We start from the raw sequence: 57,671 nt of genomic DNA on the forward strand, positions 1-57,671 counted from the left end.
CGAATCCCGTAGGGGTCATTGAAAAACTGATAACAATCTGTTATCAGTTTTTTTGCGTTTAAAATCATTTGTATATGATCATAGAAAATATTATTTTGATATAACGATTTTAAAAAGACAATTTCCCTTGAAACCATTGATACCGCTTACATCTACTCTCTTTTACCCGAACTTCATTCCGCTAAATTATTAATAAATAAATAACTTTTTTTAGAAAAATTTTAGAAAAACTTACTAGTTTCTTGTCGTTTGTTGTTGGAAAATCAGTCGATTAGTGTCCTATTTTGTTGGAATATGACCTTTAATAGAAACTAACCTCATTTGTTGTCAGAAAAGATAAAAAAGTATTTCGAGGAATATGATGCAATTGCGCTTATAATTGGTCTTTGAAATACATATTTTCATTGAGGATGAGGAGAGCCATGACAGTAAACACTTTTTTTCCAACTGATTATCAGCTGCACTTATTTCATGAGGGCAGCTACTTTCAAAGTCATCAGCTTTTTGGCGCTCATATCTTAAGAAATTCCAATCAAGTATACACCCGATTTTGCGTATGGGCCCCCAATGCTATTCATGTGAGGCTGCTGGGCGATTTTAATAACTGGAATGGTGATGGATATGAACTGCAAAAGGTTAATGATGAAGGAATATGGATTATTGTTGTCAATCAAGATCTTGGGGGAAACATTTACAAGTATGAAATTATTTCACAAACAGGAGAGAGGCTGCTGAAGGCAGATCCGTTTGCCTTTTATTCGGAAGTAAGACCCGATACCGCATCCATCGTTTATTCCCTAAACAATTATGAATGGAATGACGCACATTGGATGAATCGCAGGGAAAAAAAGAACATCTTATCAGATGCGGCCATTATTTATGAGGTACACCTAGGATCCTGGAAGAAGCATGACAATGGAGACCACTTAACCTATCTTGATTTAGCTTCAGAACTAATTCCTTATGTATTGGAGCATGGCTTTACGCATATTGAAGTCTTACCTATAGTCGAGCACCCGCTTGATGCCTCTTGGGGATATCAGGGGACCGGTTATTTTTCAGTGACATCTAGGTTTGGTACACCTGATGACTTTAGATACTTCGTGGATCAGTGTCATCAGCATGGTATAGGTGTCATTCTGGATTGGGTTCCAGGTCACTATTGCAAGGATGCACACGGTCTTTATCGCTTTGATGGAACACACATTTATTCTTATAGCAGCGCCCAAGACAGGGAAAACGTCATATGGGGGACGGCCAATTTTGATTTGGGAAAAGGTGAAGTACAAAGCTACCTTATCTCAAACGCTCTCTATTGGATTGACTATTTCCATATTGATGGCTTTCGAATGGATGCTGTTGCGAACATTATCTATTGGCCAAATTCAGCCGGGGGAAAACGTGAGAATCCTTTTGGAATTCAATTTTTAAAAAAGTTAAATAAAGAGATCAATGAGTACAATCCCCATTTTCTAATGATTGGTGAGGATTCTACAGAGTTCCCAAATGTAACAGCGCCAGTCCCCTATGGCGGTCTTGGTTTTGATTATAAATGGAATATGGGCTGGATGAATGACATGCTTGAATATATGGAAACACCTCCATATGCACGCTCACAGGTTCATTCAAAGGTTACCTTTTCGTTTTTATATGCATTTTCAGAAAACTTTATGTTGCCATTTTCTCATGATGAAGTAGTCCATGGGAAAAAGTCACTATTAGATAAGATGCCGGGGGATTATTGGGAAAAGTTTGCCCAATTAAGACTGTTATTAGGTTATATGTTTGCCCATCCAGGAAAGAAACTACTATTTATGGGATTTGAATTTGGACAGTTTGCAGAATGGAAAGATAAAGAACAACTAGATTGGCACTTACTGGAATATGACATGCACCGTAATTTAAACACATATGTAAAAGTAATAACTAAACTTTATAAACGTTCGAAAGCACTGTATGAATTGGATCATTTGCAGGATGGATTTGAATGGATTGATGCCAATAATAGTCATCAATCGATTTTCTCCTTTATTCGAAAGGGAAAAAAGGCAGAGGAGTTTTTACTTATTATTTGCAACTTTACAGGAGTGAATTATCCGGTATATAAAATCGGTGTCCCTAAAGAAGGCGAGTATCGAGAAATTTTAAATAGCGACCAAGAGGAATACGGCGGGGCTGGTTTAACGAATAAGAAAACCATTTTGTCCAAAGATGAGCCATTCCATGGCCAGCCATTCTCAATAGAAGTGACAATTCCCCCGTTTGGTTTTCAAATGATCAGACCGGTTAAAAAACGAAAGGAGCGAAAAGGAAATGGGAAAGAAAAAGTGCGTAGCCATGTTGTTAGCAGGAGGGAAAGGAAGCAGACTTAATTCGCTGACAAGAGATTTGGCGAAACCAGCTGTTCCATTCGGCGGGAAATACCGAATCATTGATTTTACCTTAAGTAATTGCACTAATTCGGGCATTGATACTGTAGGGGTTTTAACGCAGTACCAGCCGCTTCTTTTAAATTCCTATATTGGAATTGGCAGTGCCTGGGATCTTGACCGTAAGGATGGCGGGGTGACCGTTTTACCGCCATATAGTGAGTCTTCGGAAGTAAAGTGGTATACAGGAACAGCAAGCGCTATTTATCAAAACTTAAATTATCTGAAACAATATAACCCGGAATATGTATTAATCCTTTCAGGCGACCATATTTACAAAATGAATTACGAGAGCATGCTCGAATATCATATTGAAAAAAGAGCGGATGTGACGATTTCCTTAATAGAGGTACCATGGGTTGAAGCCAGCCGGTTTGGAATCATGAATACAACCGACGATATGAGAATTACAGAGTTTGATGAAAAGCCTGCTAATCCCAAAAATAATCTAGCTTCCATGGGCATTTATATCTTTAACTGGAATATACTGAAGGAATATTTAGAAATGGATGAGCGGAATCCAGAATCCAGCCATGACTTTGGGAAGGATGTATTACCGCTTCTTTTAGAGGAAAATAAAAAATTGTTTGCTTATCCATTTAAAGGTTATTGGAAGGATGTTGGTACAGTTCAAAGCCTTTGGGAGGCAAACATGGATCTCTTAGGTGAGGATTGTGAATTAGATTTATTTGACCATGATTGGAGAATTTATTCGGTCAATCCAAATCAACCGCCGCAGTATATTTCTTCGGACGCCATTGTAAGAGAGTCACTGATTAATGAGGGCTGTACCATCGAAGGGGAAATCGATAAATCTGTTTTGTTTCAAGGTGTAGCCGTTGGAAAGGGCAGTATGATTAAAGAATCTGTCATTATGCCTGACGCAATAATTGGAAAGAACTGTTTAATAGAAAAGGCGATTGTTCCGTGTGATGTTAATGTACCAGACGGGACAGTGATCCGTTCCCTTGATGACGAAATTATTCTTGTTACAGAAGAAATGTTAAAAGGACTTTATCCTGCATATTAAATCTCTTAATTGGATTTAGAAGAAAAACTGGAGGGAATTTGGAGTGAAAAGAAAGCTATTAGGCGTTATTGATGCCACTACTTACCATGAAGATTTAGAAGACCTTTTAACACATCGCTCACTTGCCGCGTTACCTTTTGCAGGTCGTTACCGCATTATTGACTTTGTTTTATCAAATATGGTGAATTCTGGCATTCGCAGTGTGGCGATTTTTCCAAAAATGCAATATCGCTCACTTATGGATCATTTGGGTTCAGGAAAAAATTGGGACTTAAATCGCAAGCGAGACGGCCTCTTCTTTTTCCCATCCCCCATTGTAGATAACGATGGCAATAAAATTGGCTCGTTTGAACATTTTGCGGCCAATATGGACTATTTTTATCGCAGTACACAAGAATATGCAATTATCGCTAACTGTAATACGATTTTTAATATGGATCTAAGACCAATATTAGATTGGCATAGACAGGCAAAATGCGATATCACCGAAATCCATCACCAGGATGGAAATTCAATGGAAATGTATATGGTCAAAACATCCCTACTCATTAAATTGATTGAAGGAAGACATGAAACAGGATATACCTGTATGAAGGATGTAGTAACTGCTATTCATAACGAATACTCTATTTGTCACTATGAATATGACGGCTATGCTGTAAAGATAGATTCGATTGAAAGCTATTTTTCTACTAGTATGAAACTGCTGCAGTCAGATGTGTGGAAGAAACTATTTTTAAAAGAGCAGCCAATTTTAACGAAAGTTAAGGATGAGCCGCCGACCAAATATGTGCAAGATTCCGTTGTGAAAAATGCCATGATTGCGAATGGCTGTTTCATCAGTGGAACGGTGGAAAATAGTATTATCGCCCGTGGGGTCAAAATTGGTAAAGGGGCGGTTATTAAGAACTGTATCATCATGCAAAAATGCCAAATTGAAGAAAATTGTTATTTAGATTCGGTGATTTTAGATAAGGATGTAAGGGTGGAAGCAGGAACCCAATTAACCGGAACTACCAAATCACCATATGTTATTCGTAAAGGGTTAAAACAAGGAGCGTTGATGAACTCGTGAAAGTATTATTTGCCGTATCGGAATGTGGGCCATTTGCTAAATCGGGGGGGCTCGCTGATGTTGCCGGTTCCCTTCCAAAAGAGCTAAAGAGCCAAGGAACAGACGTTAGAGTGATGGTTCCAAAGTATGGAACCATTTCTGAAGTATATAAACAAGAAATGAAAAAGGTCAAGGAGTTTACTGTCCCTGTTGGCTGGAGAAATCAATATTGTGGAATTGAGGAGCTTAGCTATCAGGGGATAACCTATTATTTCATCGATAATGAATACTATTTTAAACGAGATAATCTTTATGGCTATTTTGATGATGGAGAAAGATTTGCTTATTTTAATCGGGCCGTTCTTGAGACGTTGGCACAACTGGACTTTTTTCCTGATGTGCTTCATTGTCATGATTGGCATACGGCATTGATCCCATTCCTCCTTAGAACGGAATATTACAAGCGAAAAGAGTATGGGCAAATCCGGACAGTGTTCACCATTCATAACCTCCAATTTCAAGGGATCTTTCCAAAAGAGGCTCTCGGGGATTTGCTGGGAATCGATTACAATTCCTTTCACACCAGCTATTTGGAGTTTTTCGGGAATATCAATTTTATGAAGGGTGCACTTGTGGCGGCTGATAAAATTACGACTGTAAGTCCTACTTATAAAATGGAAATTCAAACTCCAGTTTATGGTGAAAAGCTTGATGGCCTGTTGCGGGAAAGAGATGAGGATCTCATCGGGATATTAAATGGCATTGATGAGGAATTTTACAATCCGGCAATTGACCCGCTCATTGATCAAAACTATAAAGCGGATACGATTCAAAAAAAGACAATCAACAAAAAAGAGATTCAAAAAAGATTTGGGTTGGCGCAAAGTGCCGGGACACCTTTACTCGTGATGATTTCAAGGCTTACAAGGCAAAAGGGATTAGAGTTGGTAAAGTGTGTCCTTCGTGAAATTTTGCAAGAGGATATACAGGTAATCATTCTCGGAACCGGTGATTATGAATATGAGGAACATTTAAGGCAGGCCGCTCGAATCTATCCTGAAAAATTAAAGGTTCATACTGGTTTTAATGAGGAACTTGCCCATAATCTTTATGCGGCAGCAGACTTGTTTTTAATGCCGTCTCAATTTGAACCATGTGGTCTTGGACAATTGATCGCGATGAAATATGGTGCCATCCCAATCGTCCGTGAAACGGGAGGCTTAAATGATACTGTAAAGGCATGGAATGAATTTACTGGTAAAGGAAACGGCTTTTCCTTCAGAAATTTTAATGCCCATGATATGCTTTTTACCATTCAAAGAGCGATTAGCCTTTATTATGATAAAAAGGGTTGGGAATCAATTGTCAAGCAGGCAATGGAAAAGGACTATAGCTGGGCCCAATCAGCATTTAGCTATAACCAGCTCTATGCTGAGCTTGTTTCAAGGAGTGAAACGCATGTTTTCTAGTACGTTAGAGTTTAAGAATACCTTTCTTAAAAGGCTTGAGATGCAGTGCGGGAAGAGTTTCTCAGAAAGTTCATCGAGGGATCATTATCAAACCCTCGGCAGTATGATTCGTGAGTTTGTTAGCAATGACTGGATCGCAACGAACGAACGGTATCTTGCTTCTGAAGGGAAGCAGGTCTATTACCTTTCAATTGAATATTTATTAGGCAAACTGTTAAGACAAAATTTAATTAATTTAGGTGTAGAGCATACGGTGCAGGTAGGGCTTCAGGACTTAGGGATTGATTTAGATGAACTGGAAGAATTAGAAGCAGATGCGGGCTTAGGAAACGGCGGCTTAGGAAGGCTAGCTGCCTGCTTTCTAGACTCGCTTGCCTCCTTGAATCTACCGGGTCATGGGCATGGTATTCGTTATAAACACGGCTTGTTTGAACAAAAAATTGTCGATGGCTATCAAGTGGAATTGCCGGAGCAATGGTTACGAAGCGGAAATGTTTGGGAAATACGTAAGGCGGATCGTGCGGTGAAAATCCCATTTTGGGGCAAGGTGGAGGCCAAGATGGAAAATGATCGCCTCGTTTTTCATCACCAGAATGCCGAAACCGTAACGGCTGTACCACATGATATGCCCGTAATCGGGTTTAAATCAAAAAACGTCAATACGTTAAGGCTTTGGAATGCGGAGCCTTCGCCATTTCCAATTCATAAGGATATTTTAAAATATAAGCGTGAGACCGAATCGATTTCCGAGTTTTTATACCCTGATGATACCCATGATGAGGGGAAAATTCTAAGGTTGAAGCAGCAGTACTTCTTGGTGTCGGCCAGCATTCAATCGATTGTAAGAACCTACCGGAAACAGCATACTAGCTTGGAGCAGTTCCATAAACATATTTGTATTCATATCAACGATACCCACCCTGTTTTGGCTATTCCGGAGTTAATGAGAGTCTTGATTGACGAAGAAGGCTATGATTGGGACAAGGCGTGGCATATAACGAAACATACCATTTCCTATACCAATCACACGACATTGTCGGAAGCGTTAGAAAAATGGCCTATACATATTTTTCGCCCGTTACTGCCAAGAATCTATATGATTGTTGAAGAAATTAACGAACGTTTTTGCCAGGAGCTATGGGAACAAGCTCCCGGAGATTGGCAGAGAATAGGTGAACTAGCTATTATAGCGGATCATTATGTAAAAATGGCCCATTTAGCGATTGTCGGCAGCTTCAGTGTAAATGGTGTAGCAAAGCTGCATACAGAAATATTAAAGAAACGGGAAATGAAACCATTTTATCAACTGTTTCCTGAGAAATTTAACAACAAAACAAACGGAATTGCCTACCGACGCTGGCTGTTAAAAGCGAATCCACCATTATCTGCACTTATTACAGACTCAATTGGACCTTCTTGGACTTATTCAGCAGAGGAGCTCAGCCAATTACTGAAGTATCAGAACGATTCTTCCTTTTTAGAGCAGCTGTTAAAAATTAAAAATGAAAATAAACAAAGGCTTGCCGATATTATTTTGGATAAAACAGGAGTAGTTGTTAATACAGGAGCCATTTTCGATGTTCAGGTAAAACGGCTTCATGCCTATAAGCGGCAGCTGTTAAATGTTTTGCACATTATGCATTTATATAACCGGATGAAAGAGGATTCAAACTTTTCAACAGCCCCAAGGGTGTTCATTTTTGGTGCGAAAGCATCACCTGGTTATTATTATGCGAAAAAGATTATCAAATTAATTAATACGGTTGCCGAGAAAATAAATAATGACCCAATAGTTGGCGATAAGATGAAAGTTATTTTTCTAGAAAATTATCGCGTTTCTTTGGCGGAAAAAATCTTTCCGGCATCGGACATAAGTGAGCAAATTTCTACAGCAAGTAAAGAAGCATCGGGGACCGGAAATATGAAGTTTATGATTAATGGTGCCTTAACGGTAGGAACCTTAGACGGCGCTAATATTGAAATTCGCGAACTAGTTGGCGATGAAAATATTTTTACGTTTGGATTAACGGCAGATGAGGTGCTTCATTATTATCAGCATGGCGGCTACCAATCGCGGGAGTATTATCATCATGATTATCGAATCAAACAGGCTGTCGATCAGCTTGTAAACGGATTTTTCCCAGGAGTTCAAAATGAATTTGAGCCGATATTTGATTCGTTAGTAGAGGAAAATGATCAGTATTTTGTTTTAAAGGATTTTGCCGCTTATACCGATATTCAAGGAAAAATTGGCGAAACATTTATGAATAAGAACAAATGGCAAAAAATGAGCTTAACGAATATTGCACATGCAGGTTACTTCTCAAGTGACCGAACGATTAAGGAATATGCGGATGAAATATGGGGTATAAACCCTCTTTAATAAAAAAAGCTTCTGCCGTGGCGGCAGAAGTTTTTGCTTTAAGAAAAATAGTGTCCGATAAAAATACCTACTGCAAGTAGAAATCCAAAAATCGTATTCGTCTGAGCCGTCGCAACCATCGCTGGTGCCATTTTGATTGGAATATTATTTGCGATGAACCCTTTGGTTGCCTTAATCGCTTTTGGAGCACTTAGAATAACGATTGCTGTCCAAAATGGTGCATTACCACTAATGATGAGCCCTAAAACCCATAGATAAGAAAAGGTGAACATTCCAGCTAATAAATAAATAGCTTTCTTTTTTCCTAAAAGAATGGCAACTGTTTTCCGGCCATTTTCTTTATCACCGTCAAGGTCACGGATATTATTGGATAACATAATCATTCCAACTAATATCATACTTGGAACGGAGACAAGAATGCTTGTGCTTGTTACTGTCCCAGTTTGAATAAAGAAGGAGATTAAAATAATCAACATTCCCATAAAGAAGCCGGAAAAAACTTCACCAAATGGTGTATAGGCAATTGGGAACGGGCCTCCGGTATAAAAATAGCCGACAGCCATACAAACCAATCCAACAACGGCTAGCCACCAGCTGCTATTCGCACAAATATATACTCCTAATAATAAAGCAATCCCGTAAAATCCAAAAGCAAGGTTGATGACCGTTTTTGGCTTAATCCCATCACGGACAATCGTTCCGCCAATCCCAACCGAGTGTTCAGTGTCAAGACCGCGTTTGTAATCAAAGTATTCGTTAAACATATTGGTCGCTGCTTGAATCAAGATGCTGGCGACCAGCATTGCAGCAAAAAGGCCGAGATGAAAATGATCGTGTTTAAGTGCCAATGCTGTACCAAGTAAGACGGGTACAAACGAGGCAGTTAATGTATGTGGACGGGTCATTTGCCACCAAACCTGAAAGCCTCGGTTTGATGCAACGGCAGGTTTCGAATGATGCTGTAAATTTGGCTGCATATTCTTCTCTCCCTTTTTAAAAATTTTCTCTATCTTTATATGAATGTCAACGTTTAAACATTTAGGTTTGTTGCCCAACCATTAGTGTATGAAATTCCACTATTAGTGTCAATGGGTTTTTGAATCATAACCGGAAGATTCTCCCTGCTTGATTATTATCGAATGGTTAGTGGGAAAATGAAAAGAGGTAAAAAGCTATTTTCAACCTAATTGTAACAAATTTGATATATAATAAGGAATGAAACGGTATTGGTAGTGACAACTATTATTGACTTCTTTACAATGGGAGTAGTAATTTAAAAGTATTAAAATGAATGGATAACAGTCATTTCGGCTGTTTTGGAGGGATTTGTTTGATTACCATTCAAGAAACAGAAATAAAAGAAAGAGGTCTTTTGGCTGTAAATCGTGCCAAGGAACTTGGCCGGCCTATATTAATAAGTGAAGTCCATCATATTGAAGCGATTAACCCTTTATCCTTTTTTAACATAGGAAAAGACCGCTATTGTGGGGAACGTTTTTTCTGGAAAGACCCAACAAACGAGATTGTGCTAATTGGGCTTGGAATTTCAAAACAAATTCAGTCGGATCAGGCTACTGACCGCTTTTTTCATGTTGAAAGAGAGTGGAAGAGCTTTTTAGAGGATAGCATCATTTTTAATCCATATTCAAAAATGGCTGTTGGACCTCTTATGTTCGGAGGATTTTCCTTTGATCCCTATAAAGAGAAAACGGAACTGTGGTCCAAATTTGCTGATTCTTTGTTCCATATTCCCAAATATTTAGTGAGTATTTTAGATGGTGAGACCTATTTAACCACCAATATCGTCATTACACCAAATGATGATTTCTCGCTCTTTAGTAAGGTTTTGGAAGAAAGAAATCAGCTCCTTCATTCACTAAAACAGGATCATGGGGCAAAGTCTGCTGTTTTATTGGAAACAACCGAGATTTCACCTGAAAGGTGGAAGCAGGCTGTTGATGGAGTTGTGAAAGAGTTAACAAACGGCCCATTAAAAAAAGTCGTCCTTGCCCGTGAGCTCCGGCTATCCTTTACAAATAAAGTGGAGGCAGAGGCAGTGCTGGGAAATTTATATACACAACAGCCGGCAAGCTATATCTTTGCGTTTGAATCAAATGGAGATTGTTTTATTGGTGCAACACCTGAGCGGCTGGTGAAAAAGCGAGGGTCTGAAGTGTTTTCTACCTGCTTAGCTGGCTCGATCTCACGCGGGATCACTGAAGAGGAAGATCGGATATTAGGGCAAACCTTATTAAATGATCAGAAAAACCTGATTGAACATGGGTTTGTGGTTGAAATGATTAAGGAAGCTTTAGAAGAATCATGTGAAGAGATTATTCTGCCGGAAAAACCGCAGCTTTTGAAAAATCGGGATATACAGCATCTTTATACACCTGTTATCGGAAAATGTAGCAATGATGCGTCATTACTCTTATTGGTTGAAAGGCTTCATCCAACGCCTGCGTTGGGAGGTTTGCCGAAGAAAGCAGCAGTTGAAAAAATAAGACAAGTGGAGGACCTAGACCGCGGCTTCTATGGCGCGCCTCTTGGCTGGATTGATTATAAACAAAATGGTGAGTTTGCTGTCTCCATTCGCTGTGGACTCTTGCAGGGTGACGAAGCATCGTTGTTTGCCGGCTGTGGTGTCGTAGCCGATTCGAATTCAGAAAGTGAATATTTGGAAACAAGTTTGAAGTTTACACCAATGCTTCGAGCTCTTGGGGGAAAATAATATGAATCATCAGGAATCATTAACAGCTTATATAGCAGCATTCATTTCAGAACTCGTTTTAACAGGGGTAACCGATGTTGTCGTCAGCCCAGGTTCACGCTCTACTCCTATGGCGATGGTGATGGCAGAACACCCTGAATTAAACGTTCATATTCATGTAGATGAACGTTCTGCAGCTTTTTTTGCCTTAGGAATTGCCAAGGCATTGGATAGACCAGTTGCCATGCTTTGTACATCAGGTACTGCAGCAGCCAACTATTTTCCAGCGATTGTCGAGGCGAGATACTCACGAGTTCCCCTAATCGTGCTAACGGCAGACAGGCCGCACGAACTTAGAGAAGTGGGAGCACCGCAGGCAATCGATCAAATCCATTTATATGGTCATCATGTAAAATGGTTTGCAGAAATGGCTTTGCCAGAGGATAACAATGAAATCATCCGTTACACCCGGACTGTTTGTGCTCGAGCAGCAGCCATAGCTGCTGCGGCTCCTGCAGGTCCTGTCCATTTGAATTTTCCGTTCCGCGAACCGCTCATTCCGAAATTGGATGATGCCCTTTTTCAACTATCGGAACGGCCAAAGGGATATGTCAAGGTTCATAATGGAGATTTAACGATTGATGATGAGCAGTTTAAAATGATTTCAGAAAAGTTAAATGGTAAGGAAAAAGGGATTATTGTTTGCGGAAATATCGCTGATGAAAGCTTCGCTAAAGCCGTGACTCAGCTTTCCGAGGCATTACACTATCCTATTTTAGCAGATCCGTTATCCCAATTGAGAAGCGGTACCCACAGTCACGATCATATTATTGAATCCTATGATACCTTTTTAAGGAATGAAGAGGCAAAAGGTTTCCTTAAGCCAGATGTAGTTTTACGATTTGGGGCGATGCCTATTTCTAAAGCGTTAACCATTTTCTTAAAAGAAAATCATTCGGCAGATCAATTTATCATTGATGGCGGCGGGGACTGGCGCGATCCGGCAGCATTATCAACGAACATGATTTTTTGTAATGAAACGTTGTTTTGCGAAAAACTATTGGCTTTTGTTGGCAGCGGTTCGTCAGGAGAATATCTAGGCGATTGGAAAAAAGTTAATGCACTCACAAAAGAAAATATGACGCCCATTCGTGACATCGCGGAACTAAGTGAAGGCAGGTTGTTTTATCAATTAGCAGATATGCTTCCTGAAGGAGCCACTCTTTTTGTTGGTAATAGCATGCCAATTCGCGACTTGGACAGCTTTTTCTTAAATAATAATAAATCAATTAAGGTTATGGCAAACAGGGGAGCTAACGGCATTGATGGTACGGTTTCAACGGCCTTAGGTGCGGCTTTATACTCCAAGTCCTTATATTTAGTTTTGGGCGATTTAACCTTTTTCCATGACTTAAATGGACTGATTGCAGCAAAGCTTTATGATATCGATATTCATATTATTCTTGTAAACAATAACGGCGGCGGTATTTTTTCCTTTTTAGCGCAATCAGAGCATCCGAAAAACTTTGAGCTCTTATTTGGTACACCGCTTACAATCGAATTCGAGCACGCTGTCAAGATGTTTAACGGAGAATTTATTAAAATAAAAGATTGGCAGCAGTTTGAATCGGAAATGATGAAGAGTGAGGGTCAATCCGGTATTCATGTGTACGAAATTGCGACAAAAAGAGATGAAAACCTCAAGGAGCACCGCGGTTTTTGGGCATCTGTTTCCCAGGAAATATCAAATTTTGTCAAAGGTGAGCGGTAATGGACATTAGTGTCGACGGAATTCGCTATCATGTGGAAGTTTGCGGTGAGGGGGAGGAAACACCACCGCTTGTCTTATTGCATGGATTTACCGGGGATTCCTCTACATGGAAACCATTTTTTGAGACCTCGGGGCAATATGCTATGTTAATTGCACCGGACATTATTGGGCATGGTAAAACAGAGTCTTCTGAAGATACGGAGCGCTACCAAATAGAATCTGTTGCCAAGGACTTAAATAGGATTCTTGAAGAATTAGCTGTTGAGCAAATAGATTTGCTGGGCTATTCAATGGGGGGCAGATTGGCACTTACTTTTGCTCTGCTTTTTCCACAAAGGGTTCGAAAATTAATTCTAGAAAGCGCCTCGCCAGGCCTAGAAAAAGAGGAAGATAGAAAACTCCGCCGAATGAACGATGCGAAACTGGCAAAATTTATTGTTGAGGATGGGATTAAGGGGTTTGTTGATTACTGGGAAGATATTCCGCTATTTACTACGATGAAGCGGCTTCCAGCAAGTGTTATTGAATCCATCAGGGCTCAGCGCTTAAATAATTCGGTTTCGGGGCTCGCCAATAGTTTGCTTGGAATGGGGACGGGCGCACAGCCTTCCTGGTGGGGTACCCCTTTAATGGAGCTTGATTGTGAGGTTTTGCTGATAACCGGTTCAGAAGATCATAAGTTTTGTGAGATTGCGGAGAGAATGCTGAAGTCCCTAAAAAAGGGCACTTGGATCGTCGTTGAAAACAGCGGCCATGCAATTCATGTGGAAGAATCAGAAAAGTTTGGTACAATAGTAAGTGACTTTTTGTCAAAAAAACGATAAAGGAGGATTTTATTATGACAGTAGAATGGGTTCCAGGACGTAAGTATGAAGAAATTTTATATGAGATATATAACGGAATTGCAAAGATCACTATTAACCGACCACATGTACATAATGCTTTTACACCTAAAACGGTTACGGAAATGTTTGACGCTTTTGCTCATGCACGCGATGATTCCAGCATTGGAGTGATTGTGTTAACAGGTGCAGGGGAGAAGGCATTCTGTTCCGGCGGTGACCAAAGTGTCCGCGGACATGGCGGCTATGTTGGCGAAGATCAAATCCCGCGCTTAAATGTTCTCGATTTACAACGTTTAATCCGTGTAATTCCTAAACCAGTTATTGCAATGGTAAAAGGTTATGCCATCGGTGGGGGACATGTTCTACACGTCGTTTGTGATTTAACGATTGCGGCAGATAATGCGGTATTTGGACAAACAGGCCCTAAAGTGGGAAGCTTTGATGCCGGTTATGGCTCAGGCTATTTAGCTAGAATTATCGGTCATAAAAAAGCCCGTGAAATTTGGTATTTATGCCGTCAGTACAATGCGCAGGAAGCGCTTGATATGGGCTTAGTTAACACAGTTGTTCCTTTGGAGCAGGTGGAAGATGAGACCATTAAATGGTGTGAAGAAATGCTTGAGAAAAGTCCAACAGCGCTTCGTTTCATAAAAGCTGCCATGAATGCTGATACGGATGGATTAGCAGGACTTCAGCAATTTGCCGGTGATGCCACATTGCTTTACTATACAACGGATGAAGCGAAAGAAGGCCGTGATGCTTTTAAAGAAAAGCGCAAGCCCGATTTCGGTCAATTCCCGCGTTTCCCTTGATCAGTTAACAGCAGCTTGATGGTTTTGTTTCCATCAAGCTGTTTTTATATAATGAGAGTGGTTCTACGTGACCGGAACAAGGTCTGGAAACGAAAAAGGTCACGTAGAGTGGTTCTACGTGACCGAAACGAGGTTTAGAAACGAAAAAAGATAACGTAGAATAGTCCTACTGTGACTGAATAAAGAGTTTTTCAAAGGGATGTTAAAAATGTCAAACGAAACCATGCCAAATTTTTTAAAGAAAAGAGCATTTCTCACTCCAGACCGGACTGCGGTATATTTTCAGGAGCATACCGTAACATTTAGTGAACTATATCATCGCTCCCAGAAAGTCGCGGGGCAACTCCAGACTCTAGGGATAAAAAAAGACCAATTTGTAGGGGTATTATTAAAGAATCACCTTGATACTGTGGTAATCTTATTTGCTCTTCAGCTCATAGGTGTGAAAGCAGTAATTTTAAACAATCGGTTAACAGCCGCTGAAATTGCTTGGCAATTAACAGATTCCAAGGCATCATTTCTCATTATTGAAGATGCTTTTGCCAAAATGGAACTTGTGCACCTGATCTCGCTTAAATCCATTACGAAAGAATCCCTTTTTCAATTAGAACCAATGGAACAAATAATCCAAGACGAAATTAGTCTTTCTGATATCTGTACCATTATGTACACTTCAGGTACAACTGGAAAACCGAAAGGTGTCATACAGACATACGGGAACCATTGGTGGAGTTCTGTCGGCTCCGCATTAAATTTAGGCCAAATGGAAAGTGATTGCTGGCTTTGTTCCGTTCCGTTGTTTCATATTAGCGGCTTCTCCATCCTCATGCGCAGTGTCATCTATGGCATGCCGATTGTCCTTCATGACCACTTTGACGCAGAAAAAACAATTGCAGATATTCAGGCAAAAAAGGTAACGATTATGTCAGTGGTTGGCACAATGTTAACAGGTATAGTTGAAGCACTTAACGACAGAAGGCTTTCGAATCATTTTCGCTGCATGTTGCTCGGAGGCGGTCCTGCTCCATTACCATTACTGAACGCTTGCGTGGAAAAAGATATCCCTGTCTTTCAGTCGTATGGCATGACAGAATCCTCCTCGCAAATTGTGACTCTTTCACCGGAATATAGCCTGACAAAGCTTGGCTCAGCTGGAAAAACGTTGTTCCCATCTCAGCTTATCATTGTAAAGGACAATGGGAGCCCGGCCGAAGCGGGAGAAGCAGGCGAAATTATCGTAAAGGGCCCAAACGTAACACCGGGCTATTTATATCGTCCGAAAGCCACGAAAAAAAGATTTCGTGATGGCTGGTTTTATACCGGAGATATTGGTTATTTAGATGCCGATGGATTTTTATATGTTATCGATCGCCGTTCTGATTTGATTATTTCAGGAGGAGAAAATATCTATCCAGCTGAAATCGAAGCGGTATTATTAGCGCACCCTGCAGTTTCAGAGGTGGGGGTCACAGGCATTGATGATGCGAAATGGGGACAGGTACCGGTTGCTTTTATCGTAAAAAACAACGTAGTATCTGTGGATGACCTTCAGCAATTTTGCCTAAATAAACTTGCCAGATACAAGGTGCCAAAAGTTTTCTATTTTACTGAAAAGCTCCCCAGAAACGCTGCTAAAAAACTATTAAGGAGAACACTGCGAGAGTGGGTGAAAGACATTGAATATAGCCGAAATTGAGCTCTATGTTATTCAGATGCCGCTAAAGTCACCGTTTGTAACCCATCTGGAAGCAGTGAATGACCGTAAGGGGATCATTGTAAAAGTTACCTGCAAGGATGGCGTTTCTGGTTTTGGTGAAGGAGTGGCTTTTTCTACGCCGTGGTATACCGAGGAAACAGTAACAACCAGTTTACATATGTTAAAGGATATTTTGATTCCTTTGTTGCAAAAACATCCAATCAAACATCCTGAGGAGGCCTCAAAACTTTTTAGCTCAATCAGAAGAAACAATATGGCAAAGGCGGCGCTAGAAACAGCTTTATGGGATTTATATGCGAAATCCCAGACAAAGCCTCTTTCAAAAATATTAAACGGTACACGCCCAGCCATTGCTTCTGGAGTGGTGGTCGCAACAGACTCCACGGTAAAAGCAATACAGCAAATTGAGCAATATCTTGAGCAAGGTTATCAGCGGATTAAAGTGAAAATAAATCCCAACCAGGATTACGCCTTTCTTGCAGAAATCCGCCGCCACTATCCCGACCTGCCCATCATGGCAGACGCCAATTCCTCCTACTCGCTTCAGGACATTGATCGCTTAAAAGCATTGGACGACTTGAATCTAATGATGATTGAGCAGCCGCTGGCACATGACGATATCATCGAACATGCCCAGTTGCAAAAAGAAATTCGTACACCTATTTGTTTAGATGAAAGCATTGTCACTTTTGAAGATGCACGGAAAGCGATAGAGTTCGGGAGCTGTAAGGTGATCAATATTAAAGTGGGCAGGGTTGGCGGACTTTATGAAGCGAAACGGATTCATGATTATTGTTTTGAAAAAGGGATCCCGGTTTGGTGCGGAGGAATGATTGAATTTGGAATTTCACGCGTGCATAATATTGCACTAGCCTCCCTCCCTGGTTTTTCCATTCCGGGGGATATATCTGCATCAAGCCGTTTTTGGGAAGAAGACATTATCACACCTGAAGTTACTGTTGAAAATGGGTTTATTACAGTACCGGAGAGCCCGGGTATCGGATACGAAATAAATGAAAATAGGCTTCAGGAAGTCTTATTAGCAAAAAAAACATTTACTTTCCCCAAATAAAAAACCAGGCAAAGTAGTTTGCCTGGTTATAATCTCACGATAATTCATTCGCTTCAAAAGTTTGACAATCGGTTTCTTTGCTATTACCCGCCGTATCACCCGTATGACTGACAACGTAGATACGGTCGGCACTGCATTTGTTTCCATTTGCCCAGAATGTGCAGTTATTTACTTCACACAAAACATCCTTAGCCATTCGTATCACTCCTTAAAGTGGATCGGTAATACAGTAATAGCATGTGAAATTAAACAACACTTCAATCCTGTAAGTAGCAGGAAACTGGGCAGGAAAATGGGAATGAACCCATTAATTATTTAACGCTGTTTTTAATGACTCTAGATTTTTCTTCATCAATGAAAAATAGGTTTCATTATTTGCAATGTTGTCTTTGGATAAAACAGACAAATTGTGAATCGGCAATGCCCGTGCTCCAATCTCTTTTTGGACGACCTTTCCTAGTTTTGACTTAACATTTTCTTCAAAAAGAATATAGTGTAAGCCGTCATGATCGGCAATTGAGATTATTTTTTCCAGTTCCTTTTGTGTCGGTTCATTGGTTGTTGAAAGCCCTGAAATACTGATTTGTTCCATGCCATAACGAGTTTCCCAATAACCGAAAGCGGCGTGGGTCACGATCATCTTTTTATGCTTCGCAGTTGAAATAGTTTGCTCAAATTCACTATTCAATGCATCTAATTCTTCTCCAAGCTTGTGATAATTTTCATTGAAAAGTTCTTTGTTTTGCGGCAGCTTTTTTATTAAAGCATCCCGAATAACTGCTGCCATTTCTTTTGAATAAACCGGGTCAAGCCAAACATGCGGGTTGATATCTCCATGGTCATGGTCATCTACCTCATCAGAATGAGTTTCTTTTGGCAATTGCAGTTGATTGGCCGTAGGCACTATGGTGACATCCTCGTTTTTTAATGTCCCTTTAGCCTTTTCCACAAAGCCTTCAAGTCCGAGACCTATATAGAAAAATAAGTCTGAATCAGCCAAGTTCATCATATCCTTTTGCGATGGTTCAAATGTGTGTTCATCGGCACCTGGAGGATAGATGGTTTTTACGTCTACATATTTTCCGCCAATTCGTTCAGCAAAATATTGAAGTGGGAAAACAGTTGTATAAACGGTTAATTGATCCTTCTTTTTTGCTGGCTGTTTATCATTCGAACAAGCGGAAAGAATAATGCTTAATGGCAGCAAAACAGAAAGAATAATGATGAATTTTTTCATAAGGACTCCTTAAAATGATATTTAAATCGGACTTATTACGATTTGTATTCGAAAAATTTTTATCATTCAGAAAAGAAATAAGTGCATAATACGGAACGATTCCGATTTCCATATGTATCTTACAAAAAAAAAAGCCTAAATGCAAGTATAATATTTGTTTCAAACAAGGAATATTATGTATTCTTATATAGAAAGGTGGAATATATATGACAATATTAAATGAAATTTTAGACTATAATCAGCAATTTGTAGAAGACCATGAGTATGAGAAATATGAAACAACGAAATTTCCGAATAAGCGGATGGTTATTCTTACCTGTATGGATACACGCTTATTGGAACTATTACCGAAAGCATTAAACTTGGGAAATGGGGATGCAAAGCTTATTAAGGATGCCGGTGCACTTGTTACACATCCTTTTGGAAGTGTGATGCGAAGTATTCTGGTTGCGGTATATCAATTACAGGCACAGGAGATTTTGGTAATTGGCCACCATGATTGCGGCATGAGCGGTATGAAACCGGAACCTGTGATTGATAGTATGAAAGAGCGGGGGATTACTGATGAAACACTTGCCACTCTTTCCTATTCCGGCATCGACATTGAACAGTGGCTACAAGGATTCGAAAATGTGAATGACAGTGTTGCACACAGTGTAGATATGATTAAACATCATCCATTATTGCCAAAGGGTGTTCCTGTTCATGGATTGGTCATTGATCCGAAGACTGGAAAGCTTGACCTAGTAGTAGATGGGTATCAGGTTTAATCCTTCTTTTTTTCCGGAACTGGGTCAAATCCTCCGGGATGAAAAGGATGACATTTTAAAATCCGCTTCATGGCCAGCCAGCCGCCTTTTACAGCGCCGAAGCGTTGAACCGCTTCAAAGCCATAATGCGAACATGTGGGATAAAATCGGCAGGTGGGTGGTTTTAAAGGTGAGATGGCCACTTGATAAAAACGAATAATCGAAAGAAAGATTTTTTTCAACATCATCATCGCTCCTTACATACCAACATACCATAAATCAATATGTTCGTCTAAATTGTTAAATATAACTATATGGATGAAAAAAGTCGGGATTTATTGTATGATTGTAAATAGATAAGAAGAGGAGTGATATTGATGCCTTCAGTTGAAAGCTTTGATTTAGATCATAATGCCGTTAAGGCTCCATATGTAAGACACTGTGGTGTTCACAAGGTAGGAAGCGACGGTATTGTTAATAAATATGATATTCGGTTTTGCCAGCCAAATAAACAGGCGATGAAGCCTGATGCGATTCATACACTTGAACATTTGTTAGCCTTCAATATCCGCAAGCATTCGGAAAAATATGACCACTTTGACATTATTGATATTTCACCAATGGGCTGCCAAACTGGCTACTATTTAGTTGTAAGCGGCGAACCGACGGTAGAGGAAATTATTGATCTACTTGAAGATACCATGAAGGATGCGGTTGAGATTATCGATATTCCAGCTGCAAATGAAAGACAGTGCGGTCAGGCGAAGCTCCATGATTTAGAAGGTGCCAAGCGGTTAATGCGATTCTGGCTTGAGCAAAGTAAAGAAGAATTAAAGCAAGTGTTTGCTTAAAGTAAAAATTCCTATTCATATTGAATAGGAATTTTTTTACGCCCTCTTATGGTCTTGGTCAGGTTCTTGTCGATTGTTGGTCTGATTTAAATATGGATTGTCTTCTAATGGATCCACGCTATGTTTATAATCGTATGCTTTTGATGTTGTAATGACCGCTAGAAGTAAAACGACGATAACAATAATAATACCGACTACCATCACAATATACATTCCTCTTCCCCTCCCTATCACATATTGTATCATGAATATTGACAAATTTGCGTAAAAAAAGGAGGCTTTAACAGCCTCCTGAATAATAGTATGTAAAATCAATGTATATTTCGAGGATAATACGTATGTGTTCGATGCTGTCCGTACTCTTCTTGGGCAAATTTACCTTTCAGGCTTTCAATGAGGTATAACCCCATTAAATCGTATAATTCTTGTTTATCCATTTCTTGAATTAATGCAAGAAGATCTTCATGGGACATTTCTTCTAAAAAGGCAAATGTCAGCATGTCAATATCCTCTTCATCACCTGTTAACTTGTTTCGGTACATTTCATATAATTCATCGACTAATTTCATTACAACACCTCCATATTAAATATATTGTTACTTATTGGATACCCATAAAAGGAGAAAAAAATCCCTGTCTTTCCATCCCTGAATTGACTGAAAACTCTGTTTCTTTGATTGTATGTTTATTATAGCGTATTCATTTCTAAAAAATGAGTCGAAATTTGAAAAAGAATAAATTTTTTCTATTTGTACATTACTAAAGAGTAAAAGGGGATGATGCAATGGATGGACAAAAGAAATCCTATTATATTGACGTTGGAACAGGACATATAACAAGTAATGCGACGAGTTCTACTTGGAGCTATAAAATCCAAGCCACTGATGAAGAGATAACCCAGTTACGCGAGTTGTTTAATCAAAACTATTCAACAGAGTGGAAAAACTTCTTTCGTACCCATATTCCATATTTGGAATATCATCACGATAAAGAAAATGATGCCTATGATAGCACAATTCACCAAGTATATGGTATGCTGCATAAACTTGGTGATGATGAGGCAAAAAGCCATATTGAGAGCATGAATATATTACCCAAATAACAAATCAGGGAAATCCGCTACTTTAGGATTTTCCTTTTTTTAATTATAATTATATCATTAAAGGAAAAACTGGGGCGGTATTAATGAAACAATTTATCGATCGTAATGGAAATAAGGTAGAATTGGTTTTTTCTCATGATGCCTTCGAACAGGAAGCCATGCATGTATTGGTCATTTGCCAGTATAAGGATGGTTGGATTTTAACTAATCATAAACAACGCGGTCTTGAATTTCCCGGCGGTAAAGTGGAAATGGGGGAAACGCTGGAGGAAGCAGCAAGACGCGAGACATTAGAGGAAACAGGTGCCATTCTTGGCAGCCTTCAAGTTATTGCTGAGTATAGGGTTACTGACCCAAAAGGTTCTTTCGTAAAGGCAGTTTTTTGGGGGCAGGTTGAAAGGGTTATGGAAACCAACTCTTACTTTGAAACAAATGGCCCTGTTGTTATCAAGGGAAATCTTTTGCAGCAGCGTTTTCGGGACGAATTCAGCTTTATCATGCAAGATGAAGTCATCGAGGAATGTATAAAACAAATCCTCACAAAGGAATAGTTTTCATCACTATTCCTTAATGAGTTTTTTCTCTAAAAGTTCCACAAGTTGATACATAATCGTTGCGATTACAGCAATGACTAAAAGCGATAAAAAAACAAGGGTAAAATTAAATACTTGGAAACCGTAAATGATCATGTAACCAAGACCGCGGGACGATACCAGGAATTCTCCAACAATGACACCGACCCATGATAGGCCGACATTTACCTTTAAGGTCGAGATAATCGTTGGAAAACTTGCAGGGAGAATTGCTTCTTTAAAGCATTGAAACCTGGTTGCCCCAAACGTACGCAGTACTTTTAAATAATTTGGATCCACCTCTTTAAATGAGGTATAAACGACAATCGTGGTAATGATGACTGAGATAATCGCACCCATAGCGATTATCGATGGGTACCCTGGACTTAAGCAGACAATCAAAATCGGGCCGAGTGCCACTTTCGGCATGGCATTAAGGACAACAAGATAGGGATCAAGAATTTTCTGAACCAGCGGTGACCACCAGAGGATGGCCGCTAAAATTGTACCGAGTAAGGTACCAAGGATAAAGCCAAAAATGGTTTCAGTTAGGGTTACACCCGTATGTGTTAATAGAGAGCCATCTTGAATTTTATTTAAAAATAGGTTCCATATTTTTGACGGCGAACTGAAAATCAGCGGGTCAATCCATTGCTTCCCACTTGCAAGCTCCCAGCTGGAAAAAAAGACGGCAAATATGACGGCTTGATAAAACCGAACCCATCTTTTTTCTATTTTTAATGACTGAATGTAGTTTCTATGGAGGAGTTCAAGCTTATTCTTTTCCTGGCTCAAGGGACTCCAACTCCTTCCATATGGATTGAAAGATGCTTGGGTATAATTCATGATTTCTTGCTTCAAACGGTGATATTTTTTTTAGTTCCTCCGGCATTTCAAAGATTTTATGGATCCTGCCAGGACTGGGTGAAAGCAAAAAGACACGATCACTCATAGCAATAGCCTCACCGATATCATGGGTAACAAGAATGGCAGTTTTCCCAAATTCATCTAATGTTTGCGATACTAAATCCTCTAGTTTCAATTTTGTTTGGTAATCGAGGGCGGAAAAGGGTTCATCAAGCATTAACAGTTTTGGTTCTGTTGCCAATGTCCTCACAAGGGCAACCCGTTGTCTCATTCCGCCTGACAATTGCTTAGGCAACTGTTTTTCCACCCCGCCGAGGCCTATTTGGTCTAGTAGGTTAAGTGCGGCGGATTTGTTTTTTTCGTTTAGCTGCTTTGATAATTTTAGGCCCATCAGGATATTTTCTTCAATCGTTTTCCAGGGAAACAAATAATCTTGCTGCAGCATATAGCCGATTTGATTTTTTGCCGTAGAAACTGGTTTGTTTTCTAATAAAACAGTTCCCTGGGTTGGTTTAAGTAAGCTTGAAATAATTGAAAGCAGGGTAGTCTTACCACAGCCACTTGGGCCGAGGAGGGAGACAAACTCTCCTTCCTCAACCGTAAATGTAATATCGGAGAGGGCCGTGGTGGCAGAGGCTTTGGTGAAATAGGTGTGATGAATATCTTGAACGTGTAAAAAGCTCATTTAAACGGCCTCCCTTTCCCATTATTTTTTTATAACCTTTTCAGCCACTTCTGTATTTACAAGTGTTTTATGATTGACCTCTTTTGGAAGCTCCCCCGCTTCCTTCATGATGTTTTGGAGATTGTTCCATTCTTCTTCATCCAAAATAGGGTCAGTTGCAAACGAGCCTTGACTCTTATAGCGCTCGACAACAGTTGTCATGATGGCAAGGTCGGTGTCAGGGAAATATGGTTCAACCGCTTTGGCAATTTCTTCGGCACTGTGGGATTCCACCCATTTTTGCGCCTTGTAGACCGCTCGGGTGAATTTTTCAATCGTCGCTTTGTTTTCTTTCATATAGCTTTCTTTCGCCATGAAGGTGGTATATGGAACATGGCCGGATTCTTTTCCAAAGGAAGCAACAATATGGCCTTTTCCTTCTTTTTCAAAAATACTTGCGGTTGGTTCAAATAATTGAACGAATTCCCCCGTCCCGGAGGCAAAAGCATTGGCAATATTTGCAAAGTCAATATTTTGGATTAAATTTAAATCTTTGTGCGGATCAATGCCGTGCTTCTTTAAGACAAATTCACCGACCATTTGCGGCATGCCGCCTTTACGCTGGCCTAGGAAGGTTTTTCCTTTTAATAAATCCCATGAGAAGTTATCGATTTTATCTCTTGCCACAAGGAACGTGCCATCGGTCTGAGTTAATTGTGCAAAATTGATGACCGGGTCATTTGCGCCCTGGGCATAAACATAAATCGATGTTTCTGACCCAACAAGGGCAACATCGGCTCCCCCTGAAATAAGGGCTGTCATTGTTTTGTCGCCGCCGGGAGTAGTCGTTAGAGTGACATCCAACCCTTCAGCCTTGAAAAATCCTTTTGCTAAAGCAACATATTGCGGGGCATAGAAAATGGATCGGGTCACTTCTGCGATTCGAACTTTTTCTAATTTCTTTGTCTCCGATTTGGAAGCATTATTACAAGCGGCTAATGAAAACATGAGGATAGCAATGAGAAGAAAGGAGAAACTGAACTTTAATGATTTTTTCATAAAATGAACCTCCTTAGTACCATTAAAAAATCTGGGCTAATTGCCTAAGATATCGTATGAAAAGAAGAAAAATGTGTGAATGCCCAGTTAGTAAAAATTTTAAAAGGAAGTATTGCAGATGAACACCAATAATGGAAAAATCCTTGAATATACACGCTTTCCTTCGCCAAATCCTAAAGTGGAGTTAACTTTAATTACCTATCTTTCAAATGGATTAAGGGTGAAAGGGATGCTTGCGACCCCAATCGGTGAAGAACCGCTGGATGGGTTTCTTTATTTACGCGGCGGTATAAAAAATGTTGGAAAGGTACGACCCGCCCGTATTGCCCAGTTTGCTTCCGAGGGCTTTATTGTATTTGCCCCTTTTTACCGTGGCAATCAAGGCGGGGAGGGGAATGAGGATTTTGCCGGGGAAGACAGGGAGGATGCCTTTTCAGCTTATTTGCTGTTAAAATCTTTGTCGAGGGTTCGAGATATTCATATCTTTGGTTTTTCCCGAGGCGGTGTAATGGCGTTGATGACTGGAATACACTTTCCAGATGCAGCAACCGTTGTCACATGGGGTGGGGTGAGTGACATGACTCTTACATATAAGGAGCGGAAAGATTTACGGAGGATGATGAAACGGGTCATTGGCGGTACCCCCGAGAAGTTTCCGGAACGATATCAAGAGCGCACACCTTTATTCGAAATCGAAAGACTGGTGGCGCCTGTCCTGATTATTCATGGTGTAAAGGATCATGATGTATCAGTAGAGCATGCGTACCGTCTTGAAAGAAGACTAAGGTCACTGGGAAAACCTGTTGATTGCTGGTTTTTTGATGAATTTACTCACTATTTCCCACCGGCAATAAATAGAAAAGTCGTGACGGATTTATCAAAGTGGATGAAAAACCGGGGCAAATGATGGTAATATATAGTTAATACAAGCAGAGGAGCGGATGATTTTATGGGTATGCCCCTTGAGTTAAATACAATGATCGTAACAAAAGGCAGGGAGAAGAGAGTAGAGGAAAATCTTTTTGTGCTCGTAAAGGAAGGATATAGACTTTATCCGATAGATATTCCCATTGATGTAAAGAAAACGATGGACAGTGATTCAAGTGGATCTGCAGTAATCAAAAAAGTGGAGTGGGAAAATAGCAGTACAACCATCACCTATCAATTGGTATCATTAAATTCGACGAACTAAAGCAGGGGGGCATTACTCCTGCTTTTTCTTTTGAATAAAAAGTGTAATAAACGCTTTATACATACGTCTTATTAGTAGATATATAAAGAAATAGAGATTGTTAGAAAGGGGGAATTTATTTGGAACGGGGCCATCAGATAGAGACATGGTTTATTCAATATGAGAAGGATGTGACGAATTATCTTGTTTATTATACGGGCACCACGGATGTCGAGGATTTGGTTCAGGAAACCTTTTTAAGGGCATTTCGCGCCTTTAGCAGCTTTAAAAACGAATCAAGTCCGAAAACATGGCTGATCTCAATTGCCAGAAACACGGCAATCGATTTTTATCGAAAAAAATCTGTGTGGCAGCGATTAAAGGAACGACTGGATCAAGAGTCATCGAATCATCATGAACTACAAACAGAAGAGAAATTAATAAGAAAAATGGAGTATGCCCACTTATACGATGCAATTAACAAATTAAAGCCAAATTACCGGGACGTAATATTATTAAGGGGTATCGCTGAGCTTTCTGCCAAGGATGCAGGTCAGGTTCTTGGCTGGTCGGAAAATAAAGTGAATGTGACCTTTTTTCGGGCAGTGAAAAAACTAAATGAGCAGTTAAAGGAGGGTGATTATTTTGAGTCATTTATCGGATAAAGAACTGCTTGAAGTGTTAGCGGATTTCCCAAAGCATGAACTAACCACTATTCAACGTACGGAAATGTTAAAAAAATTTAGTAGTAGTGCAGGCTCCCATAAACCCAAGAGGCAATTTCCTGTTCAACGGATCGCAGCTTTAGCAGCTGTGTTTATCTTGATTCTAATTGCGCCCATCCTTTATTTTACGAACGGGGGGGATAGTGCCCCCAGATCTGGTTCTACAAATATAGAAGCCCAGGAAGGTGACTATTTTGCTTTAAAAGATGAGAGCGGTAAACCGCTTTACGGAGACAGTAATTTCGGTATTCCAAACAAGGTCAGCTTACTGGCTCCGAAGGAATGGGTAGTATGGGATCAGCGAGCAACAAGCAAAATCATGGTTTTTTTATGGGGGAAGGATTTAGCGCCAGATCCAACACTTTCTATCGATGCTACACATGAAGCAACAGGAATAAAACAACATCTTTCTACCTCACGCTTATCAGGTGGGATGTATGGGGCCGATGCCCATGCTTTAGTAACCTTTACACCTTTTGATAAAAGAGGAAAATGGAATCTGGAATTCACTGTATCCAACACTTCGGGGGAAAAGAGAAAGATTGGCGAATTTCCTATTTATGTGAAGGATCACTATGTCTTATTAGGTTCTAAGGGTACCTTATTGATTTCCCAAGAAGATTTGTATGCCGGTTTTTATAATGATGCCTATATCGAGGTGTCAGGAGAAAACCTTCCAGAGGAAATCGAATTAGAGATTACCAGCGAAGAAGACCCAACGAATATCTCCAAGTTTACCTTTAAAGAAAAGACAGATTATACGACGACGGATGGAGAAAAAATCTCCATGTACAAAGGGGATTTTCAAATTAAGAAAAGCGGTAGATATAGTTTTGGTGTGCTGGGCGAATCGAATCCTGTCATCATAGGAAAACCGACTGATCAATAAAGCAAAAAGCGATTCTTCAACAGAATCGCTTTTTTACTAATGTTCAGTTAAGCAACAGGGCCGCCCTCTTCTTCAATTTCAGCAGATACATCCGTAAACTTTTTAAAGTTTTCACGGAATTTACCAGCAAGTTCCTTTGCCTTCACTTCATAAACATGTGAATCTGCCCATGTTTTATTCGGCTGCAAGACTTCGTCAGGTACACCGGCAATATGAAGAGGAATATTTAAACCGAAAATTTCATCTTTGACCATTTCCACATGGTTTAGTTCGCCTTCTAATGCTGCTTGAACCATAGCTCTTGTGTAGGAAAGTTTCATCCGGCTGCCGACACCGTACTCGCCGCCAGTCCAGCCTGTGTTCACTAAGAAGACATTCGCATTGTGTTCTAGTATTTTTTCACCAAGCATCTCCGCATAACGTGTGGCAGGAAGCGGCAGGAATGGTGCACCAAAGCAGGTGGAGAAGGTGGCTTCCGGTGATGTAACACCACGCTCAGTTCCGGCAAGCTTTGACGTGTACCCACTTAAGAAATGGTACATGGCTTGTTCTTTTGTTAATTTTGAAATTGGAGGCAGGACACCGAATGCATCAGCTGTTAAAAACACGATTGTATTTGGGTGACCGGCAATGCTTGGTTGAATAATATTATCAATTGCTTCGATTGGGTAAGCTGCTCGTGTATTCTCTGTCAAAGTTCCGTCATCATAATCCGGAATGCGTGATTCCAGGTTCATGACAACGTTCTCAAGAACGGTACCAAAGCGGATGGCATCAAAGATTTGCGGCTCTTTTTCACGCGAAAGATTAATACATTTGGCATAGCAGCCGCCCTCAACATTAAAAACCCCGTTGGATGACCAACCATGTTCATCATCGCCAATCAACTTGCGATTAGGATCTGCTGATAATGTCGTTTTACCTGTTCCGGATAAACCAAAGAATAAAGCAACATCCCCTTCGGAACCAACATTCGCCGAACAATGCATGGATAGAATATTATTCTCAGGCAACAAATAATTCATGACAGAAAAAATAGACTTTTTCATTTCACCGGCATACTCAGTACCGCCGATTAATATGATTCTTTGTTCAAATGAAATAATAATAAAGGTTTCCGAGTTAGTGCCATCGACAGCCGGATTAGCCTTGAAATTTGGTGCGGTAATTACCGTAAATCCGGTATCATCTGCCAATAAATCATCTTCAGACGGACGAATGAACAATTGATGAGCAAATAAATTATGCCATGCATACTCATTGACAACCTGAATGGGTAAGCGAGACTTTATATCAGCACCGGCAAACCCTTTGAATACAAAAATTTCATCTTTTTGTTTTAAGTATTCTAGAACTTTATGATATAGTTTAGTGAAAACTGCTTCAGAAATTGGTTGATTCGTCGGTCCCCAATCGATTTTATCCTTCGAAGACTCTTCCATCACAATAAATTTATCTTGCGGGGAACGGCCTGTATATTTACCGGTTGAGACACTTACAGCTCCTGTCGAGGTTAATGCCCCTTCATTACGGCTTAGGATTTTTTCAACTAATTGGGGAACGGACAATTGTATTTGGGCATGACTTTCTTGTAATAATTGTTTTAATTCATTTGGAATATGAACAGAATTCATTTATAGAACCCTACCTTTATTTTGTTTTTTATTATCATAATATGATGAATAGTATAACACATTCAGAGTAATAGTCTATACTATTGAGTAAATTTAGGTTGAATTTTATAAATTTTTTAAAGGATTTTTAAGCAGTCATAACCAAAATTTAATTTCTGAATATAAATGAAAAATAATTAGAAATCATTTAACCATATTCTCGATAATTTTCTTGAAAAATTCATTGACATTGCTCACCATTGTAGCGTATTATTCTGATTTGAACGGATACTCTCTTATCCCGAGCTGGTGGAGGGACAGGCCCAATGAAACCCAGCAACCTGCAATATGAAAAGAATGACCGCTAAACAGGTCCTTTTCTGGATGCGAAGGTGCTAATCTGACGCAAGGCTTGCTCCTTGAACGATAAGAGTGAAAGGCCCGGAACAACCTTTCCTCACTATGGTAAGGTTTTTTGTTTTGTATAAGTCCTTTTATAAAAATAGTCTCTAATAAAAATCCTTTGTTTATTTCATACTAAGGGAATGAGTACCGTATCAATTCACGAGGTTCAAGAAGTATTCCTGTAACCTTCATCAAACCTCGATGACTCATAATATAGGAGGAATTCAGATGTCAACAAAACGTCGTTTGTTCACTTCTGAATCAGTAACTGAAGGTCATCCCGATAAGATCTGTGACCAAATTTCTGATTCCATTTTAGATGCTATTTTAGCGAAGGATGCGAATGCCCGCGTTGCTGCTGAAACTTCAGTAACAACTGGATTAGTTCTAGTTGCCGGTGAAATCACGACTTCTACTTACGTGGATATTCCGAAGATTGTTCGTGAAACCGTAAAAGGTATTGGGTACGATCGTGCTAAATATGGCTTCGATTCGGAAACTTGTGCCGTTTTAACTTCCATTGGTGAACAAAGTCCTGACATTGCCATGGGTGTCGATCAGGCCTTAGAAGCACGTGAAGGGCTAATGTCCGATGAAGAAATCGAAGCAATTGGAGCAGGTGACCAAGGATTAATGTTTGGTTTTGCTTGTAATGAAACAAATGAGCTAATGCCTCTTCCAATTTCTCTCGCACACAAGCTTGCTCGCAAATTAACAGAGGTACGTAAAGATAAGGTTCTTGAGTACCTTCGTCCAGATGGAAAAACGCAAGTAACCGTTGAGTATGATGAAAATGACAAGCCAGTTCGCATTGATACTATTGTTATCTCAACACAACATAATCCGGAAGTAACGTTGGAGCAAATTCAACGGAACTTGAAGGAATATGTTATCAATCCGGTTGTTCCAAAAGAATTAATAGATGAAAATACAAAATATTTCATTAATCCAACAGGCCGTTTCGTTATTGGCGGACCTCAAGGAGATGCCGGCTTAACTGGTCGTAAAATTATTGTTGATACTTACGGCGGCTATGCTCGTCATGGCGGCGGTGCCTTCTCTGGTAAGGATCCCACAAAGGTTGACCGTTCAGCTGCTTATGCTGCCCGTTATGTGGCTAAAAATATCGTTGCAGCAGGCCTTGCTGACAAAGTAGAAGTTCAGCTTGCCTATGCCATTGGTGTTGCTAGACCGGTTTCGATTGCAATTGATACATTTGGTACAGGTAAAGTAAGCGAAGAGGTCCTTGTTGATCTTGTTAGTGAAAACTTTGACCTTCGCCCGGCGGGAATCATTAAGATGCTTGACCTTCGTCGCCCAATCTACAAGCAAACAGCTGCATACGGCCACTTCGGACGTACAGATGTTGACCTTCCATGGGAGCGTACAGATAAAGCAGAAACCTTACGTGGCCAAGCAAATCTATAATATAATGGGGAGTTGCATATTATATGTAACTCCCGTTTTTAATTTTCGTCTAATTCCTGTACAGTAATCCAGATGAATGGAATACCATGTTTAAGTAGGTCTATAGATGTGAAAAATAAGGGATACTATTTTTCCTTATGTTCACAGTGCCATTTTTTTTAAAAAAGTGGTAGTATTAGAGGGATGTTTTTTAGAGGATATTTTGAAATGGAGTAGGTGAGGTACATAATGTGTGGTTTTATCGGTTGTGTACACGACAAAACACAAATCTATAGTGAAGAACAAAAACAACAGTTTAAAAATATGAACGATATCATTACCCATCGCGGACCAGATGATGATGGGTTTTATTATGATGACCATATCCAGTTTGGCTTCCGCCGCTTGAGTATCATTGATATTGAGAGCGGTCACCAACCGCTAACGTATGAAAATGAGCGCTATTGGATTATTTTTAACGGTGAGATTTATAACTATGTTGAACTTCGTGAAGAACTTTTGAAAGAAGGATTGTCTTTTGCGACAAGTTCCGATACAGAAGTTATTATCGCCCTATACAGTCATTTGAAAGAAAAGGCTGTTGAAAAACTGCGCGGGATGTTTGCGTTTGTGATTTGGGATAAACAAGAGCAGACACTTTACGGGGCACGCGATCCGTTTGGAATCAAACCGTTCTTCTATTTTGAAGATGGAGAGAGAACATTCTTTGCTTCTGAGAAAAAGAGTATTTTGCTTGCCTTAGAAAATGATGTACTTAATTATGATTCCTTACAGCACTATTTGACCTATCAATTTGTTCCAGAACCAAATACTTTGTCTGAAGGAATTTACAAGCTCGAGCCTGGTCATTATTTTACAAAAAAAGTCGATTCGGCTATGGAGATTAAACGGTATTGGAAAGCCCAATTTAGGCCAGTACAAAAATCTGAAGATGATTTCATTAAAGAAATTCGTGATGTGTTATTTGATTCAGTTGAAAAACATATGCGCAGCGATGTTCCGGTTGGGTCGTTCCTTTCTGGGGGAATTGATTCCTCGATCATTGCATCCATTGCCAAACAATTTCACCCTGCTATAAAAACATTCTCTGTTGGCTTTGAACACAATGGCTTTAGTGAAATTGATGTTGCCAAAGAAACTGCTGAAAAGCTTGGTGTCGAAAACATTAGCTATGTGATTTCACCGGAAGAATATATGAATGAAGTTCCGAAAATCATGTGGCATATGGACGATCCGCTTGCCGACCCTGCCTGCGTGCCGCTTTATTTCGTTTCTCGTGAAGCACGCAAACACGTAACGGTTGTGCTTTCAGGAGAAGGTGCAGATGAGTTGTTTGGCGGCTACAATATTTACCGTGAACCGCAATCGCTAGAAGTATTTAATAAAATCCCACGAGTAGGAAAAGTGCTGTTAAAAGGGATTGCCAACATGATGCCTGAAGGAATGAAAGGCAAAAGCTTTATTGAACGCGGCGTCACTCCAATGGAAGAACGTTATATCGGGAATGCGAAAATGTTCACAGAGGAAGAAAAACGTGATCTTTTAAATGTTTATCATGAGGGATTAAATTACCTAGATGTAACAAACCCTCTTTACCAGGAATCGAGAGGATATGACCCTGTTGATCGCATGCAGTATATTGATATTCATACGTGGATGCGTGGGGATATCTTACTTAAGGCCGATAGAGTGACAATGGCCCATTCACTTGAACTAAGGGTGCCATTCCTTGATAAGGCCGTGTTTGAGGTTGCTTCAAAAATTCCTACAAGCTTGAAAACAGCGAATGGAACAACGAAGTATATTCTACGAAAAGCGGCAGAAGGAATTGTTCCGGCACATGTGCTTGATCGGAAGAAGCTTGGTTTCCCTGTGCCAATCCGCCACTGGTTAAAAAATGAAATGAATGATTGGGCGAAGAAAATTATCCGCGAAAGCAATACGGATCATTTAATCAACAAAGCATACGTCTTGAGACTGCTTGAAGACCATTGCCAAGGTAAAGCTGATAATAGTCGAAAAATCTGGACGGTTCTGATGTTCATGGTTTGGCATCAAGTGTATGTGGAGAATGTTTATTCATTTCAACGTGATTTTGCCTTACAAAAAGAATTACAACATTAAACAGAAAGCACCCATTTAAATAGTGGGTGCTTTTCCAAATTTCATGACTGTAATGATTTATAATATTGACCCTTCTCCGCATATGATATACAAATGCGTTCCATTTCTTTCTTATCTTCTGGAGTCAATTCTCTAATAACTTTTGCGGGTCTGCCAAATGCTAAAGTATTAGGTGGGATTTTCTTTCCTTGTGGTACAAGACTACCGGCACCAATAAAGGCTCCTTCACCAATTTCGGCATTATCAAGGATAATGGAACCCATGCCTATCAAGGCACGTTTTCTTATGATGCAGCTATGCAGGATTACCTGATGTCCAATCGTAACTTCATCTTCTAAAATTAGCGGGTTATTAGGGCTTTGGTGTAAGATAGAGTTATCTTGGATATTCACTTTATTACCAATCCTCGTTGGTGCAATGTCACCTCTTATAATCGAGTTAAACCAGACACTGGACTGTTCACCAATTTCAACATCACCAGTAATCGTAACATAATCAGCAATAAAGGCAGTTTCAGCAATTAGCGGGTATTTATCTTTAAAGGGATAGATCATTAGGTGTGCTCCTTTTTTAAATTGTCTAGCTCCAGCGCCTAGCCCCTCGGGTCATAAGTCGCCCCGCTGTGGTGGCTGGGAAACTGCCTCCTCGCGGTTCGTCTTATGCCATGCCTGAGGCTGACCAAGGCGCTTGCGCTTTTCTTTGATGATTCTATTGTAGCGATGCTGAAAGCGATTTTCAAAAAATACACCTTATTTAATGTCTAGGGGGAAAAAAAATGTGGAAGTGGGAAGCTGAAGGGGAAGCAAAGGCGGTGATCGTAATCGTTCATGGGGCAATGGAACACCATGGCAGATATGGCTGGCTGATTGAAATGTGGCGGTTATCCGGCTTTCATGTCATCATGGCTGACCTTCCAGGGCAAGGAATGACAACAAGAGCCAACCGCGGCCATATTGATTCCTTCGATGAGTATATAATAGAGGTAAAGGATTGGGTTCAAGCCGCCTACCGCTATGAACTGCCTGTGTTTTTACTGGGGCATAGTATGGGGGGATTAATTTCAATCCGCTTATTGCAGGAAGAACGATTAAATATTGCAGGTGTGATTCTCTCCTCTCCATGTTTAGGACTCATTCACACGCCGTCGAAATTTTTAGACGTCATGTCACATGTTTTAAATGTTGTTTATCCTTCCCTGAGGATCAATTCAGGATTAACCGTCCAAATGGCGACAAGAAACGATGATGTACGTGAAGCAGATTCTAATGATACGCTTTACGTGACAAAGGTTTCTGTCAGATGGTATCGTGAATTAGCGGGTGCGATTAAGGAAGCATTTGTAAATCTTGAAAAAATGCAGGATATCCCGATGCTTGTGATGCAAGGTGGGGATGATAAAATTGTCAATAAAGCAACTGTAAAAGAATGGTTTAATAACGTTCCATTATCTGAAAAAAGATTTAAGGAATGGCCGAAATGCTATCATGAAATCTTTAACGAACCAGAGCGGGAAGAGGTTTTTGAATACGCAAAGGATTTCGTTAACAGTCAATTAAAAGCAATTGGTTATATCGTCTAGAAAGGTGTGTAATTTCCATGAAGCCAATCACCCTCATGTCAAGGGTCTATCGAAAAATACTTCCAGCAGCCCACCAAGAATTGGCATATTGGAGAAGCCGTGCTGAAAAAATACCAAACCCAGAATTAAGAAATCAGGCACTTGCGAGCATCGAGCACAAAACTTTCCACTGTGAAGGAGGTGCGATCCTTGCACTTACTGCCGGTGAGGATTATAAAAAGGCAGTCAGGTTTATCGTTGCCTATCAAACAATCAGTGATTATTTGGATAATCTTTGTGATCGGAGCACTTCTCTTGATCCTGATGATTTCGCCGCTTTACACCAATCCATGTCAGATGCTCTTGTCCTTCATGCTGATCAGAAAAATTACTACCGGCTCCGTGCGGATCAGGATGACGACGGTTATTTGCATGATTTATCTGAAACCTGCCGTTCCGTTTTAAGAGAGGTCCAGCATTATCCTCTCATTAAAGATTATCTCCTTGAATTATGCCAGTACTATTGTGATTTGCAAATTCACAAGCATGTGGCGAAGGAGGATCGGGTGCCACGTCTTGAAAATTGGTTTCAACACTATCAGGATGAGCTTCCTGAAATGGAATGGTATGAATTTTCAGCGTGCTCGGGTTCCACACTGGGGATTTTTTGTTTAATCTCTTATGCAATGCGTGCGGATTTTCAAGCAAGTGATGCTGAAAATATTCGGAAAGGATACTTTCCCTACATTCAAGGATTACATATTCTTTTAGACTATTTTATCGACCAAGAAGAGGATATGGCAGGAGGCGACCTGAATTTCTGCTCTTACTATAAAAGTGAGGAAACCCTTTTCCACCGCTTAAAGCATTTTTTAACAGAGGCAGATAGACACACCGAATACCTTCCGCATAAAAAGTTCCATCAGCTGATTAACCGCGGTTTGTTAGGGATTTATCTTTCGGATGGAAAAGTTCGCAAACAGAAAAATGTCCGTAAACTGGCAAAGGGCATTATAAAATCCGGTGGATGGATTAGTTATTTCTTTTATTTCAATGGACTAGCTTATCGTTCGTTTCAAAAATCTGTACCCGCGTTTGTGACGAGATTATTGGCAAAATAAAAACCAGGGCATCGGCCTGGTTTTTTAACGTTTTTCAATCGCAACGATAAACGGCGGGTTGTTTTGTTGATTAATGAATTGATATTGCAGGACATGGGCTGTCTTTTGATCCAATTGTTGGCAGTAGGGAAGAAGAAAATCTCGTTCTACCGCACCTTGCTCATGTCCGTGGTAGATAACAAGGACGATGATCCCCTCCGGAGCCATCATTTTCAATAACTGCTCGATGGCGGCAATCGTCGTTTCCGCACGAGTGACAATCGTTTTATCACTGCCAGGAAGATAGCCTAGATTAAAAATGGCTCCCTTAATTTTTCCATGATCATCGGCAGGGATCTTATCCGAGAGCTGTTCATGACCTGCATGAAACAGGGTAACCCACTCCGAAAGGTTATGTTCCGTCAAGCGGTCACTCGTTGCCGAGATCGCCTCTTCCTGAACATCAAATCCGTAAACTTTTCCTGTTTCACCAACAAGGCTTGCTAAAAAAATGGTGTCATGTCCATTTCCGACTGTTGCATCTACGACCACATCACCAGGTTTAACGACTCTGTCCAGTAAATTTTTCGCAAACGGAAGGATCCGCTCCATTTTCATCGGTTTGGATTCCCATGAAAAAATTTACCCTGCCAACTGTCCCTTCGTTTCAGCTCCGCATCAATGGAATTCAACACTTCCCACTTATTGACACTCCACATCGGGCCGACCATCAAGTCAATCGGGCCATCACCTGTTATGCGATGAACAATCATTTCCGGCGGTAAAATCTCCAATTGGTCACATACTAAGTTTACGTAGTTCTCCTGAGAAAGAAACTCAAGCATCCCTTTTTCATATTGCTTGACCATCGGTGTGCCTTTTAGAAGATGCAGCAGATGAATTTTAATTCCTTGCACATCCAATTTAGCTACTTCGCGAGCTGTTTCCATCATCATGTCATAAGATTCAAGCGGCAATCCATTAATGATATGGGAACAAATGCGAATCCCATGCTTTCGTAATTTATTGACTCCCTCAACATAAGATTGAAAATCATGGGCACGATTAATCAGTAAGGCAGTGCGTTCGTGAACCGTCTGCAGCCCGAGTTCAACCCATAAATAGGTGCGCTTATTTAATTCCGCTAAATATTCCACAACGTCATCCGGAAGACAATCGGGGCGAGTTGCAATCGATAATCCCACGACATCTTCTTGCTTTAGGACGGTTTCATATTTTTCACGAAGAACATCAACAGGTGCATGGGTATTTGTAAATGCCTGAAAGTAGGCCATATATTTGCCATCTTTCCATTTCGTGTGCATCTTTTCTTTAATCTCATTAAATTGTGTTTCCAAGGTTTCTACACGGTTTCCGGCAAAATCACCGGAGCCTGCCGCGCTACAAAATGTACAGCCCCCATGTGCGACTGTACCGTCACGATTTGGACAATCAAAGCCGCCGTCAAGTGCCACTTTAAATACCTTATGGCCAAATTGCCCGCGCAGGTGATAATTCCATGTATGGTAACGTTTATCATCTAATGCATATTGAAAAGGTTTTGTCTGAAGCATTCAGAAAACCTCCTTTTAAAAATTAAATTCACATAAGGTCAATTTTAGCATGAAGCGAAAGGCTTAACCAAATGTAATTGTTTCAAGTGGAATTGCCAACATTTTGCCAGCTGTTCGTGTAATAGGAAAAAGAATGGAGAACACAATAAGAAATGAAGCAGTGCGTGCTTCAAAAAGAGATTGTGCCACAACATGGAGGAGGTTCTTAAATGGCTACTCGCGACTCAATGAACAATCTTATGCAGCAGGTTGAGGATACCATTCGCTATGCCGAAGAACAATACAAACAAAGCAGTCTTCAGGAGCAATATAATGATGATAATTATACAACTGCGCTGCAACAGCTAGAAGAGACCTATCAAGATATTGCCAAAATGGCTCTGAGTGCAAATTCGCAGCAACGAGAGCAACTCCATAGAATGAGGCTTCAGCTGCAGCAACTGCAAAATTCAATGATTCTAGAAGAGCTTTAAAAGGAGGGGAACCTTTTTGAAAAAACGTTCAAAGCAGCAAAATCCAGAACAAACCACTCGGAATGGTGTCAACAATCAAGATCTCGAACTAGGGCAGGATGTGGATCTTGTAAAACAAGCGAAAAAGAAATATGAACAATCAGGCGGACAGCCAGTGAAATCGAAAATGCACCAAGAATAAGAACGGCTATAAAAAATGTAAAAAATCTCTCAACAATTTGTTGGGAGATTTTTTTCAAGCGGTTACAAAAAAACGTTTAAAAAGTACTCGGCAATTCAATTTCTTAATAAAAACAACTTGAAAATAGAAGAAATTTGTGTTCACACTTTGGCAACAACTGGTGTTTAATGTGTGATGTACGTCACAGAATGGGAATATCTATCATGGTTTAAATAAGGTATGGATTCACGAAAACCCCCACCATTTGTTAGGAAACCATTGGGTCAGCCTAACACTTTTTTATGACCCTTATGTGAACATGTTCACATTTTATCCATAATTTTGTCCAATGTGAAAGGAAGTTAAAGATGAAAAAATTCCTTGTTATTGTAAGCATTACTTTAGCCTTCATTTGCCCCGCAATCAGTTACGCGCAAAATCAAACAATTTTAACTATGGAAGAACTATCGATTCGTGTCATGCCGGAGTACGCCTATCATCCCAATGATCAGAAGAAGGATCATGCCCCACTATTGATTGGGTATCAGGGTTCGATGGTTAATAATTCTGATCAGCCCCAGAAGGGAAAAATTGAAATTCCGCTTCCAATGCAAGAGAAAAATTTTCAGATTGGCTTTGTTGCCGATTACTCCAGTGATTTACGAACGACTTATGAAATTGAGTATGTCATTGACCGTGAAAAAGGAACGATTTCCTGGACATCGAGTGAAGAGATTGGCCCTAAGGAACGATATAAATTTGTCATCGAATTTTATTCTGACAGCCTAAAGGTTAATAAGGAAAAGAAATCGTTATCCTATCAGTTTAAGAGTTTTTCTGATATAGGACTGGTCAATATGATCCTTACCGAACCGTCCAAGGCGAAAAAAATAAAGCTCACACCGGCTCCTGATAAAAAACAGAATCACGATGGGAGCGACCATACCGTCTCCTATCTCTTTCAAGATGTAAAAGCTGGTGAGGAAAAAAACTTCAGGTTATCCTATGAACGCAGTGAAACAAAACCAACTACAGAACTTACTGATAAAGTTGAACCGGAAGGAAATAAAAAATCTACCGGCCTCGCACTTGGGGCATTTAGTGGGATTAGCGTCCTATCCGCGGGGGCATTGACCTTTTTATTCAAAAAGAGAAAGAAGAAGGCGTAAGTGCCGTCAATATTGGGGATTAAGGTGCCCTAAAAGGTACGTTAATAAATAAATAGAGAGAGTAAAGATTTTATGGGAGGTGAAGAAATGTTCAAAAAACTTCTGGGGATGAACAAAAAGTTTTTAGTTGTTTTAGTCCTGCTTATTGGCGTGTTTTTATCATTTTCGACAGTGAAAACAATGGCATACTTAGATTCACCGGGTTTTTGCCAAAACTGTCATACGATGAAATCAGTCTATACTTCGTTTGTGGATTCCACACATGCGGAATTGCAGTGTAATGACTGCCATTTGCCGCATAAGAGTGAGGTCGGGAAATTATTTTTCAAAGGCCGTGCCGGAATGACGCATATTTATTTCAATACACTTGGGACTGAGAAGATACCTGATGTAATTGAAGCGACAGCACGCACGAAGGGGATTATGAATGATAACTGTATCTCCTGTCACAAGAGTACGCTCAGCAACGTATCTCATGATGCCAAGGATAGCTGCATCTCCTGCCACAAAACGGTACCACACGGGAAAGGCTTTAAAGATGATCACTATAATAAGCCACCTGTATCAGGAGAGTTATTAGAAAATAAGGGAGGATTTTAAAAAATGGGAAGGTTCCGATATGGGGCATATCTTTTCTTGCTTGCATTGATGTTAATCATCACCGGCTGCGGCAATGATTCCAGTGACAAAACTGCAACGGCCGCAGGCAAGAAGACGACAGGCCTTTCAGCAGATGAAATAAGCAATGAAGCATTCAAGGACATATTTCCGCTTCAATACAACAGCTACAAGAAAAACGAGAAGATGGAAGATACTAAATACGGCGGTTCAGTGAAACGAAGCAAGTATGATCCGGACAAAGAGCCATTACTGCCCATTCTTTTTAATGGCTATGGTTTTGCGACTGAGTACAATGAAGACCGCGGCCACACTTACGCGTTAGAAGATATCCGTAATGTCAAACGGATTACGGATAAATCTGTTGGTTCTTGTTATACATGTAAATCAACGGCCGTGCCAAAAATGATTGAAGAAATGGGCGACAGCTATTGGGGCGCTAATTTTAACAAAGATATTTGGCCAAAAGGGGAAGCAATGGGTCACTCGCCAATCGGTTGCTCCGATTGTCATGATCCGAAAACAATGGATTTGCGCGTTACTCGTCCTAGTCTTTTTAAAGCATTGAAAGCAAAAGGCGTCGATGTGTCAAATCCAACGAAAAACGAAATGCGAAGTTACGTTTGCGGCCAGTGTCATGATGAATATTACTTTGCTGCTAATAATAGTGAAGTTACTTACCCATGGACAAAAGGCTTCAAACCGGAAGAAATGTATGAATACTACAATACAATTGCTAAAGAAAACGGCTTTGAAAAAGACTGGGTCAGCAATATTTCCGGAGCGCCAATGCTAAAGGCTCAGCATCCTGAATTTGAAACCCATTTATCTGGTACACATGGTAAAGCAAATGTATCCTGTGCTGATTGCCATATGCCATATGAGAGAGTTGATGGAAAAAGAAAGATCACATCACACTGGTGGACTTCACCTCTTAAAACCATGCAGACATCTTGTGGCCAGTGTCATGGTGACCGTGATTTAGACAAATTGAAAGACCGTGTTTATGAAATTCAAGATGCAAACGTGAAGGGTCTACATGATGCCCAAGATATTTCTACTTCTGCTCATTATTATGTGAACAGAATGATTACTTCAGGTGTGAGCGCGGATAAAATCAAAGATGCGCAGGAATTTGTGCGTAGGGGTCAATGGTTCTGGGATATTATTGCGGCTGAAAACTCTTCAGGCTTCCATAATCCACAAGGATCCATGGATTCCTTAAGGATTTCGATTGAACAGTCAAACAAGGCGATTCGTCTTGCAACTGAAGAGCTTGTGAAAAAAGGCGTCAACATGGAAGAGTTGGATCAGGAAATTGAAAAGGCTAAAAAAGCTGTTGCCGATGAGAAAGTGAATGAAAAGAAAAAAGACCAAGCTGTTAACAGCTATTTCCCTGCACAGGCACCAGTTGTAGCAGCACCGCCAAAAAAATAGACCCTTTCCATTTTTAAATTGTTATTCGTCCCGCCAAGAAGGAATAAGAATTAAGGAAAGAGCCTTTGAATACTTATTGAAAACACTGTTTTCCACTGGAGAACAGTGTTTTCCTGCTTTTATTGTGACAAAATGGCTGCGGAGTGTCAATTTGCTTGGCTTCAATTATGTTATTGGCGGAATTAATTGTGAAATTGGCGGAATAAACTAGAAAGTTGGCGGAATCTAGCCGGGGTTTGGCGGAATAAATTATAAAGTTGGCGGAATCCCCTGCAAACCAGCAGCATCATTTTTTTTCGCGAAATATGGAAATACAAAACGATTGCACCTTTATAGAAAAACAGCTAAAATAACCAAGGGAATTGAAATAGTTAATGTTAAAGGAGCGTTTTTCATGCCACGAGCCTTATGGCTTTTAATCATCGGGATGGCAGTGAATGTAATAGGCTCTTCTTTTTTATGGCCTTTAAATACAATCTATATTCACGATCATTTAGGAAAGTCCCTTTCCGTTGCAGGGATTGTCCTCATGCTCAACTCGGGAGCAAACGTCATCGGAAATCTTTATGGCGGCCATTTATTCGATAAAATGGGCGGTTATAAATCTATCATACTAGGGATTGGTATTTCCCTTTTAGCCCTCATCGGCTTATCTATCTGGCATGACTGGACACAATACGTCATTTTTCTGACCATTACCGGCTTTGGAACAGGAATTATTTTTCCATCCATGTATGCCATGGCGGGGTCAGTTTGGAAAGAAGGCGGGCGAAAATCGTTTAATGCCCTTTATGTGGCACAAAACCTTGGAGTAGCGGTAGGCGCATCGCTTGGCGGGATTGTAGCAGATTACTCCTTCCAATTAATCTTCTTAGCGAATACCATCATGTATGTCATCTTTTTACTAATCGCTGTCATTGGATATAAGGGAATCGTAGTAGAGGCTGCAATACATGACCAGAAAGAAAAAGCATTAAATATTGTAAAAAACAAGGCAAACCTGCAGGCTTTATTGATTGTTTGCAGCGGCTATTTGCTGTGCTGGGTTGCTTATAGCCAATGGACGACAACGATTGCCTCTTACACACAGGAAATCAACATTTCCTTAACGCAATACAGCCTATTGTGGACGATAAACGGTGCCATCATCGTTCTCGGACAGCCGCTATTAAATGGAGTGCTAAAGTATCTATCAGCCTCACTTAAGCTGCAAATCCTTATTGGAATTGGGATTTTTATCGTATCCTTTTTAGTTGCTGGAAAGGCAAGTGCCTTTTCAGGATTCTTAGTTGCGATGATTATCTTAACCATTGGTGAAATGTTCATCTGGCCTGCCGTTCCTACCATTGCTTTCGATTTAGCTCCTAAGGGGAGAGAGGGCTTTTATCAAGGAATCGTCAACAGCACCGCAACAGGCGGAAGAATGGTCGGCCCCTTACTAGGCGGAATAATCGTCGATATGTACAGCATGTCCTCATTATTTATCCTATTAATTGGACTATTCCTAATCGCAATCGTCACTACCCTTATGTATGATCGTGGAATAAAAAGGAAAATGGTGTCAGGCACCGTTCGTGGACAAATGTAGGCATTTGTCCGCGTGGAAAGGACAGTGTTGATTATAATCGCATTGTCCTATTTTTTTGTTTAAAAAGAAGATTTCCCGTCCATCCTGAAAATAGGCGCAAGCATACTTGCATACTGCCTGAAAATTTAATACAATAACCGTAATACATTTTATATTAGAAAAACAGTGATTAGGAGTAGTAGTGGTTCATACCCGAACTTAAAGAGAGTTGACGGCTGGTGGAAGTCAACCGGGTACATCATGAACTCGCCTTTGAGTTGCAGGCATGAAGGTCAGTAATGTTTGCCGTTTTCCGCGTTAAGGATGAATGAAGCGAGTGCATGCATGCACTAATGTGGGTGGTACCGCGGGAAGATACATACAATCCTCTCGTCCCTTTTGGGGATGAGGGGTTTTTTATTTTTTTATAGGAGGAAACCATTATGAGTTTCAATCATCAGCAAATCGAAAAAAAATGGCAACAAAAATGGGAAACAGAAAAAACATTCAAAACAAGTGAAGAATATGATAAACGCAAATTCTACGCGTTAGATATGTTTCCATATCCATCAGGAGCTGGTCTCCATGTTGGTCACCCTGAAGGCTACACCGCAACAGATATTCTTTCCCGTTTAAAACGGATGCAAGGATATAATGTCCTTCACCCAATGGGCTGGGACGCATTCGGATTACCGGCAGAACAATATGCGCTAGATACTGGCAACGACCCTGCAGAATTCACTGAGAAAAACATTAATACCTTCCGCAGACAAATTAAAGCGTTAGGTTTCTCGTATGACTGGGATCGAGAAGTCAACACGACTGATCCGGAATATTATAAATGGACACAGTGGATTTTCTTGAAACTTTTTGAAAAAGGTCTTGCCTATATCGATGAGGTAGCTGTAAACTGGTGCCCTGCCCTTGGAACCGTTTTAGCAAACGAAGAAGTCATTGATGGTAAAAGTGAACGCGGCGGACATCCGGTAGAACGCCGTCCGATGAAGCAATGGATGTTAAAAATTACAACCTATGGCGACCGTTTACTTGAAGACTTAGAAGAGTTAGATTGGCCAGAAAGCTTGAAAGAAATGCAACGCAACTGGATTGGCCGTTCTGAAGGCGCCGAAGTAACCTTCGCGATTGATGGACATGATGAAACCTTTACCGTTTTCACCACTCGTCCGGACACCTTATTCGGTGCCACCTATGCGGTACTTGCGCCTGAGCATGCATTTGTTGATAAAATTACTTCAGCTGGACAACGCGCAGCTGTTGGTGCCTATTTAGATAAGGTCAAAACCAAGAGCGATTTAGAGCGTACAGACCTTGCAAAAGAAAAAACAGGTGTATTTACCGGTGCCTACGCCATTAACCCTGTAAATGGCGAAAAAATGCCAATCTGGATTGCCGATTATGTATTGGTAAGCTATGGAACAGGCGCCATCATGGCCGTTCCTGCTCACGATGAACGTGATTATGATTTTGCAAAAGAATTCGGGCTGCCAATTATTCCGGTAGTAGCAGGCGGAGATGTCGAGAAAGAAGCCTACACGGGTGACGGCGAACACATCAACTCTGAATTCTTAAATGGGTTAAATAAAGAAGAAGCGATTTCCAACATGATTTCCTGGTTAGAGGAAAAAGGCATCGGAACAAAGAAAGTAACGTTCCGCTTACGCGATTGGTTATTCAGCCGTCAGCGTTATTGGGGTGAGCCGATTCCGATTATCCATTGGGAAGATGGCACCATGACAGCTGTTCCTGATGATCAGCTTCCATTGATGTTACCAAAAACAAAAGATATTAAACCATCAGGAACAGGTGAATCACCACTTGCCAATATCGCTGATTGGGTAAATGTGGTTGACCCGGAAACAGGCAAAAAAGGCCGCCGCGAAACGAATACAATGCCGCAATGGGCAGGAAGCTGCTGGTACTATTTACGGTATATTGATCCTAAGAACAGCGAATCACTTGCTTCTGCCGAAAAATTAAATCACTGGCTGCCAGTTGATATTTATATTGGCGGTGCTGAGCATGCTGTGCTTCACTTGCTATACGCCCGCTTCTGGCATAAATTTTTATATGATATCGGTGTGGTGCCAACAAAAGAGCCATTCCAAAAGTTATTTAACCAAGGGATGATTTTAGGCGAAGGTAATGAAAAAATGAGTAAATCAAAAGGGAATGTTGTCAATCCTGATGATATCATTGATAGTCATGGTGCTGATACACTTCGCTTGTATGAAATGTTTATGGGCCCGCTTGATGCCTCGATTGCATGGTCAACAAACGGTCTAGATGGCTCACGCCGCTTCCTTGACCGGATTTGGCGCTTGTTTGTGGAAGAGGATGGCTCGTTAAGTTCGAAAATCCAGACTACAAGTGATGCTTCAAACTTGGAGAAAGTCTACCATCAAACTGTGAAAAAGGTAACGGAGGATTATGAAGGGTTACGGTTCAATACGGCGATTTCACAAATGATGGTCTTCATTAATGAAGCCTACAAAGCAACAGTACTTCCAAAGGACTATGTTGAAGGCTTTGTTAAAATGCTTGCACCTGTTTGCCCGCATATTGCTGAAGAGCTTTGGGCGAAACTAGGTCATAGCGGAACAATCTCGTACGAAGCTTGGCCTGCATATGATGAAGCTAAACTTGTTGATGAAGAAGTTGAAATTGTCATCCAAGTTAACGGTAAAGTGAAAACTAAATTGAGAGTACCAACAGATGCCAGCAAAGAGGCATTAGAAGGAATCGCGATGGATGATGATCGCGTGAAGGAACAAATAGAAGGAAAAACAATTCGTAAAGTTATTACAGTGCCAGGAAAACTAGTTAATATCGTAGCAAACTAGAATAAAGGATAATTCCCCCTTTACTTAAAGGGGGGGATCTTTTTCTGAAAGGATGATTGGGATGGAAGAAATTCAAACGATTACACCAGAAGAGTTACAAAAGAAGCTCGAGGCAGGGGAGAAACTCGAGCTTGTCGATGTGAGAGAAGATGAAGAGGTAGCAGCCGGCATGATTCCAGGAGCGAAGCATATTCGCATGGGGGATATTCCTGTTAACTTGGACTATTTTGATAAGGATAAAGAATATATCTTTATATGCCGTTCAAGCGCTCGCAGCGGTAATGTTTGTTATTATCTGCAGGATCAAGGCTACAAAGTCCGCAACATGGTTGGCGGAATGATGAATTGGACAGGAGATACAAAATAACCGATTCCACTTTTGGAATCGGTTTTTCTGTGCTTATTATTGCGTTACGCTCAACTTCTGCTTATCCTTCTGTAGTATAAGTCCGATATAAATGACTGGAACGATATTCACAACCGCAAGCACTATACCTTTAAAGTCTGTCCCTATAAACAGGCCGTGTAACGTAACCAATATATATAGAATTGGATTCAATGCATGGAGTTTCCGCCATTTTTGATAGCCAATCTTCTTTCGTGCCTTCGATGTTATAACAGTGATGAGTAAAAAATACAACGATAAAGCCCCCATAGCCATTGGCAATGGTTTATAGTCGGTGTTAAACGGAATGAGTACTTCAAACCATTTAAACGAAATAAACGTATCGATCAATAAGAAGCCGACATGGCCAAGCACAAGAAGGAGAGCCCAATTTGACAATGCTTCATGCAAAAATAACGTTGACGTAACCTTTTGTTTCCGCTTTTTCCGTATTTGAGAATATAGTCCGATGATGACAGATAGATACAGTAATAAATAGGCTACCGTACCTGTCGCCCGAATCATATACCATTCAAACATCTCCATATTATTCCCCTCCCCTCCAAATTTCTCCGTCCTTATTGATTAATACGGCACGAATGCATTTTTTGGCGCACCACTCACGGCCGGCTTTTTCTCCTAAGAGAAGAACAGTTTTTGCCCAAACATCCGCTTCTAAAGCAGTTGGGGCTGTAACGGTAGCTGAAACAATCCCGCTTTCTGATGGTCTTCCGGTTCGCGTATTAATTAAGTGGTGACGCCATTCTCCATTGACAAGCCATTTTCTCTTCATCGAAGTGGATGTTGCAACTGCCCCGTTTTCTATTTGAATGGAAGAAATCATATTTAACGATTCCAACGGATTCTCAATCCCGATGTTCAATGGACGCGGCAATTCGCCAAAAATGCGAATATCGCCGCCAACATTGATAAACCCATAGCCTATTTTTGCTAACAACTGGGATGCTCGATCGATTACCCAGCCCTTGGCAATGCCGCCGAGGTCGATTTTTGAATGTAAAATAACGGTCTGTCTCTCTTCATTAATGGTATATGGTTGTGATCGCACAGCCGCCGCTGTTGAATGGGCCGGTCTTTCTAATTCACGGTCTCTGATGAATTCAATTGATTTTGCATAACCGCTGTTTTCTAAGGCCGTTAAAATACTAGTATTAAAAATTCCGCCAGTATCTTTATAAAAGCGGTTTGCCTCAGTAAGAATTAAGAACAATTCGCTAGAGATGGTAACCACTTTCCCTACTTGTCGATTCAAAATTGATAGTTCACTATCAGAGCGGAACCGGCTGCACGTATTCTCTACTAATTCAAAAAGTTTATAAATGGGCATCATATCATTGGCGAAAAGTTCATGATTAATCGAGATTTGCACCATCGTACTCATGGAGTTGAATTGGTATTGAAACATCAGGTTCCACCGGTAGTGGTATCAAAGCTACGATGATGCCCGGATTGTCCAAATGATTGCCCGCCATTATCAAAATTATTACCAAACCCTTGATCATTTTGATTGAACTGGGAAGAACGACCGCCGCCCCAGGGATTATCATTATTCTCACCTGTTCCCTGACCTTGCTGCGAATTAAAGCTATCTTGTGTTTGCTGATTTGGATTATTACCAGGCTGCTGCCCCCGATTCAATGCCATTTGATTGTCAGACCTATCTCCGTTGGATAATCCGAGATAGGAAACCATTCCAGCTACGAGAGCTAAGCTGCCAAAACTGACACCCCATGAGATTTTCTGCTTTTTATCCATTGAAATGCTCCTTTCAATTTGACCTCGAAAAGAAGTTTACTAGTTCAATCTTAAAATAATCTTAACTTCATTATTTTTAAAATTCTGAAAAATGGTCAATAATGATAGAAAAATAAGAGAGGGAGATTACAGTGATACAGGTTAAACTGTTTGACCGGGAGCATGAGAAGGATCTAGAAAAGGAAATGAATCATTTTTTAAAGGGAATAGATGAAAAGAGTCTGCTTGATATTAAATATAATGTTGCAGCGATGACAGAGGAAGAAGAGGAAGAACAGATTTATTGCTTTTCGGCGATGATTATTTATAAGGCCTGACATTACGTCAGGCCATTCTTTGCTGACAAAGCAGCATTGGTTCCGGCAAGCCTGCCGGTAACGAGGGCAGAGGTAATATTATATCCGCCAGTGTAACCATGAACATCAATAATTTCACCGCAAAAATATAAACCATTCATTAATTTCGAGCCCATTGTTTGCGGTTCGATTTCTCTTACCGATACGCCGCCGCCTGTCACGAATGCCTTTTCAAGTGGCAAGGTACCATTTATCCTAATCGGGAATTGCTTGCAGCTTTTGGAAAAACTACGGATTTTTTCATTCGAAACCGTCCCGCCTTGTTCAGATGGGTCGATTCCACTTTGTTCTAAAAGAAAGAGTAGATACCGTTCAGGAACGAGACCTTTTAATGTATTTTTAATACTTTTCTTAGGTTCGCTTTTTACAAGCTTGTTGATTTCTTGAAAAATTTCTTCTTCCTTTTTGTCTGGCAAGGCATCAAGGCTCATCGAAACTTCTTTAAGATTCCACTTCTTCATTGCTTTGACAACAAACTGGCTGCAGCGTAAAACTGCTGGTCCGCTGATACCAAAATGGGTAAACAGCATATCCATGCGGTGCGTAATAATCGGCTTTCCTTTTGGATTCAACACACTCAAATTAATGTCTCGTAGTGAAAGTCCTTGCAGTGTTTTATTTTTAATAAAGGGTTCGCTGGATGTAACCGGAACTTCGGTAGGAAACAGCTCGGTAATTGTGTGCCCAGCTTTCTTTGCCCAGGCATAACCATCACCAGTCGAGCCTGTATGGGGAACAGATTTTCCGCCAACGGCAATGACAATCGATTTTGTCCCGACTTTTTGCCCATCCTTCAACAAAACGGCTGAAACATGTCCATTTTCATAAATAACATCAGCAACCGGACTATTTTTAAAAATCCTTACATGGAGCTTTTCCAATTGCTCCAAAAGTGCATCAACAACCGATTGGGCTTTATTCGATACCGGGAACATCCGCCCGTGATCTTCTTCCTTTAAAGCGACGCCTAGTTTTTCAAAGAATTTAATAATATCTTCATTACTAAAAATTGAAAAAGCACTATATAAAAACTTCCCGTTTCCCGGCAAGTGTTTTATAATTTCTTCGATAGGCAGGCGATTGGTAACATTACAGCGTCCGCCCCCGGAAATCGCGAGCTTTCTGCCAAGCTTGTCTCCCTTGTCAATTAACAGTACTTTCGCACCTTTTTCACCAGCAGCAATGGCAGCCATTAACCCGGAAGGACCGCCGCCAATGACAATCACATCGTATTCCATTTTTCCACCAACTTTATATTAATCATCCCTTCATTATAAACAAAACTTGTGAAAATAAAACGAAAACCACAGGATTCTTGATAAAAATAACTAGGTTGTGAGTAGCATCCGAGAGAAAGAAGTTGTAAACTACTAATAGTGTGCAAAAAAAGTCGAATTTTTTTTGAATCCACACACGCATTTCTTCGGGTAGGAAGGGATTTTATGCAGTCTAAGCTTTTAAGAGGAACATTTATTTTAACGTTAGGAACGATCCTTTCGAAGGTAATCGGCTTAATTTATGTTATTCCATTTTATCAAATTGTCGGTAAACACGGGACACAGCTATATTCTTACTCGTATGTTCCATATACCATTTTTATTAGTATCGCAACGGCAGGAGTGCCGCTCGCAGTTTCGAAATTTATTGCAAAATATAATGCGCTGGAAGAATACGCAGTTGGGCGTAAGTTGTTTAAATCAGGTTTAATGGTCATGTTCCTAACAGGGTTTGTATCATTTTTAATCATGTACCTTGGTGCACCATTAATGGCAAAGATGAGTCATCCTAGTAAAGAAGACATGGATAGTGTTATTACTGTCATCAGGGCAGTCAGCTTTGCGCTGATTGTAGTTCCATTTATGAGCTTGATAAGGGGTTACTTTCAAGGGCATCAATCAATGGGTCCATCGGCTGTTTCACAGGTAGTGGAACAAATCGTCCGTATTGTCTTTACACTTGCTGGGGCATATGTTGTTTTAAAATTCTTGAATGGGACGATTGTATCTGCAGTTAGTGTTGCAACCTTTGCGGCCTTTATTGGAGCTATTGGAGGCTTGGTTGTTTTATTTTGGTATTGGTTTAAAAGAAAACCATATTTAAATCAACTTTTAGAACATGACAAAGGAACAATTGATATCTCTTTAAAAGAGATTTATAAAGAAATATTTATTTACGCGGCACCGTTCGTTTTTGTTGGGATTGCCAATCCATTATTTCAATTCATTGACCAATTTACGCTGAGCCGGACTTTGATGGAAATGGGGATGAAGAGAAGCTTAGCCGATGTTGCTTTTGGTATCTTGAATTTTGAGTCACATAAAATTGTTATTATTCCTGTCTCACTAGCAACCGCTTTTTCCTTAACACTTGTTCCGAGCATTACAAAGGCATTTATTGAGAATGATCGCAAAAACTTGAACCGCCAATTAAATCAGACTTTTCAAGTCTTATTATTTTTAACATTACCGGCGGCTATTGGACTATCCTTATTGGCAGAGCCTGTTTATACTGCGTTTTATGAGCATGATCCACTTGGCACACAAGTATTAGGTGCTTATGCTCCGGTTGCGATTTTGTTTTCCCTATTTTCGGTTACTGCCGCCATCCTGCAGGGAATAAATGAACAGCGCTTCACAATATTAAGTTTACTTGTGGGCCTGTTAGTAAAACTTTCCCTAAATATTCCTTTCATCAAAATGTTTGAAACAAAAGGGGCAGTACTTGCAACGGCACTTGGTTACATTGTAGCCATCGTGATTAATTTTATTGTAATAAAAACATTTTCCCGCTATCCATTCCGTCTCGTTTGGCGGAGGAGTTTATTAATTATGATTTTCGCAGGATTAATGTGGGCGGGGACAGAGATTGCTTATAAATTAATGTTATTATTCTTAACTCCAACTACTAAGTTGGAATCAGTGCTGATTATTTTAATCTGTGCCGGAGTTGGAGCTGCAATCTACTTTTACTTAGGGTTTAAATCGGGTCTCGTTAACCGCTTGTTCGGAGACAGAATTGATCGGTTGATGAATAAATTACCTGGAAGGAGGAGAAGCGTTGAGAATTGATAAGATGCTAGCGAATCTTGGCTATGGCAGCCGTAAGGAAGTCAAGCAGCTGCTGAAAAGTGGTGCGGTTAAAGTGGATGATGTTGTAGTCAAGGATGCCAAGCAGCATGTCGATACCGGTAAACAAACTGTCACCCTAAATGGGGAAGTAGTTGAATACAGGGAATTTATTTATTTAATGATGAACAAGCCTCAAGGGGTTTTATCAGCAACTGAAGATAATTCCTGTGAAACCGTCATCGATTTGTTGGAGATGGAGGATCAGGTGTATGAACCATTTCCTGTCGGTCGGTTGGACAAGGATACGGAAGGATTGCTGCTCATCACGAATGATGGTCAATTGGCACACAAGCTGCTTTCTCCGAAAAAGCATGTGCCGAAGACGTATTTTGCTGTGATTGACGGAGAAGTGACGGAGGCGGATGTTGAAGATTTTGCTCATGGAGTAACTTTAGATGACGGTTACGAAACAAAGCCTGGCGAGTTGAACATTTTAAAGTCTGGCATCCGCTCTGACATTGAGTTAACCATCACGGAAGGCAAATTTCATCAAGTTAAGAGAATGTTTGAAGCTGTTGGAAAAAGGGTGGTTTACCTCCAGCGGATCTCAATGGGGCCTCTCCCGTTAGATGAAACACTCGAGCTCGGTGAATACCGGGAATTAACAGATGAAGAAGTTGAACTATTGAACGAATATCAAGTGAAAAGCAGCCAATAATTGGCTGCTTTTTAGATAATATAAGGTCTCCAGAGGCATTTTTTCAATTTGTTTATTGATAGGCTTTTATATTCAACAAATCCTCCAAATCAACAATTTCAAAATTCCTCTTTTGCAATTCCTCGATTAACAGAGGTAATGCTTTTTGGGTCTCACCCTTGTCAGAATCGGAGTGCATTAAAATTATGTCACCGTTTCGAACATTGGACATGACATTATTAACGATATTTTTCGCTTCTTTTTGTGACCAATCCAGTGTATCAATCGACCATGGTGCTATCCAATGCATTAAATGGACAATCCTTAATCCTGCCTTTTCGAGCTAAATCCATTAGTTCATCCAGAAAATTTGACGTGAAGTTGTTTACCTCTTTTGGATCTAAGGCAATTTCCTTTGGTTTCGCATTATTGCTTTTGTCCGAGGGTTGCGAAACACATGCTGTTAAAATCATGGAAAAAGAAAATAAGATTATTAAGGTTTTGAGTATCGTCTCCAGGCTTCATCGCTTCTTTCCATCCTGACGTTCTATTCCTCGCTTAATCGATTATACCCGTTTCCTCAATTATGACATTGCATATTATTTTAACATTCAGATTTTTATATTCATTTTCCCACTTTTTGAAGTCAAAAGAACGTTTTCTGCTTTTGTAAAATTCCCCTAGTCCAATAGGATCAGCATTTTTTTCTTGAAAATCTTTTACTAGCTTTAAACATTCCTTTTCTACTTTTCTTTCTAAACTCTTCTGAATTTTGTTTATTTCCTTTTTAGTAAGCTTCCTTCCGGTATATTCTTGGATGGAACCCTTAATTTTTATTTGAATGGTAACGTGAGAAGGATTTTTTTTAGCTATTTTAAATGTATGCTTAGAAACAAAGCTTTTGATGGATGTCTTTCCGTCATCATGATTCGGGACTGAAAAATTACCCTTACTGTACTTGTTCACCAGCAGATTGAAAAAAGGCATTTTTTCCGGAGGAATAACGCCTGCTACTTTATCTGCTTTAAAAAAGCTAATCCCACTAATCTCAACCTTATTAATACCTTTTTGTTTTAGTATAGGAAGATAGATATCCTTACCTTTTTGATAATAATCATGCAATAACAAATGGAGATTGGTTTTAGGTATATCCTTACTTTTCACACTATTATCCAATAAATTATATAAATAATCCCCAGTTCCAATTGTTCCGTATTTTCCTTGTAAAATTTTTTTCGCTTGCCCATCCGCCATAGCAAAATAATTTCTAGCCCCTATGGAAACATCTCTTTGATATACATCTAAAATATCCTTTATTCCATCCTTCCCGAGCTCGCCACCAACAACGGTCACTCCGACACCGCCAGTGACAAGGGGTTGGGAGGATTGCCTCGCTGCTTTTATTAAAAGGTCTCTTCGAAGAGAGCCTTTTGAAATAAACGTTTGATTCGTGATACTTTTATCAGCCTTGATAATTTGTGCTGAAAAAGTACCGATCATTTGTTTATTACCTGCTTTGTCAAAACCAATCCCCGTAACTATATTAATATCATCAATGATTCTTTTCTCAATACATCCCGAGAGGAGAAATAATGCAATGAAACATAAGAAAAGCCTTTTCATTTTTGCTTCACCCTTTTAGCAATTTGGATCGCAATGAATAATAAAGGAATGTACAGGATTGTAAAAGCAAAGCCTATTTTCGCCATAATACTGTTTAACAAATCAATTTTTTCCCGTGTATTAATGAAATTGATGATCACTAAATGAGCGATAACAAACATGTACACTCCTTTTTTTTGCTTAATATTAAAAATTCTTTTTACCAGCCTTGAGCCAATCCAAATCGAAATACACACATTGGGGAGGATAATTAAATTCCAATTAGCAATCCCAATGAACTCGAAGCGATCTACAAAGGATAATTTGACAATCTTCCACATCGTTAATGTGGGCCATAATGCCTTTTGCAGCTGTCCTTCCGAGAAATAGGCAAAAGTAATAACCGAAAAAACTGTAAATAGGATAGTGGTTGTTAATACGGCTAAATGAGCCCATTTTTTGGACTTTTGTGGATTCTTAATAAATGGATAAATAAAGAGCACGGTTTCAAAGCCGATAAACGCAAGTGTCATGTGAAAGGAACTTTTTAGCAAGTCTTTTACAGAATGATCCCAAATGGGCAATAAATTGTTAAAGTCAGAATAGGGTAAATTGAACCCAAAACTTAACAAAAGGTATGCCGGCAAGACAAGACTGAAGAAAGCAATCCCAACAATTGTTCGCAATCCTCCAAAAACAATATACATACAAAGCAGCATAAAAGAGAAGGTGAACCAGAATAAGCTCAATTCCGGAAACATCCATCCCTGAATGATTTCAATGAATGTACGCAATGTAGTCAAAGAATGCATAAGGAAATAGACGATAAGGGGAAAACTTAGTAGCTTCCCCAAAAAATTTCCAGCGACAAAGGTATGGGCCGTTACCAAATCTCCATTAACAGTTTCGGGAATTTTATACATCATCCACATAATGATATGAAGGCATGCACCCACAAACAAGATCGAGATCCAGGCATCATAGCCAGCATATCTGGCAATTCTACGCTGAAAATCAAAAGCACCAAGTCCAATTTGCATGGACGTAACCACAAAATAAATTAAGAAAGGGGAAATCTTCAGCCTTTCAGGTATGGTTTGCTCTTGCATCATTGGTCACTTCCTATCATTCCTCAATATCCTTTTTCATGTTTGCCTTTTTCTTACTAAAGCGGAAAGGATGTTTTGTTCTTAAAAATTGCGGTCGCATCGCCCTATCTTCGAACGGTAACCTGATGAGAGAATCTTTCATGTCTACCATTCTCGGTGGATAAAATGGCGCTAAAAACGGGCTGCCAAGGGATGTAAGCCGGATTAAGTGGGTAATTAAAATACAAAAGCAAAAGACGATTCCAACTAATCCCCATAGGTGGGCAAAAAACAAAAAAGGAAAGCGAAGTAATCGGATGGTATTGCCCATCCTATAGACGGGTGTCGTAAAGGAAGCAAGTGCCGCCAGCGCGATGAGTATAAGCAGAACATTACTTGTAAGGCCTGCTTCAACAGACGCGGTCCCAATAACGATACCTCCCACGATACCAATTGTCTGCCCGACTTTTGTCGGCAGCCTCGCCCCTGCCTCCCTTAACAATTCAATTGTCAATTCTAAAAACACAGCTTCCAAAACGGGTGGCAAGGGTACGATTCGCCTTGATGAAATTAATGTCCCCAATAAATCATGCGGAATAATTTCATAATGATAAGTAAGTACAGCTACATAAAGGGGGGTTACCAAAATCGAAAAAGCAACCGCAAATACCCTGAGCAATCTGAAAAAGGAAGCGGTTATCCAATTTAAATAGTAATCCTCGAAGGCACTAAAGAAATTGATAATTGTTGCCGGTGTTATCAATATATGCGGTGAGCCGTCTACACAAATGGCAATCTTTCCTTCCGCCAAAACCGCAGCGACTCTGTCCGGCCTTTCAGTATCCAGCAGCTGAGGAAATGGGGAATTCGAATTATCCGATATGATCTGCATAATATAGGAACTATCGGTAATCGCATCAAATTCAACATCTTGCAAACGCTGCCTAACGGTATTCAGGTTCTGCTGATTCGTAATCCCTTCCATATGTAGGACCGCAATCTTTGTTTTAGATAAACTCCCAATCGTATATTCCTCGACTACTAGTTCTTTTACAGGCAATCTTCTTCTGATTAAATTTAAATTTGCGTCGATTGATTCAATAAAAGCTTCTTTCGGACCAATAACGGAAACCTCTATTTCCGGAGGCTCTACAGCACGAATCAGTTCCTTTTTGGCAGCAATCAACCCAAATTGATATTCCTCTGTGTCAATGGTCAGGAGTGCATAGCCATTACATAACCTTTCTTCAATGACGGAAGTGTCTTCACAAATTTGCACATCCTCAAATGGCACGATCTTTTTCAAATCATTAATCGTATGAAAATCTCCCTCTAATATAGAAGAAAGGAATTGTTGAACACTTTTCTCATCAACTAATGTATTTAAAAACCGAAGGCAAAAGCTTACATTTGTTTTTGGGTGAGTATAAAAGGTTGTTTTAAAATCTTTGGATTTTGCTAATATTTGTTCCCATTCTTTTCCTTCCAAATCCCCTTGTCCTTTTTTCCTGCTAAACCATCTTTTCATCAACCAATCACCGTCAATTATAGAGTATTACTATTGTTTCCCCATTTGGGAAAACTATGAATATAAGGGAGAATGTACATCAAATTGAGAATTCAACCAGAGAGGATTTTAAAATAAAAAAAATAACTTGGAAAAATTCCAAGTCATTTTTAAGGTGCTTATTTATGCCTGTAAGAAGGATTTCAACATCCAGTTATGTTTTTCAAGTTTTCCCATTAGACCAAGGAACATATCACTTGTTACTTCGTCGTTATTTTGTTCCGCTACTTTCATCCCAGTTTTTAATTCATCGATGATTAGAGAGAAATCATTAATAACTGCTTGTACCATTTCTTCTGCCGTCAACTTTTCATTCGTTTCCTCAATTGTTGCAAGTTGAAGCGACTCTTTTAATGTTGAAATAGGACTGCCGCCATTTGCGAGTAGTTGTTCGGCAAATTCATCCATCGTTGCAGTTGCTTCTTCGTATAGTTCCTCAAATTTGGCGTGTAAGGTAAAGAAGTGAGGCCCTTTCACGTACCAGTGAAAGTGGTGTAATTTTGTGTATAATACGTTCCAGTTTGCGATTTGTTGGTTAAGTACTTGTTCGATTGTCATTTAACATTCCTCCTAATTTCTTGTCTATATTTATTATAACATATATTACTTTATAATCAATACTTAATTATAATAATTATAATTAAGTATATTATGGGAGTTTTTCTTCATAGAAATCATACCCGCCAACATTTTTGATCCAAAGCTTTGCATTTTCCCCGTTTTGGTCGGCAATCCACAGGTCTCTTTGTAAATCAACTAGGTCAGTGAATCTCAGCCATGTTAATTTTTTCGCTGAGGAGATATAAATCGGATCGTAATCACCGTAGTCCTTAGGGGGATGGGTAATTTGTTTTTGCTTTTGTTCGCCGATTTTGATTAAAAATAATGAAGGGTCTGGCCGCTTCTTGGCGTCATTAGACCATTCGCTTTCTTTTACTCTTGAAACAACTAAAGAATGATCATCCAACCAAGCAAATCCAAGTTCAGCGAACTTTGGTGGAGTAAGGTTAATCGATTTAAATGCGGGAAGTTCGGTTACCTTCATGTCCTTATCTTTAAATCCAAAGACGATTCTGCCCCCGCCGGCAATATAGCCTAAACGATTCTTATGGAATGCCCATTTTACAATAGAGTCCCCATTCATATCATCAATTACTTCGAAGTTCTGACCATCAGACGAAATAACACAGACAAAATCGCTATCCATTGACCACGACGCGGTTGGACTGACAACAAATGAGATCCATTTCCCATCAGAGGAAAATTGGAATTTATTTACATCAATTGCCAAGAGGCTGATATTCCCTTTCTTCAATTCACTTGGAATGGTAAAAAGCTTTTTTACATTCTTGGTAAGACTGGTGATTTTGGATAAATCCTTTTCAAGACCTATTTGGAAAAGAACCGGATTTGTCCAGCCATCAGGTCTTAGTGACGCACTAGAGGCTGTTATGAATGAACGGCCATCGGGGTACCAGTTATAATCACCGACACCTAACGCGATATTATAAAAGTTTTCAAGGTTTGATACATTAAGGACACCCCCGCTTTTAAACGCTAGAATATTCTCAACGGGCGACCATCTAGGGTTGTTCCCATCCAGTGTAATTTGTTTGTGCTGTTTCATTTCCAGATTGTACACCCATATTTCTGTCTGAGCCTCCATGCTCAGATTAAGTTTCTTTTTTGCTTCAACTTGATAAGCAATCCATTTTCCGTCGGGTGACCATTGGGGAGGATAATCGTACTTACCTGGCTCCTTTGTGATTTTTTCTTCCTTGCCATTTATTTTTGTCCAGAGAAAGCCATCTCTCACAAACGCAGCCTTTACACTATTAACATTAACGGGTTCCGCATTTGCTAAGCC

Annotated in this window: 57 protein-coding genes, 1 riboswitch and 1 other annotated feature (1 of these 59 running past the window's edge); of the genes, 34 read left to right on the forward strand and 23 right to left on the reverse strand. The window is 40.1% G+C overall.

Going from position 1 to position 57,671, the window contains the following annotated elements:
- Positions 1–422: 422 nt before the first annotated feature.
- The 5 genes from glgB to BABA_RS17195 are packed head-to-tail and all read left to right on the forward strand — an operon-like array spanning position 423 to position 8,365.
- Entirely contained in the window at positions 423–2,372 is a 1,950-nt protein-coding gene (gene glgB / locus BABA_RS17175; protein WP_007086485.1) for a 1,4-alpha-glucan branching protein GlgB, read from the forward strand.
- Complete coding sequence (locus tag BABA_RS17180) at positions 2,314–3,459, forward strand: glucose-1-phosphate adenylyltransferase (RefSeq protein WP_007086486.1); 1,146 nt, start codon at positions 2,314–2,316, stop codon at positions 3,457–3,459. Before glgB ends, BABA_RS17180 begins: the two co-directional genes overlap by 59 nt.
- 43 nt (positions 3,460–3,502) lie before the next feature.
- A complete protein-coding gene (locus tag BABA_RS17185) occupies positions 3,503–4,534 on the forward strand; it encodes a GlgC family sugar phosphate nucleotidyltransferase (protein WP_007086487.1) in 1,032 nt (343 codons plus the stop codon).
- Positions 4,531–5,982, forward strand: a complete 1,452-nt coding sequence (glgA, locus tag BABA_RS17190; protein ID WP_007086488.1) for a glycogen synthase GlgA — start codon at positions 4,531–4,533, stop codon at positions 5,980–5,982. Before BABA_RS17185 ends, glgA begins: the two co-directional genes overlap by 4 nt.
- Positions 5,972–8,365 carry a glycogen/starch/alpha-glucan phosphorylase gene (locus BABA_RS17195; RefSeq protein ID WP_007086489.1) on the forward strand — a complete coding sequence of 798 codons (2,394 nt, stop codon included), beginning with the start codon at positions 5,972–5,974 and terminating at the stop codon, positions 8,363–8,365. Before glgA ends, BABA_RS17195 begins: the two co-directional genes overlap by 11 nt.
- Before the next feature lie 38 nt (positions 8,366–8,403).
- Here the strand turns inward: BABA_RS17195 and BABA_RS17200 are convergent, their stop codons facing one another.
- On the reverse strand, positions 8,404–9,342 hold the full coding sequence (locus tag BABA_RS17200) for a 1,4-dihydroxy-2-naphthoate polyprenyltransferase (protein ID WP_007086490.1): 939 nt from the start codon (positions 9,340–9,342) through the stop codon (positions 8,404–8,406).
- A 353-nt stretch (positions 9,343–9,695) separates the two neighbouring features.
- Between BABA_RS17200 and BABA_RS17205 the strand changes: the two genes are divergently transcribed.
- From BABA_RS17205 to menC, 6 genes are all read left to right on the forward strand, one after another.
- Positions 9,696–11,096, forward strand: coding sequence for an isochorismate synthase (locus BABA_RS17205; protein ID WP_007086491.1), 1,401 nt, complete (start codon positions 9,696–9,698; stop codon positions 11,094–11,096).
- Position 11,097: 1 nt separating this feature from the next.
- Positions 11,098–12,846, forward strand: a complete 1,749-nt coding sequence (menD, locus tag BABA_RS17210) for a 2-succinyl-5-enolpyruvyl-6-hydroxy-3-cyclohexene-1-carboxylic-acid synthase (RefSeq protein WP_007086492.1) — start codon at positions 11,098–11,100, stop codon at positions 12,844–12,846.
- The gene (gene menH, locus BABA_RS17215; RefSeq protein ID WP_007086493.1) at positions 12,846–13,670 is read left to right on the forward strand and encodes a 2-succinyl-6-hydroxy-2,4-cyclohexadiene-1-carboxylate synthase; all 825 of its coding nucleotides are present in this window, start codon (positions 12,846–12,848) and stop codon (positions 13,668–13,670) included. The genes menD and menH overlap by 1 nt, the downstream gene beginning before the upstream one ends.
- Before the next feature lie 14 nt (positions 13,671–13,684).
- Positions 13,685–14,503, forward strand: a complete 819-nt coding sequence (gene menB / locus BABA_RS17220) for a 1,4-dihydroxy-2-naphthoyl-CoA synthase (RefSeq protein WP_007086494.1) — start codon at positions 13,685–13,687, stop codon at positions 14,501–14,503.
- 208 nt (positions 14,504–14,711) lie between these two features.
- Positions 14,712–16,199, forward strand: coding sequence for an o-succinylbenzoate--CoA ligase (locus BABA_RS17225; RefSeq protein ID WP_007086495.1), 1,488 nt, complete (start codon positions 14,712–14,714; stop codon positions 16,197–16,199).
- On the forward strand, positions 16,180–17,292 hold the full coding sequence (gene menC / locus BABA_RS17230) for an o-succinylbenzoate synthase (RefSeq protein ID WP_007086496.1): 1,113 nt from the start codon (positions 16,180–16,182) through the stop codon (positions 17,290–17,292). The genes BABA_RS17225 and menC overlap by 20 nt, the downstream gene beginning before the upstream one ends.
- Before the next feature lie 34 nt (positions 17,293–17,326).
- Here the strand turns inward: menC and BABA_RS26690 are convergent, their stop codons facing one another.
- Complete coding sequence (locus tag BABA_RS26690) at positions 17,327–17,488, reverse strand: DUF1540 domain-containing protein (protein WP_007086497.1); 162 nt, start codon at positions 17,486–17,488, stop codon at positions 17,327–17,329.
- A 111-nt stretch (positions 17,489–17,599) separates the two neighbouring features.
- Complete coding sequence (locus BABA_RS17235) at positions 17,600–18,529, reverse strand: metal ABC transporter solute-binding protein, Zn/Mn family (RefSeq protein ID WP_007086498.1); 930 nt, start codon at positions 18,527–18,529, stop codon at positions 17,600–17,602.
- A 206-nt stretch (positions 18,530–18,735) separates the two neighbouring features.
- On the opposite strand from BABA_RS17235, the gene BABA_RS17240 reads away from it, so the two are divergent.
- The gene (locus BABA_RS17240) at positions 18,736–19,299 is read left to right on the forward strand and encodes a beta-class carbonic anhydrase (RefSeq protein WP_007086499.1); all 564 of its coding nucleotides are present in this window, start codon (positions 18,736–18,738) and stop codon (positions 19,297–19,299) included.
- On the opposite strand, the gene yidD is transcribed toward BABA_RS17240, so the two are convergent.
- Complete coding sequence (gene yidD, locus BABA_RS17245) at positions 19,296–19,523, reverse strand: membrane protein insertion efficiency factor YidD (protein ID WP_040346800.1); 228 nt, start codon at positions 19,521–19,523, stop codon at positions 19,296–19,298. The genes BABA_RS17240 and yidD overlap by 4 nt on opposite strands.
- A gap of 132 nt (positions 19,524–19,655) precedes the next feature.
- On the opposite strand from yidD, the gene BABA_RS17250 reads away from it, so the two are divergent.
- Entirely contained in the window at positions 19,656–20,129 is a 474-nt protein-coding gene (locus BABA_RS17250) for an S-ribosylhomocysteine lyase (protein ID WP_007086501.1), read from the forward strand.
- A 36-nt stretch (positions 20,130–20,165) separates the two neighbouring features.
- Here the strand turns inward: BABA_RS17250 and ytzI are convergent, their stop codons facing one another.
- Positions 20,166–20,342: a YtzI protein gene (gene ytzI / locus BABA_RS26695; protein WP_007086502.1), complete on the reverse strand. Its 177-nt coding sequence runs from the start codon at positions 20,340–20,342 to the stop codon at positions 20,166–20,168.
- 98 nt (positions 20,343–20,440) lie between these two features.
- Positions 20,441–20,698: a DUF6154 family protein gene (locus BABA_RS17255; RefSeq protein ID WP_007086503.1), complete on the reverse strand. Its 258-nt coding sequence runs from the start codon at positions 20,696–20,698 to the stop codon at positions 20,441–20,443.
- A gap of 215 nt (positions 20,699–20,913) precedes the next feature.
- Between BABA_RS17255 and BABA_RS17260 the strand changes: the two genes are divergently transcribed.
- Both BABA_RS17260 and ytkD read left to right on the forward strand, forming a co-directional pair.
- Positions 20,914–21,231 carry a hypothetical protein gene (locus BABA_RS17260; protein ID WP_007086504.1) on the forward strand — a complete coding sequence of 106 codons (318 nt, stop codon included), beginning with the start codon at positions 20,914–20,916 and terminating at the stop codon, positions 21,229–21,231.
- An 83-nt stretch (positions 21,232–21,314) separates the two neighbouring features.
- Positions 21,315–21,782 carry an RNA deprotection pyrophosphohydrolase gene (gene ytkD / locus BABA_RS17265; RefSeq protein WP_007086505.1) on the forward strand — a complete coding sequence of 156 codons (468 nt, stop codon included), beginning with the start codon at positions 21,315–21,317 and terminating at the stop codon, positions 21,780–21,782.
- Positions 21,783–21,791: 9 nt separating this feature from the next.
- On the opposite strand, the gene BABA_RS17270 is transcribed toward ytkD, so the two are convergent.
- The 3 genes from BABA_RS17270 to BABA_RS17280 are packed head-to-tail and all read right to left on the reverse strand — an operon-like array spanning position 21,792 to position 24,393.
- On the reverse strand, positions 21,792–22,598 hold the full coding sequence (locus tag BABA_RS17270; RefSeq protein WP_007086506.1) for an ABC transporter permease: 807 nt from the start codon (positions 22,596–22,598) through the stop codon (positions 21,792–21,794).
- Positions 22,579–23,355 carry an ABC transporter ATP-binding protein gene (locus BABA_RS17275; RefSeq protein ID WP_007086507.1) on the reverse strand — a complete coding sequence of 259 codons (777 nt, stop codon included), beginning with the start codon at positions 23,353–23,355 and terminating at the stop codon, positions 22,579–22,581. Before BABA_RS17275 ends, BABA_RS17270 begins: the two co-directional genes overlap by 20 nt.
- A 21-nt stretch (positions 23,356–23,376) precedes the next feature.
- Positions 23,377–24,393 (reverse strand): ABC transporter substrate-binding protein, encoded by a 1,017-nt coding sequence (locus tag BABA_RS17280; RefSeq protein WP_007086508.1) that lies wholly within the window; start codon positions 24,391–24,393, stop codon positions 23,377–23,379.
- Positions 24,394–24,511: 118 nt separating this feature from the next.
- Between BABA_RS17280 and BABA_RS17285 the strand changes: the two genes are divergently transcribed.
- The 4 genes from BABA_RS17285 (at position 24,512) to BABA_RS17300 (ending at position 27,178) form a co-directional block, all read left to right on the forward strand.
- Positions 24,512–25,300, forward strand: coding sequence for an alpha/beta hydrolase family protein (locus tag BABA_RS17285; RefSeq protein WP_007086509.1), 789 nt, complete (start codon positions 24,512–24,514; stop codon positions 25,298–25,300).
- A 42-nt stretch (positions 25,301–25,342) separates the two neighbouring features.
- Positions 25,343–25,585 carry a DUF2584 domain-containing protein gene (locus BABA_RS17290; RefSeq protein WP_007086510.1) on the forward strand — a complete coding sequence of 81 codons (243 nt, stop codon included), beginning with the start codon at positions 25,343–25,345 and terminating at the stop codon, positions 25,583–25,585.
- Positions 25,586–25,704: 119 nt separating this feature from the next.
- Complete coding sequence (locus tag BABA_RS17295; protein ID WP_007086511.1) at positions 25,705–26,229, forward strand: RNA polymerase sigma factor; 525 nt, start codon at positions 25,705–25,707, stop codon at positions 26,227–26,229.
- Positions 26,210–27,178, forward strand: coding sequence for a hypothetical protein (locus BABA_RS17300; RefSeq protein ID WP_007086512.1), 969 nt, complete (start codon positions 26,210–26,212; stop codon positions 27,176–27,178). The genes BABA_RS17295 and BABA_RS17300 overlap by 20 nt, the downstream gene beginning before the upstream one ends.
- 47 nt (positions 27,179–27,225) lie before the next feature.
- Here BABA_RS17300 and pckA read toward each other — a convergent pair whose 3' ends face one another.
- Positions 27,226–28,812 carry a phosphoenolpyruvate carboxykinase (ATP) gene (gene pckA, locus BABA_RS17305; protein WP_007086513.1) on the reverse strand — a complete coding sequence of 529 codons (1,587 nt, stop codon included), beginning with the start codon at positions 28,810–28,812 and terminating at the stop codon, positions 27,226–27,228.
- Between the two features lie 272 nt (positions 28,813–29,084).
- A riboswitch (SAM riboswitch) is annotated at positions 29,085–29,224 on the forward strand.
- A gap of 200 nt (positions 29,225–29,424) precedes the next feature.
- On the opposite strand from pckA, the gene metK reads away from it, so the two are divergent.
- Together metK and asnB are read left to right on the forward strand one after the other, a co-directional pair.
- Positions 29,425–30,624: a methionine adenosyltransferase gene (metK, locus tag BABA_RS17310; RefSeq protein WP_007086514.1), complete on the forward strand. Its 1,200-nt coding sequence runs from the start codon at positions 29,425–29,427 to the stop codon at positions 30,622–30,624.
- Between the two features lie 228 nt (positions 30,625–30,852).
- Positions 30,853–32,748, forward strand: coding sequence for an asparagine synthase (glutamine-hydrolyzing) (asnB, locus tag BABA_RS17315; protein ID WP_007086515.1), 1,896 nt, complete (start codon positions 30,853–30,855; stop codon positions 32,746–32,748).
- A 41-nt stretch (positions 32,749–32,789) separates the two neighbouring features.
- On the opposite strand, the gene BABA_RS17320 is transcribed toward asnB, so the two are convergent.
- Positions 32,790–33,302, reverse strand: coding sequence for a gamma carbonic anhydrase (locus BABA_RS17320; RefSeq protein ID WP_007086516.1), 513 nt, complete (start codon positions 33,300–33,302; stop codon positions 32,790–32,792).
- Between the two features lie 221 nt (positions 33,303–33,523).
- On the opposite strand from BABA_RS17320, the gene BABA_RS17325 reads away from it, so the two are divergent.
- Both BABA_RS17325 and BABA_RS17330 read left to right on the forward strand, forming a co-directional pair.
- Positions 33,524–34,327: an alpha/beta hydrolase gene (locus BABA_RS17325; RefSeq protein ID WP_007086517.1), complete on the forward strand. Its 804-nt coding sequence runs from the start codon at positions 33,524–33,526 to the stop codon at positions 34,325–34,327.
- 17 nt (positions 34,328–34,344) lie between these two features.
- Positions 34,345–35,427, forward strand: coding sequence for a tetraprenyl-beta-curcumene synthase family protein (locus BABA_RS17330; protein WP_007086518.1), 1,083 nt, complete (start codon positions 34,345–34,347; stop codon positions 35,425–35,427).
- A gap of 24 nt (positions 35,428–35,451) precedes the next feature.
- On the opposite strand, the gene mnmM is transcribed toward BABA_RS17330, so the two are convergent.
- Positions 35,452–36,024: a tRNA 5-(aminomethyl)-2-thiouridylate-methyltransferase MnmM gene (mnmM, locus tag BABA_RS17335; RefSeq protein WP_007086519.1), complete on the reverse strand. Its 573-nt coding sequence runs from the start codon at positions 36,022–36,024 to the stop codon at positions 35,452–35,454.
- Complete coding sequence (gene mnmL / locus BABA_RS17340) at positions 36,021–36,980, reverse strand: tRNA modification radical SAM protein MnmL/YtqA (protein ID WP_007086520.1); 960 nt, start codon at positions 36,978–36,980, stop codon at positions 36,021–36,023. The genes mnmM and mnmL overlap by 4 nt, the downstream gene beginning before the upstream one ends.
- Positions 36,981–37,189: 209 nt before the next feature.
- On the opposite strand from mnmL, the gene BABA_RS17345 reads away from it, so the two are divergent.
- The 8 genes from BABA_RS17345 (at position 37,190) to BABA_RS17380 (ending at position 45,632) form a co-directional block, all read left to right on the forward strand.
- Positions 37,190–37,453 (forward strand): YtzC family protein, encoded by a 264-nt coding sequence (locus BABA_RS17345; RefSeq protein ID WP_007086521.1) that lies wholly within the window; start codon positions 37,190–37,192, stop codon positions 37,451–37,453.
- A gap of 16 nt (positions 37,454–37,469) precedes the next feature.
- The gene (locus BABA_RS17350) at positions 37,470–37,634 is read left to right on the forward strand and encodes a hypothetical protein (protein WP_007086522.1); all 165 of its coding nucleotides are present in this window, start codon (positions 37,470–37,472) and stop codon (positions 37,632–37,634) included.
- A 347-nt stretch (positions 37,635–37,981) separates the two neighbouring features.
- The gene (locus tag BABA_RS17355) at positions 37,982–38,782 is read left to right on the forward strand and encodes a hypothetical protein (protein ID WP_007086523.1); all 801 of its coding nucleotides are present in this window, start codon (positions 37,982–37,984) and stop codon (positions 38,780–38,782) included.
- A gap of 87 nt (positions 38,783–38,869) precedes the next feature.
- Complete coding sequence (locus tag BABA_RS17360; RefSeq protein ID WP_007086524.1) at positions 38,870–39,382, forward strand: NapC/NirT family cytochrome c; 513 nt, start codon at positions 38,870–38,872, stop codon at positions 39,380–39,382.
- 3 nt (positions 39,383–39,385) lie between these two features.
- Positions 39,386–40,837, forward strand: a complete 1,452-nt coding sequence (locus BABA_RS17365) for an ammonia-forming cytochrome c nitrite reductase subunit c552 (RefSeq protein ID WP_007086525.1) — start codon at positions 39,386–39,388, stop codon at positions 40,835–40,837.
- A gap of 394 nt (positions 40,838–41,231) precedes the next feature.
- Positions 41,232–42,425: an MDR family MFS transporter gene (locus BABA_RS17370; RefSeq protein ID WP_007086526.1), complete on the forward strand. Its 1,194-nt coding sequence runs from the start codon at positions 41,232–41,234 to the stop codon at positions 42,423–42,425.
- Between the two features lie 156 nt (positions 42,426–42,581).
- Positions 42,582–42,805 (forward strand) — a binding site (T-box leader).
- 42 nt (positions 42,806–42,847) lie between these two features.
- The gene (gene leuS, locus BABA_RS17375) at positions 42,848–45,265 is read left to right on the forward strand and encodes a leucine--tRNA ligase (RefSeq protein ID WP_007086527.1); all 2,418 of its coding nucleotides are present in this window, start codon (positions 42,848–42,850) and stop codon (positions 45,263–45,265) included.
- A gap of 61 nt (positions 45,266–45,326) precedes the next feature.
- Positions 45,327–45,632 (forward strand): rhodanese-like domain-containing protein, encoded by a 306-nt coding sequence (locus BABA_RS17380; RefSeq protein WP_007086528.1) that lies wholly within the window; start codon positions 45,327–45,329, stop codon positions 45,630–45,632.
- Between the two features lie 36 nt (positions 45,633–45,668).
- Here the strand turns inward: BABA_RS17380 and BABA_RS17385 are convergent, their stop codons facing one another.
- From BABA_RS17385 to BABA_RS17395, 3 genes are read right to left on the reverse strand one after another with little or no spacing between them, the layout of a single operon-like run.
- Positions 45,669–46,196: a ferric reductase-like transmembrane domain-containing protein gene (locus tag BABA_RS17385; RefSeq protein ID WP_007086529.1), complete on the reverse strand. Its 528-nt coding sequence runs from the start codon at positions 46,194–46,196 to the stop codon at positions 45,669–45,671.
- A gap of 1 nt (position 46,197) precedes the next feature.
- Positions 46,198–47,076 (reverse strand): FAD:protein FMN transferase, encoded by an 879-nt coding sequence (locus BABA_RS17390; RefSeq protein WP_007086530.1) that lies wholly within the window; start codon positions 47,074–47,076, stop codon positions 46,198–46,200.
- Positions 47,076–47,426: a hypothetical protein gene (locus tag BABA_RS17395; protein ID WP_007086531.1), complete on the reverse strand. Its 351-nt coding sequence runs from the start codon at positions 47,424–47,426 to the stop codon at positions 47,076–47,078. The genes BABA_RS17390 and BABA_RS17395 overlap by 1 nt, the downstream gene beginning before the upstream one ends.
- A gap of 131 nt (positions 47,427–47,557) precedes the next feature.
- On the opposite strand from BABA_RS17395, the gene BABA_RS17400 reads away from it, so the two are divergent.
- Complete coding sequence (locus tag BABA_RS17400; protein ID WP_007086532.1) at positions 47,558–47,743, forward strand: sporulation protein Cse60; 186 nt, start codon at positions 47,558–47,560, stop codon at positions 47,741–47,743.
- Between the two features lie 2 nt (positions 47,744–47,745).
- Here the strand turns inward: BABA_RS17400 and BABA_RS17405 are convergent, their stop codons facing one another.
- Positions 47,746–49,020 carry a BaiN/RdsA family NAD(P)/FAD-dependent oxidoreductase gene (locus tag BABA_RS17405; RefSeq protein ID WP_007086533.1) on the reverse strand — a complete coding sequence of 425 codons (1,275 nt, stop codon included), beginning with the start codon at positions 49,018–49,020 and terminating at the stop codon, positions 47,746–47,748.
- A 204-nt stretch (positions 49,021–49,224) separates the two neighbouring features.
- Between BABA_RS17405 and BABA_RS17410 the strand changes: the two genes are divergently transcribed.
- Positions 49,225–50,850 (forward strand): putative polysaccharide biosynthesis protein, encoded by a 1,626-nt coding sequence (locus tag BABA_RS17410; RefSeq protein ID WP_007086534.1) that lies wholly within the window; start codon positions 49,225–49,227, stop codon positions 50,848–50,850.
- The gene (locus BABA_RS17415) at positions 50,840–51,568 is read left to right on the forward strand and encodes a pseudouridine synthase (RefSeq protein ID WP_007086535.1); all 729 of its coding nucleotides are present in this window, start codon (positions 50,840–50,842) and stop codon (positions 51,566–51,568) included. Before BABA_RS17410 ends, BABA_RS17415 begins: the two co-directional genes overlap by 11 nt.
- Before the next feature lie 52 nt (positions 51,569–51,620).
- Here the strand turns inward: BABA_RS17415 and BABA_RS17420 are convergent, their stop codons facing one another.
- From BABA_RS17420 to BABA_RS17445, 6 genes are all read right to left on the reverse strand, one after another.
- A complete protein-coding gene (locus BABA_RS17420) occupies positions 51,621–51,857 on the reverse strand; it encodes a polysaccharide deacetylase family protein (RefSeq protein WP_007086536.1) in 237 nt (78 codons plus the stop codon).
- 248 nt (positions 51,858–52,105) lie between these two features.
- Positions 52,106–53,170, reverse strand: coding sequence for a Ger(x)C family spore germination protein (locus BABA_RS17425; protein WP_007086537.1), 1,065 nt, complete (start codon positions 53,168–53,170; stop codon positions 52,106–52,108).
- Complete coding sequence (locus BABA_RS17430) at positions 53,167–54,261, reverse strand: GerAB/ArcD/ProY family transporter (protein WP_235749733.1); 1,095 nt, start codon at positions 54,259–54,261, stop codon at positions 53,167–53,169. Before BABA_RS17430 ends, BABA_RS17425 begins: the two co-directional genes overlap by 4 nt.
- Before the next feature lie 13 nt (positions 54,262–54,274).
- Entirely contained in the window at positions 54,275–55,765 is a 1,491-nt protein-coding gene (locus BABA_RS17435) for a spore germination protein (protein WP_007086539.1), read from the reverse strand.
- 162 nt (positions 55,766–55,927) lie between these two features.
- Positions 55,928–56,362: a Dps family protein gene (locus BABA_RS17440; RefSeq protein ID WP_007086540.1), complete on the reverse strand. Its 435-nt coding sequence runs from the start codon at positions 56,360–56,362 to the stop codon at positions 55,928–55,930.
- 91 nt (positions 56,363–56,453) lie between these two features.
- Positions 56,454–57,671 carry the 3' portion of a TolB family protein gene (locus BABA_RS17445; RefSeq protein ID WP_007086541.1) on the reverse strand. 51 nt of this gene lie beyond the right edge of the window, so the window shows 1,218 of its 1,269 coding nt (coding positions 52–1,269); the start codon falls outside the window, past its right edge; its stop codon occupies positions 56,454–56,456.

The organism is Neobacillus bataviensis LMG 21833 (assembly GCF_000307875.1).
Classification (GTDB): domain Bacteria; phylum Bacillota; class Bacilli; order Bacillales; family Cytobacillaceae; genus Neobacillus; species Neobacillus bataviensis.

Bases quoted from the DNA above. Each gene is read 5' to 3' on its own strand.
- BABA_RS17345 (WP_007086521.1), top strand. From the start codon at position 37,190: ATGGCTACTCGCGACTCAATGAACAATCTTATGCAGCAGGTTGAGGAT.
- BABA_RS17430 (WP_235749733.1), bottom strand. From the start codon at position 54,261: ATGATGCAAGAGCAAACCATACCTGAAAGGCTGAAGATTTCCCCTTTC.
- BABA_RS17275 (WP_007086507.1), bottom strand. From the start codon at position 23,355: ATGAGCTTTTTACACGTTCAAGATATTCATCACACCTATTTCACCAAA.
- BABA_RS17200 (WP_007086490.1), bottom strand. From the start codon at position 9,342: ATGCAGCCAAATTTACAGCATCATTCGAAACCTGCCGTTGCATCAAAC.
- BABA_RS17225 (WP_007086495.1), top strand. From the start codon at position 14,712: ATGTCAAACGAAACCATGCCAAATTTTTTAAAGAAAAGAGCATTTCTC.
- BABA_RS17425 (WP_007086537.1), bottom strand. From the start codon at position 53,170: ATGAAAAGGCTTTTCTTATGTTTCATTGCATTATTTCTCCTCTCGGGA.
- BABA_RS17195 (WP_007086489.1), top strand. From the start codon at position 5,972: ATGTTTTCTAGTACGTTAGAGTTTAAGAATACCTTTCTTAAAAGGCTT.
- menD (WP_007086492.1), top strand. From the start codon at position 11,098: ATGAATCATCAGGAATCATTAACAGCTTATATAGCAGCATTCATTTCA.
- BABA_RS17380 (WP_007086528.1), top strand. From the start codon at position 45,327: ATGGAAGAAATTCAAACGATTACACCAGAAGAGTTACAAAAGAAGCTC.
- mnmM (WP_007086519.1), bottom strand. From the start codon at position 36,024: ATGAAAATGGAGCGGATCCTTCCGTTTGCGAAAAATTTACTGGACAGA.
- ytzI (WP_007086502.1), bottom strand. From the start codon at position 20,342: ATGTATATTGTGATGGTAGTCGGTATTATTATTGTTATCGTCGTTTTA.
- glgB (WP_007086485.1), top strand. From the start codon at position 423: ATGACAGTAAACACTTTTTTTCCAACTGATTATCAGCTGCACTTATTT.
- BABA_RS17440 (WP_007086540.1), bottom strand. From the start codon at position 56,362: ATGACAATCGAACAAGTACTTAACCAACAAATCGCAAACTGGAACGTA.
- BABA_RS17280 (WP_007086508.1), bottom strand. From the start codon at position 24,393: ATGAAAAAATCATTAAAGTTCAGTTTCTCCTTTCTTCTCATTGCTATC.
- BABA_RS17390 (WP_007086530.1), bottom strand. From the start codon at position 47,076: ATGTTTCAATACCAATTCAACTCCATGAGTACGATGGTGCAAATCTCG.
- BABA_RS26690 (WP_007086497.1), bottom strand. From the start codon at position 17,488: ATGGCTAAGGATGTTTTGTGTGAAGTAAATAACTGCACATTCTGGGCA.
- BABA_RS17325 (WP_007086517.1), top strand. From the start codon at position 33,524: ATGTGGAAGTGGGAAGCTGAAGGGGAAGCAAAGGCGGTGATCGTAATC.
- BABA_RS17250 (WP_007086501.1), top strand. From the start codon at position 19,656: ATGCCTTCAGTTGAAAGCTTTGATTTAGATCATAATGCCGTTAAGGCT.
- BABA_RS17330 (WP_007086518.1), top strand. From the start codon at position 34,345: ATGAAGCCAATCACCCTCATGTCAAGGGTCTATCGAAAAATACTTCCA.
- BABA_RS17365 (WP_007086525.1), top strand. From the start codon at position 39,386: ATGGGAAGGTTCCGATATGGGGCATATCTTTTCTTGCTTGCATTGATG.
- mnmL (WP_007086520.1), bottom strand. From the start codon at position 36,980: ATGCTTCAGACAAAACCTTTTCAATATGCATTAGATGATAAACGTTAC.
- BABA_RS17290 (WP_007086510.1), top strand. From the start codon at position 25,343: ATGGGTATGCCCCTTGAGTTAAATACAATGATCGTAACAAAAGGCAGG.
- menB (WP_007086494.1), top strand. From the start codon at position 13,685: ATGACAGTAGAATGGGTTCCAGGACGTAAGTATGAAGAAATTTTATAT.
- BABA_RS17385 (WP_007086529.1), bottom strand. From the start codon at position 46,196: ATGGAGATGTTTGAATGGTATATGATTCGGGCGACAGGTACGGTAGCC.
- BABA_RS17395 (WP_007086531.1), bottom strand. From the start codon at position 47,426: ATGGATAAAAAGCAGAAAATCTCATGGGGTGTCAGTTTTGGCAGCTTA.
- menH (WP_007086493.1), top strand. From the start codon at position 12,846: ATGGACATTAGTGTCGACGGAATTCGCTATCATGTGGAAGTTTGCGGT.
- BABA_RS17180 (WP_007086486.1), top strand. From the start codon at position 2,314: ATGGGAAAGAAAAAGTGCGTAGCCATGTTGTTAGCAGGAGGGAAAGGA.
- BABA_RS17410 (WP_007086534.1), top strand. From the start codon at position 49,225: ATGCAGTCTAAGCTTTTAAGAGGAACATTTATTTTAACGTTAGGAACG.
- BABA_RS17405 (WP_007086533.1), bottom strand. From the start codon at position 49,020: ATGGAATACGATGTGATTGTCATTGGCGGCGGTCCTTCCGGGTTAATG.
- metK (WP_007086514.1), top strand. From the start codon at position 29,425: ATGTCAACAAAACGTCGTTTGTTCACTTCTGAATCAGTAACTGAAGGT.
- BABA_RS17255 (WP_007086503.1), bottom strand. From the start codon at position 20,698: ATGAAATTAGTCGATGAATTATATGAAATGTACCGAAACAAGTTAACA.
- BABA_RS17360 (WP_007086524.1), top strand. From the start codon at position 38,870: ATGTTCAAAAAACTTCTGGGGATGAACAAAAAGTTTTTAGTTGTTTTA.
- leuS (WP_007086527.1), top strand. From the start codon at position 42,848: ATGAGTTTCAATCATCAGCAAATCGAAAAAAAATGGCAACAAAAATGG.
- BABA_RS17370 (WP_007086526.1), top strand. From the start codon at position 41,232: ATGCCACGAGCCTTATGGCTTTTAATCATCGGGATGGCAGTGAATGTA.
- BABA_RS17240 (WP_007086499.1), top strand. From the start codon at position 18,736: ATGACAATATTAAATGAAATTTTAGACTATAATCAGCAATTTGTAGAA.
- BABA_RS17320 (WP_007086516.1), bottom strand. From the start codon at position 33,302: ATGATCTATCCCTTTAAAGATAAATACCCGCTAATTGCTGAAACTGCC.
- pckA (WP_007086513.1), bottom strand. From the start codon at position 28,812: ATGAATTCTGTTCATATTCCAAATGAATTAAAACAATTATTACAAGAA.
- BABA_RS17285 (WP_007086509.1), top strand. From the start codon at position 24,512: ATGAACACCAATAATGGAAAAATCCTTGAATATACACGCTTTCCTTCG.
- BABA_RS17235 (WP_007086498.1), bottom strand. From the start codon at position 18,529: ATGAAAAAATTCATCATTATTCTTTCTGTTTTGCTGCCATTAAGCATT.
- ytkD (WP_007086505.1), top strand. From the start codon at position 21,315: ATGAAACAATTTATCGATCGTAATGGAAATAAGGTAGAATTGGTTTTT.
- BABA_RS17260 (WP_007086504.1), top strand. From the start codon at position 20,914: ATGGATGGACAAAAGAAATCCTATTATATTGACGTTGGAACAGGACAT.
- BABA_RS17420 (WP_007086536.1), bottom strand. From the start codon at position 51,857: ATGCATTGGATAGCACCATGGTCGATTGATACACTGGATTGGTCACAA.
- yidD (WP_040346800.1), bottom strand. From the start codon at position 19,523: ATGTTGAAAAAAATCTTTCTTTCGATTATTCGTTTTTATCAAGTGGCC.
- asnB (WP_007086515.1), top strand. From the start codon at position 30,853: ATGTGTGGTTTTATCGGTTGTGTACACGACAAAACACAAATCTATAGT.
- BABA_RS17355 (WP_007086523.1), top strand. From the start codon at position 37,982: ATGAAAAAATTCCTTGTTATTGTAAGCATTACTTTAGCCTTCATTTGC.
- BABA_RS17435 (WP_007086539.1), bottom strand. From the start codon at position 55,765: ATGAAAAGATGGTTTAGCAGGAAAAAAGGACAAGGGGATTTGGAAGGA.